The following is a 57,671-nucleotide window of genomic DNA, read 5'->3' on the forward strand; positions in this document are numbered from 1 at the left end:
TCATTAAAATCGCGTACTGGAATACATTGAATGAGTCGTTCATCCTTGTCAAGCTGGGCAATATTTGATACATGCTGTCCAGTGTCTTTCCAACGAATGTCTGGAAGCTCGTGAACTGGAGTGATCAAATATTTCCCTTTATTCGTAAATAGAAGCACTTTGTCAGTCGTATTTACTTCTAGTAAACTAATCGGATAATCATGTTCCTTCAAGGCCAAATCTTCGCCATTTGAAGCACTATACGATCGCAAACTTGTGCGTTTAATATATCCATCTTTCGTTACTGAAACAAGTACATCCTCACTTGCAACAGTTACTTCAATATTGATTTTCAGCTCTTCAATTTCTGCTTCAATCATCGTACGTCGACCTTCAGCAAATGTCTTTTTGATTTGTTTCAAATCTTTTTTGATTGTTTGAAGTAGCTTCTTTTCACTATTAAGAATACCCTCTAATTGTTCAATTCTTTTTAGTAATTCGGCAGCTTCACTTTGTAGTTGTGTAATATCCGTATTTGTCAGCCTGTATAATTGTAGTGTAACAATTGCCTCTGCTTGCGCTTCTGTAAAACCGTATGCTTCCATAATTTGTTTCTTCGCATCAGATTTATCTTTTGAAGCACGGATTGTCGCAATTAATTCATCTAGAATAGAGATTGCCTTTATCAGGCCTTCTACGATATGGGCACGATCTCTGGCTTTTTTTAAATCAAATTTGGTTTGTCTTGTAACTACATCTTTCTGATGCCCAATATACGCATCTAGCATTTGAGGTAATGACAATAGTTTCGGAGTTTTGTCCTGAATGGCAACCATATTAAAATGATAGGTCACTTGCAAATCCGTATTTTTATAAAAATAATTCAAAATGCCTTCACTATCTGCATCTCGTTTCAATTCAATAACAACACGTAAACCAGTACGATCTGTCTCATCTCGTACTTCTGCAATACCTTCTACTTTACGATCGATTCGCAGCTCGTCCATCTTCTTAACCATATTGGCCTTATTGACCTCATACGGTATGTCCGTAATGACTATTTGTTCTCGATTACCTCGAACAGCTTCAATCTCTGCCCTTCCACGAATAATAATTTTACCGCGACCTGTTTCATATGCCTTTCGGATACCATCAATACCTTGAATAATTCCTCCGGTTGGAAAATCAGGACCTTTCATTACTTGCATCAATTCCTGAACAGTAACTTCTGGATTATCCATACGCATAATAACAGCATCAATTACCTCTGCTAAATTATGCGGGGGAATATCCGTTGCATAACCTGCAGAGATACCTGTCGAGCCATTCACAAGCAGGTTAGGAAATTTCGCTGGTAGAACAACTGGTTCAGAACTCGTTTCATCAAAGTTTGGGATAAATTCAACAGTTTCCTTGTCAATATCACGTAAAAGCTCTGACGAGATACTGGATAACCTAGCTTCTGTATAACGCATAGCTGCCGGTGGATCTCCATCAATACTTCCGTTATTCCCATGCATTTCAATCAAAACATTTCTTACTTTCCAATCTTGACTTAAACGAACCATTGCCTCGTAGACTGAAGAATCACCATGTGGATGATAGTTACCAATAACGACACCCACCGTTTTAGCTGATTTCCGGAAATGCTTATCATGTGTATTCTTCTCTTCATGCATCGCATAAAGTATTCTTCGCTGTACTGGCTTTAGCCCATCCCTTGCATCTGGCAAAGCCCTGTCTTGAATAATATATTTACTGTATCGTCCAAATCTGTCACCAATTACTTCTTCTAATGGAAGATCTAAAAACTTTTCTGTTTGTGACAAATCAATCCCCCCTTACTTGTTTCCATCTATATTCTTGTTTTGGGATCGCTTTATAAAGTGAAACTTTAATTCAGTGGGAGTTTCACTTTCTCTCCCACTAATGTCAGCACCACTAGGGAGAACCGCAGGCCCTTGAAAAAAATCAGGAACTTACGGAATGTTTACCCCATCATCACATTTTTACTTCTCTCCATTTTAGCGTGGGGTATTACAACCCATTAATACGTAATAAATTCGATATACTTAATGTTCGGAATGTATCCTTTCATTTTCTAAAATGTTAGTATCCTCTTCCAAACCAAATTTAACATGTCCCTCTATCCATTTCCTTCTTGGCTCTACTTTATCCCCCATTAATGTTGTTACACGACGCTCTGCTCTTGCAATATCTTCAATGGTTACCCGGATTAATGTTCTTGTTTCTGGATTCATTGTCGTTTCCCAAAGTTGGTCAGCGTTCATTTCACCAAGACCTTTATAACGCTGAATCGTGTATCCATTTTTAAACACTTTAAGAGCTTCTTTCATTTCAGCCTCATCCCAAGCATAGACAATTTTTTCACTTTTTCCTTTACCCTTAGAGATTTTAAATAGAGGCGGCAGTGCGATAAATACTTTTCCTGCTTCTACAAGGGAACGCATATAACGATAAAAGAACGTTAATAAAAGTACTTGAATATGAGCACCATCTGTATCCGCATCCGTCATAATAATAATTTTATCGTATTGCACATCATCCAAGTCAAAGTCCCCGCCAACTCCAGCTCCAATTGTATGGATAATAGTTGAAATCTCTTCATTCTTAAACACGTCTTGCAGCTTAGCTTTTTCTGTATTAATTACTTTTCCGCGCAAAGGTAAAACAGCCTGGAATTTTCTATCTCTTCCCTGTTTAGCAGAACCCCCTGCTGAATCACCCTCAACAAGGTAGAGTTCATTTCTTTGTGGATTTTTCGATTGTGCCGGTGTGAGCTTTCCACTAAGAATCGTATCTTTTCTTTTACGTTTTTTACCTGACCTTGCATCCTCACGTGCTTTACGAGCTGCTTCGCGGGCTTCTTTCGCCTTTATTGCTTTCTTAACGAGCATGCCAGATACATCTGGGTTTTCTTCTAGAAAATAATTTAGATTTTCAGATACGACTGCATCAACAACAGATCGAGCTTCAATAGTGCCTAATTTGCCTTTCGTTTGCCCTTCAAATTGAAGCTTATCCTCAGGCACTCGAACAGAAATAATTGCAGTAAGTCCTTCTCGTATATCTGTACCTTCTAGATTTTTATCCTTCTCTTTTAATGTACCTATTCTTCTAGCATATTCATTGAATGTTCTCGTAATGGCACTTCGCGCACCAGATTCGTGTGTTCCACCATCTCTTGTACGAACATGGTTAACGAAAGAAAGCATGCTCTCTGCATAACCATCATTAAATTGAAACGCAAACTCGACCTCTAACCCATGCTGTTCCCCTTCAAAAGATACAACTGGATGTAATGTATCCTTCTCTTCATTTACATAGTCGACAAAGGAAACGAGGCCATCTGGAAACTCATATAATTCCTTTTCATTATTTCGCTCATCAATAAGTTCTATTTTTAAACCTTTTAATAAAAATGCAGACTCACGCAAACGTTCCGAAATGGTCTCAAAATCATAATCTGTTGTACTAAAAATCGTCGGGTCTGGCTTAAAATGAATAGTAGTTCCTTTCTTCCTTGTTGGACCTCTTTTTTCAAGCGAGCTAACTGGTTTTCCACCAGCCTCAAAACGCTGATAATATATAAACCCGTCCCGATGTATTGTTACGTCCAACCATTCGGATAATGCGTTTACTACGGATGATCCTACACCATGTAATCCACCACTTGTTTTATATCCACCTTGTCCAAACTTTCCACCTGCATGGAGCACCGTAAAAATAACCTCGGTTGTCGGTTTGCCAGTGCTATGCATTCCGGTGGGTATACCGCGTCCACTGTCCTGAACAGAAATACTATTATCTTTATGTATCGTTACTTTAATTTCATTTCCATAGCCTGCTAAAGCTTCATCAACAGCATTATCCACAATTTCAAAAACAAGGTGGTGCAGCCCACGGCTGTCTGTACTTCCTATATACATTCCTGGTCTTTTTCTAACAGCGTCAAGACCCTCTAGAACTTGGATGGAATCATCCGAATATTGGAATTCATTATTCAATCAATCCACTACTCCTTTCAAAAACAAAAACAATCCACTTTCTTTATAATAGAACAATTGTTCGTAATTGTAAATTAATCATTTTTTTATAAGACACCTTCTATTCAATCATCATATCGCAGAATATGCTAATAAGTATACTACAATTGCCATTTTAATGCATAAAACAGCTAAAAAACATTCTATACGTGCTATATATTCCCTATGTAATTTTAAATCGTGTGAAATTGTAAACATACTAAATTTGGAAGAAAAAGTAAATATATCCCCCGTACTTGCATTGTTTTTTTCTTAGTTATAATCGCATTTGAAACCCTGTGGACGAATGTTTATTTGCTTAATTGCCAATAAAAAGGATGACATAAGTTCGTCATCCTTTTCAAGCATTTTTTAAATTGTTGACCATTATTTTTTAACAAGCACAGCATGCACCACTTTAATGCAAAGATCCATAATTACGGTAAAATCTCTTTCTTTTAGGTAATGATAGGCTTCTTCATTGACAATTCCTTGCTGGGCCCAAAAAATACGACAATCAGTCTCTGCTGCTTCTTTCGCAATTTCTGGTAAATACTCTGGTCTTCTAAAAACGTTTATAATATCAATCTTGTCTGGAATAGCCGTTAGCGAAGAATATGCCTTCTCACCAAGCACCTCTTCCACTGTCGGATTAACAGGAATAATTCGATATCCGACCTCCTGCATAATTTTTGCAATTTGATAGGCTGTTTTATCTTGATTATTAGATAGTCCTACTACTGCAATCGTTTTTGCTGATTCTAATATTTCTTTTAATTCATCATTTGCTGGATTTTCCCAAGCCACCTGAACACCCTCCTTAATTTGTTATCAAACCTTCTCGTATTAAGTATTCCCTTGCAACTTCTTCTGGCGATTCATCTTCATAATCCACTTGATAATTCATTTCACGCATTTCATCATCCGTTATTTTTCCAGCGAGCTGATTTAAAATATCTCGTAGTTCCGGGTATTCCTCTAATGTATCCTCACGCAATAGAGGAGCACCTTGATATGGTGGAAATAGATTCTCTGGATCGGATAATGTTACTAAATCCAATTCTACCATATAACTATCCGTGGCATAAGCATCAATAATGTCAACCTCACCGTTTGATAGCGCAGATTCTCTTATTCCTGGTTCCATTGTTTTTACGTCTGCGATTTGAAGATTATATAAGTCTTGCATTCCCACGTATCCATCATAACGATCGTTAAATTCTAATGTAAACCCAGCAGTAATCTCATTCTCAATTTGTTTTAAATCACCAATTTCTTCAAGATCGTATCTTTCCGCCAATTCTTTTGTCGTTGCTACGGTGTACGTATTATTATATTCCATTGGCATAAGCAATTCCATGCCAAATTCCTCTTTCATCCCTTGTTTTGCCTGTTCATAAACTTCCATAGCATCATTGCTTGCTGCTTGGTCTTCTAAGTGTGTTACGATAGCAGTTCCAGTAAATTCTGGGAAAATATCAATACTCCCCTCTTGCAGTGCACTAAAAACAAAGGCAGTTTTCCCGAGATTTGGCTCCAATCCAACTTCAAGGTCTGTGTCTTCTTCAATTAGCAATTTGTACATATTCATAAGTATAGCCGGTTCAGATCCCAATTTTCCACCAATAACAAGATCATCCTGTTTAGTTCCATTAAAAATAAGTGGCGTGACGACGATTAGAACTACAAGTACAAGCATAGCTATAAAAGATTTTAAACCTGCTTTTTTTGAAAAACGTTCAAAAATGCGCAATATCATATCCAATATAATTGCAAGCAATGCTGCAGGTATCGCTCCAAGTAATATTAGATGAATATCTGCACCACGATCTAATCCTAGTAAAATAATTTCACCTAATCCTCCAGCACCAATTAAAGCAGCAATTGTTGTTGTACCCACGATTAAGACCATAGACGTTCGGATCCCAGCCATAATTACTGGCATGGCAATTGGTAATTCAATTTTAGTTAAACGTCGGAAGGAATTCATTCCCATTCCAGTAGCAGCTTCTTTTAGCGCAGGATTTACTTCTTTAATACCGGTATATGTATTTCTTAGAATTGGTAATAAAGCATAAAGAATTAATGCAATAATTGCAGGTGTAGTACCTATCCCAAAGAACGGAATAAGAAATGCCAGTACAGCAAGACTCGGTATTGTCTGCAAAACAGCTGAAATGCCAATTACGGGCTCTGCTGCTTTAGGATACCTAGTCAAAAGCAATCCTAGTGGAACTGCAATAACAATTGCAATAATTAATGAGATCAAGGAGATCTGCAGATGTTCCATAGTCGTTTGCCAAAGCATATCTTGTCGTTGCTTGAAAACAGCAATAAAATTATCCAATATGTGTCACCCCATTTTCTGTATCTGTTTTACTTTTTAGGAATGAAACAATTTGTGGATAAGTTAAAATGCCAACAACTTGTTGTCTATTCAAAACAGGGAACAGTGTCTGATCACTTTCCTGAAGTAACTCAACAGCTTGATACAATGGCATATCGTGTTGAATCGTCTTTCCATGAAACACACTGCCATTTCTAACCATATCTACATAATGACTATTTTCATCGATTACGATATAGGTTCCCTGACGTGGAAAAGTCTGTGACTCGTAAATGGATTTCGTTATAATTGCATCCATCTGTTGATCTGCAATCCCCCCAACTTCTGTTTGCCATGGGGATTTTTTATTTCCGAGAAAATCTTTAACAAAATTATTAGCTGGGTTTAAAACTAATTGTTCCGCTTTGTCTACCTGAACCATTTTACCGTCCTTCATTAAACAAATACGATCACCTAACTTCAATGCTTCATCCATGTCATGGGTTACAAATACAATTGTCTTCTTAATTTCCTTCTGTAATTTCTGAATATCGTTTTGTAGTTGTTCTCTACTGATCGGATCCAGAGCACTAAATGGTTCGTCCATTAATATAATATCTGGATCAGCAGCGAGTGCACGAATGACACCAATCCGTTGCTGCTGTCCTCCAGAAAGTTCTTCCGGCATACGATTCCCGAATGTCGATGGATCTAAACCAACCATATCAAGAAGATCATGGCTTCGACTTACAATTTCTTGCTTTTTCCATTTTTTCATTTCAGGAACTACTGCAATATTTTCAGCAATTGACATATGGGGGAATAATGCAATTTGCTGAAGAACATAACCAATATTCCATCTTAATTCGTGTATGTTATAATCTGTAATAGCTTTACCATTTATGTATATTGATCCTGATGTGGGATCAATTAATCGATTAATCATTTTCATCGTTGTTGTCTTTCCACATCCGCTGGGTCCAATTAATGTCAGCAGTTCCCCCTCTTTAATTTCTAGCGAAAAATCTTTAATTGCTTCCGTTCCATCTGGATATACTTTATGTACATTTTTAAATTCGATCATGGCTTTGCTCCTCGTTATTCAAAGTCTACTTTTAGGGTAATACCCTCTTTTTCTTTTTTATAAACATTTTAATTCTTAAATCGTTATCGTATAATAGTTCATATTTTAGGTTCTTTATCTTTACGGTTCATGCTAAAATAAACGATAGTACATCACATCAATCAAAAAAATCATTTAATTTAATAATGAAAGTAGGAAAAAATATGGAATATATCGTATTTGCTATTATTGCTTATTTATTAGGCTCTATACCATCAGCACTGCTAGTAGGTAAAATTGGTTACAAAATGGATATTCGGGAGCATGGAAGTGGTAACCTTGGAGCTACCAATACATTTCGCGTCCTCGGAATAAAAGCAGGAATTATTGTAACATTAGCAGATATTTTAAAAGGAACAGCAGCAACACTAGTCCCATTATTATTTGATGTGGAGATTTATCGACTTGCAATTGGAGTTTTCGCAGTTATTGGACATATGTACCCTTTATTTGCACGATTTAAAGGTGGGAAAGCTGTTGCGACTTCTGGTGGCATTATTTTAGGTATATATCCATTGTTATTTTTAATCATGATTGTCACTTTTATCTCATCCTTATATCTTTCTAAATATGTATCATTATCATCCATGGTTACTGGAGTGATTAGTGTTTTTGTATCAATCTTCTTTAAAGACATCGGATTGATTATTGTCGTTGCCTTACTAACAGCTTTTGTTTTCTACAGGCATTTGGAAAATATCAAACGTATTCGCAATGGAACGGAACCTAAAATAAAATGGATGTAATACAATAATCACCATTCCAATCCAATAAATTGAATAATAAATATCCATTCAGTATACTTATCATTACTTGAGAATTTGAAAGGGGACTTATATATTGCAACACACCAAAATATTCCCGCTAAAGCAATTACCGACGAAAGAACAACGTCATAAATTATTTGGTTCTGTCCAACCAGCAGAAAGAACAAAACCTGTTGAAAAGAGTAAAATGGCGGACCTGCAAAATACAAAGAAAGACTTTCTTTTTGATCTGAATGTAGTCGGGATTTCCAATGTAAAATACCCAATTACAATCGAAAGTAACATGAACCCTGGCTTTCAAACAAGCATAGGTACATTCAAATTTTCGTCCAGTTTAGCTAATACGAGTAAAGGGACGAATATGAGCCGGTTTATGGAACAATTAAATCATTACCATGAACAAGGGTTCAACCTTACAATAGCTAATTTAAAATTATTTGCAAAAGAATTGGCTGAACGCCTTGAGCAAAAGGATGCAACCATCGAAGTGGACTTCCCTTGGTTTTATGAACGAAAAGGTCCAAGTTCCAATCTTGCAGGGTTAAATCATGCAAATGCTTCAATTCGCGTAACCTACAAGCAAGCGAAAGGAACATCTGTGAATGTAGCTTTATCTGCTTTGATTACAACACTATGCCCTTGCTCAAAAGAGATTAGTGAGTATAGCGCGCATAATCAGCGTGGCGAAGTAGCAATGGATATCACCCTTTCTGATGACTTTGATGAAAACAAAACAGATTGGAAGGAAACACTCTTACAAGCAGCGGAAAGTAATGCAAGTGCTAGAATTCATCCTGTACTTAAACGACCAGATGAGAAAATGGTAACAGAGCAAGCATATGAAAACCCTCGATTCGTCGAAGATATAGTTCGTTTAGTTGCAGCCGATTTATACGAGTTGCCTTTTGTCACAAAATTCAATGTCTCTTGTAGAAATGAGGAATCGATTCATCTACATGATGCAATTGCATCCATTACCTTTGATAAGCAAAACGCTGAAATCGAGTAGCAGCGATGAAATATTTATTTATCGGGCTTATAAAATTTTACCGAGCTGCAATCAGTCCTTTTACCCCTTCAACATGTAGGTTCTATCCTACGTGTTCTGAATACGGACTTGAAGCATTTAAGCGTTTTGGCGCAATAAAAGGATCATATTTAACGATAAAAAGAATTAGCAAATGTCACCCATTTCATCCTGGTGGAGTTGACTATGTACCAGAGAAAAAGGAATAGTAAGCTTGGCATCCACCAAACTAGTTACCTATGCAGATAAAAAAGTTTTTTGTACTTTGTTATCTGCCAAGAAAAACAAATAGTATTTACTAACAAAGGGAGTTGTCTTTATTGAACCTAACAGTCAGCACGGAAGCCGCAAAATGGTATAAAGAAGAATTGGATATTGAAGACACAGCTCAATTACGTTTTTTCGTTCGATATGGAGGGGTCGGCGGTAAGATTCCTGGATTTTCCCTTGGAGTCAAACTAGATAAACCCAAAGCAATTTATGCATCCACAGAAGTGGAGAATATTACGCTTTATATCGAAGAGGCTGATGCGTGGTATTTTGAGAACAGCGATTTGGCAGTGCGTTTAGATAAAAAACGGAATGAACCGATTATAGAGTATGTATAATTATAAAGACGATGATCATGATATTGTAGCTCTGATCATCGTCTTTTTATTCACTAAAAATATGCTGGTTTCTTTAAATGCTTACAATTTAAAACGTTCTATTTGTTCCCATTGATTTTCTTTTTCCAGTATTTCAAGCTGGCGCTCACCAAACAAATCAAAATGTGGGTATGTCTCATCCTGATGAACCCATTCTTCTCGAAGTCCATAGGCTCTGCCCCAGGCTGCCAATTTTCCCAAGTCACTGCATCCCACTTTTGTTACCGTATTGCAGCCAGGAAAACGTTCATCTATCCAATAATGTGTCAGAAAAGCTACTTCCCCATTTGCCACATTATCCTTCCAAGCAAGTAATTCACTTCTTTTAATTCCAAATGCCATTATTGTTCACCCTTAATTTGCTCTGAATACGCAAGATGCCATTCTGGAAAAGCCCTTCTTAACGACATCGGCCGAAATGTATCCTTCTTCACAACCGCATGCTTTGTAAATCCACTTACAGCAATATCACCGGCAGAATCCAGAATGTAATAACCATATACCGTTCGCAGCCCATCATAATCCTCCAACCATGTTTCCACATAGGCATCCTCACCATAACGAATGGGCTTCTTAAACGTAATTTGCGCATCGAGTACTGGAGCTACAGCATTATCTTTTTCCATCGCAGCATAACTAAGTCCAAGTGCTTCAATATATTTGGTTCTCCCTATTTCAAACCACACTAAATAATTCGCATGGTAGACAACTCCCATTTGGTCTGTCTCTTGATACCTTACTTCCAACGGTGTTCGTACTTTCTTCATTCCATTTCACTTCCCCTTAATTTTCTCACTTGCTTAATCGTATCATAAAAATGAGAAAAAGTGATTTGTAAAGCGTGCTCAAAAAGGAGAATAAAAGAACCGTGGTCGGATAAGTTTGCAATGTCCTTTTGCGATGCCGACACTAGCACGTCCTATGCGTCGAAGTTCGAAGCGGCATAGTTTTGACTACCAGTGTTACACAGGATGTGTATATTTTTCCCGGAATTTTTGGTCAACCTCTTATAGTGATTTAAAAGCGAAACAGCCTCAAACACAAATAGTTTGAGACTGTTTCATTCCGTTATTGATTGGATTCATCCTTTATCTCTTCACGGAAACCTTCTATTGCTTCTTCTCTTCGCTGATTCTTTGCAATGATTTGTTCTTTTTCTTCACCAGAACTGAACTGCATTGTTTCATGTGCTGCTTCTAAATTTTCAATCGTATTTTGCACCATATTTTGGATTTTTTCTGCATTGTCACTGCGATCATCAGGTTTAGCTTGTTGATTATGCTTGTCTGTCATGCTGATTCTCCTTTCTCAATTACACAGGCTTATTCTTTCAATAAAATATAATACTATACAAAAAAATGCTACTTCCTTTCACGATAGGAAGTAGCATCTTTTCAGTTTTCATTTACTTTCTTTACAGTCTGATGCATCCTCATGTCCAAATTATTTTCAATTTGCTCCATAAGTTTTCTGTCTTCTAAAATCTGTCTTCGATTTTCTGCAACAAGTTCATCAAAACGTAGCTTCTTTTTAAGAGAAATGGTAATCCACCCCTTTTATATACGTACTACTAAGAAGTATTACCATTTCTACAAAATTTTATAATTAATTGAATTAATTTAAAGCATTAACCATCTCTGTCATATAGTCATACTCCAAAGGTCCAGCTACCCGTGGCTGTTGTACAATTCCATCAGTTCCAATAAAATAAGTTGTAGGAACAACAATAACACCATACTCTTTTGCAATATCTCCATCACGATCTAATGGTATTGGGTAGGTAAAACCATACTCATCAATAAAATTTCGAACGGCTTGCTCACTTGTATCTTTATCTGTTAGATTAACAGCAACCACAACGACTTCATCTTGATTCTCTTCATAGTATTGCTGCATTCCAGGCATTTCTTCTCGACATGGTGGACACCATGTCGCCCAAAAATTCAATATCACTTTTTTCCCTTGCAAGTCCGATAACTTGAATTGCTCTCCATCTAATGTATCCAGTTCAAAGTCCGGTGCAAGCTTACCTTGTTCAATCCCTACACTTTCAGCAGGAGCAATCGCCCCTCCCTTAACATTTGTATCACCAGTAACATCATATAGATACGTATCTGAATCCTCAGTTTCGTTCGTTTTGTTTTCATTTCTATGATCAATAAAATTACCAATAACGATACCAATTAATACTAACAGCATCGTTAATCCAAAAATTTTCTTAAACAAGTTGATCCTCCTCTATCAGGCCAATAGTTAAACAAGACACTCTCTTCAATCGTATGTATATATTGATGTTTTGTAAAGGTAATTGGATTATTGTTCTTAAAAAATTCATGAATGAAAAACATTTGAAAGAAAATGCGGAGTAACTTCCCAGCTGTTTTCTTCAAGTATGTGCAATAATCGCCGTCCGGGCATCTTAGGGACGGCTTCAGTCTCTATGGAAGAAACCAACTTCCTACGGGTTTCAGACACGTGCTGTTCCCGCAGGACAAGGAATGCTTCGTCAGCTTTTACATCGCACGAATAAAATTGCTTTGTATTTTTGAGGAGTCACCGCCAAACGCTCACTCAAACTGGTTTAAGCAATAATTTTGCTTCGGTAAATTATGTTAGAATTAGCTGATGAGCCAATTCTAGCGGAGGAAACACACGTAGACTTCTGCGGGGTACGTGGCCAGAGTGAGACGCTAAAGAACGTCGGGTCATCCGAAAAAAGCGTAGTGTGTTTCCGGAGCGGGGATTCGTACAATCTCTCAATGCGCATTAGTTCGAAGTTTATATCATATTTGCAATAAAAAATTGCTCTGCCATAGTTAGCAGAGCAATTTTTTGATAGTAATGATTTTGTATAAGTTATGCTTTTACTTTATCACGTAATACCATTTGTAAAATACCGCCATGACGATAGTAGTCAATTTCAACATCACTATCGAAACGTGCGATAGCATTAAATTCTGTTAGTTTACCAGTTTCATCTGTTGCAGTAACTTTCACTAGGTCATGCGGGCGAACACTTTCATCAACTACTACGTTGAATGTTTCTTTACCAGTTAAGCCAAGTTTCGCTGCACTTTCTCCTTTTTCAAACTGTAATGGAAGCACACCCATCATTACAAGGTTTGAGCGGTGAATACGTTCAAAGCTCTCGGCGATAACTGTCTTAATTCCTAGCAAGTTCGTACCTTTAGCTGCCCAGTCACGAGAAGATCCCATACCATAATCCTTACCACCCATAACAACAAGTCCTGTACCATCTTGCTGATACTTCATTGCAGCATCATAGATTGGCATTACTTCGCCTGTTGGCCAGTAAGTTGTATAACCGCCTTCTGTACCTGGAGCTAGTAAGTTACGAATACGGATATTCGCAAATGTACCGCGCATCATAATTTCATGGTTTCCACGACGGGAACCATAGGAGTTAAAGTTTCTTGGTGATACACCTTTCTCTTGTAAGAACTTACCTGCAGGCATGTCTTTAGCAATTGCTCCAGCTGGTGAAATATGGTCAGTTGTCACAGAATCACCGAACAATCCAATCGCACGTAAGCCTGTTAGCGGATCAACCGTTCCAGCATCCTTTGCTAAACCTTCAAAGAATGGTGGATTTTGAATATATGTTGATTCACTATCCCACTCAAATAACGGCTCATCTGTTGTTTGAATTTCATTCCATTTTTCATTAGAAGAAAATACGTCTTCATACTCTTTACGGAATATCTCAGGAGTAACAACGCTTTGTACTTCATCTTTTATTTCCTGCATTGTTGGCCAAATATCATTCATATAAACAGCGTTTCCGTCTTTATCTTCACCTAAAGCCTCTGTTGTTAGATCAATATCTACTGTTCCAGCTAAGGCATAAGCAACTACTAATGGCGGAGAAGCTAAATAGTTTGCTTTTACTAACGGATGAATACGCCCTTCAAAGTTACGGTTACCTGATAATACAGAAGAAGCAATGAGATCACTATCTACAATCGCTTTTTCAATTTCTTCAAGTAAAGGTCCTGAATTTCCAATACAAGTCGTACAACCATAACCAACAAGGTTAAAGCCTAATTGATCAAGATACGTTTGTAAGCCTGCATCTTCCAAATAGCGTGTAACAACTTTTGATCCTGGAGCCAATGATGTTTTTACATATTCCGGCACTTTCAGCCCTTTTTCTACAGCTTTTTTCGCTACTAGTCCAGCCCCTAGCATTACATACGGGTTGGAAGTATTCGTACAAGATGTAATTGCAGCGATTGTAAGAGCTCCAGTTTTCATTGTAGAAGTAGCACCATTTGGATGTTGTACTATAACTTCTTTATCGAATTCAGATTTATCAAGTCCAAATCCTTGGTTCCCTTCAGGAGCAGTAATTGCTTTATTGAATTCCTTTTTCATATTGGATAGAGAGATCAAATCCTGTGGACGTTTCGGCCCGGATAGATTCGGTTCTAATTCGGAAAGGTTAATCTCAATCACTTTTGTATATTCTGGATCTGCTTGATCTGAAGTATACCAAAGATTGTTTTCCTTACAATATGTTTCTACTAAACTTATTTGCTCTTCACTACGTCCTGTTAAACGAAGATAATTTAACGCTTCATCATCTACTGGGAAGAAGCCACAAGTCGCTCCGTATTCTGGTGCCATATTAGAGATGGTAGCTCGATCAGCAAGTGGCATATCTTGTAATCCCGGGCCAAAATATTCTACAAATTTCCCTACTACATTTTGCTCACGCAGAACCTGTGTTACTTTAAGCGCTAAGTCAGTAGCAGTAGTTCCATTTGGGAAGCTTCCCGTAAATTTAACACCAATTACTTCTGGTGCTGGAAAATAAGATGGCTGCCCAAGCATTCCAGCTTCTGCTTCGATACCACCAACACCCCAACCAAGAACACCTAAACCATTAATCATCGTTGTATGGGAGTCTGTTCCGACAAGTGTATCTGGATACGCATCGTATTCACCAGCATCATTTTTTACACCATGAACTACATTGGCAAGATACTCTAAGTTAACTTGGTGAACGATACCTGTTGCAGGTGGAACAGCACGATAGTTATGAAATGCCTTTTGTGCCCAGTTCAAAAATTCATAGCGTTCTGCGTTACGTTTGAATTCTAAATCCATGTTTGCTTGTAGCGCATTTACTGTTCCATATTCATCAACCTGTACAGAGTGGTCAATAACTAAATCAACCGGAACCTCAGGATTGATTTTATCTGGTTCCCCACCAAGGTCAACCATTGCTTTTCGAAGGGAAGCAAGATCAACAACTGCAGGAACACCTGTAAAATCTTGTAAAATAACTCGGGATGGTTTAAAAGGAACATCTACACCTTCTCCATCCTTCGTTCCCCAGTTTGCAAGGGCTTCAACATGTTCATCTTTGATTTGATGTCCATCATGCTGACGCAATAAAGATTCTAGTAGTACACGGATGGAAAACGGCAAACGCCCCACTTTACCGATCCCAGATTCCTCCAAGCTTTTTAGGCGATAATAGTTATACTTCTTACCTTTCGATTCAAATTGCTTTTTAGCATTAAATACATTTTGATTCGCCATTTTGTTACCCCTTTCATTCACTACTTTTGTTCCCACCTTTAATTAGACAAAGGTATGACAAAATTCTTTCGTTTCAAAAAACGCATCAAATTATTATTAAAATAGGCCTTACATACTTATAATATAGGAATCTACCAGATAAAACAAATAATTGTTCTAATTAAGGCTATATCAATAATTTATGTAAACCGATAACTAAACCTTATACGATGCACCTGAAGTTTTCATTGCAAGTTATCAATTAAAATTCATTCCTCATTTGAATCCGTGAATACAAGCTGGAACGTACTGCCTTTCGTCGGATTTTGTTTTATTTCCAAATTTGCATGGTGAGCTTCAAGAATTTGCTTTGTGATTAGCAATCCCAACCCTGTACCGCTTTGCTTCGTCGTAAAAAACGGCTCTCCAAGCTTATGAAGAATATCAGTTGAAATACCACGGCCCTCATCTTGGACGGAAATAATAATCTTACCATTTCCCTGTTGCGTTGAAAGTATAATCTTCCCTGGCTCTTCCATTGCCTCTATTGCATTCTTCACTAAGTTAATTAGAACCTGTTTAATTTGGGAGCGATCACAGATAATTTCCGCATCTACTGGTCGTTCAATTAAGATTTCAACATTGTTTAACGATGCTTGCGGTCTTAATAATGTGACAATGTCTTCTAGCATGTTTATAACAGGTTCAAGTTTCTTATTATCTGTTAAGGGCTTCGATATGTATAAAAGTTCTGAAGTAATCGTTTCGATTTTTTCAATTTCATCAATCATGATTGTGAAATATTCCTCTTTACGATCAACCCCTGCCTGCAACAACTGTAGAAAGCCTTTTAGAGAAGTTAATGGATTTCGAATTTCATGAGCTATCCCTGCAGCTAACTGACCCGCAACTGTCATTTTTTCGGAGCGAACCATCATTTCTTCCGTTTCTTTTTTATGCGTAATATCCTTTAAGTAAACGAGGTAATGCATAGGTTTCGTACCGCCATCTGTCCATTCTTCAACAATACAATCTAATAAAACATGGTTTCTATCGTTATTAAGAACGTTCAGAACGAAATTCTTCCTACTATTTTTCTGAGTTTTTATTTGTTCTCGAATATAAAACACATCGTTATCAGTAAATTTTTCATCCCAGTGTGTTCCCAGGAGATCTTCCATCTTGTAGCTCAGTGTGGTCTCGACTGCTTTTGTGGCATAAACAATTTTCCCGTTTCCATCGACAATTAAAAAGGCATCACTACTATTTTCTTCAATCCAATTTTGTACGGATAGGGGTAATGCAGTAACTCTATTGGTATTATTTGTTCTACTAAAAAAAGCTGATATATCCTCGCCATTATTATTATTAACTCCCATAACTGCTCCCCTTTCTAGTAAATCACATCTTATAATATAATTATGATGATAACTTATAGAGTATGACACTTGTTTATCTTTTTTACTCCCATTATAATAGAAAGAAATAGATACCACTTGAATGATTAATCAATGTAATTTTACTACAAGTATAACAAAAAATAAATTAATTATTACAATTGTAGCTAATATTCATAACTATTGCGTTTCGTACATTAAAAAGTTAGGTGAATAGCATGTCAATAATTATCGTATTATGGGGGTTCTTCTTAATTAGTTTGATGGGAATAGGTGGATTTTTCATGTTCCGTAAGTTCTTAAAACGTTTGCCAAAGGATGACGGAAAATCAATCATGGACTGGGAAGAATACTATATGGAAAAAACACGTCATATGTGGAAAGATGAAGAAAAGCAACTACTTGAAGAATTAGTATCGCCCGTTCCTGAGCTTTTTAGAGATGTGGCAAGACACAAAATTGCAAGTAAAATTGGGGAAATCTCTTTAAAAAAAGAGCAAGATTCGATTACACAATCTACTTTAATCGAAGGATATATTATTGCGACACCAAAACGCGATCATAAATTTCTAATTAAAAAATTAAATCAAAAAGAAATCGATATCACTCCATACCATCATCTTTTCGAAGCGTCTCAAGATAATTACGCAACAGACTGGAAAGAAAAATATAAGTAAATGATCTTTCCTCATCGAATAGATTCATGTCGACTAGCGATTTACGGTCTGCCCTTTCCGTTCATTGGAATGGTTCGACTTCCTGAACATTCTTACGTAGCAGAATCACTCTGGAGTATAAGATGAACTTGGCTTTTCACCATTATGGGCGAAAAGCCAAGTTCATCGGAAACATGTCCCTTCCAGGGGTTCCCGACATTAGGTTTTAACCTGTTTTTGGTAAGCCAATCTTCGCCTAGTGTCGATGCCTGGCTCGATTTCACAACAAGGATAGAAATGCGACTAAACCACATGTCTTAGACAGCCATTCGGCAAGTATTCTTTAGATTATCATGAGGCGAAGAAAGTCTTGCTACGGTTTTAGCTCTTCGTGGAAGCAGTTTCTCCGGTATCTAAGTTATCCACGGGATTCAAATTTCATAGCTTCCTAAAAAAAATGCGCTTACCCATTGGGTAGCGCACTTTTCTTAAGTTGCAAGAATTGATAGAGCATCGATACTCTCCATGTTACGATCATACCAAATGCAAGAATAAAGAACATTCCGCTTGTTTCTCCAAAAGAAATCGTATTTCCGAGAATTAATTTAATAACGATCCTTACAATTAAAAGTCCAAATAAGATAAATGGAAATGCCCGAGAAGGTACAAGAAAAATATCTTGATCCCGAACTTCGAATTTTGAAGATTTTATAAGTAGTATGGAAAAAATCATACCAACAAAGAACGCTTCCAATACTTGAATCCAAGCAATATGGAATACTGGGAAAATAAACATCAATGCACCAGTACTCATAAATAATGGCGGCAAGATAATTTTCTTTACGGAAGCTGGCTTCTTCGCTGCATTTAACCGTACAAATATCATTCCGATAGCCATACCTGCTGCTACAATTGTACTCGCAACCAACCAAAACATGTCAATCACTCTTTCATAAAAATGAATCTATTCCAGATTCATTGATTCACTTTAGTTCACAGTTTAATAACCCACCTGTAAAGAAGCCAATTCACAACGGCTATTAAACGAACTTCATTTTTTTGTTTTTCAATACTATAGTAATATATGCGACTGTAAAAATCCATTAAAATCCGGAAAAACCAAACCATCCCGCTAAAAATCCTGTCAGTTTAGTCATCCAATCAAAAAAGAGTGCAATTCCCATTAATACCATAACCCAACCACCAATAGTAACGAGTCGGCTGCTGTGCTTCTTAATCCACTTTAATTTCCCAATAAACAGGGATAGCAATATAAATGGAATAGAGAATCCTAGAATGTAACTGATCATCATAACCATACCCACTTCTGGATTCGTTGCCGCTAACGACAAAACGATGAGCAAAATCGGACCAACACATGGTGTCCAACCAAGCGAGAAAGCCATTCCAATAATAATAGATCCAAAAAATCCTGCTGGACGATTTTTAAAATGGATTTTTCTATCTTTCATAAGAAATTCAAAGTTTAATATTCCTACAAGTACAAGACCAAAAAATATAATTACAATTGCACCAATTTGTCTAATAAGATCTTGGTATAACGTAAGAAACTCTGCAATAAATGTGGTAGAAAATCCAATCATGATAAATATACTTGAAAATCCAATCAAAAAACAAAACGTATGTATAAGTGCTTTCTTATTGAGTTTTTTATTTTCATCATTTATTTCACTAACACTCATACCAGTAATATAAGATAAGAAAACTGGATAAAGCGGTAACACACATGGTGAAATAAAAGATAGAAAACCCGCTCCAAATGCGAGGAAAATATTTATTTCTGACATTACAATCCCCCTATCATTTCCATTTTCTATTCTAACAGAAAATGTTATAAAGGAAAGCAATTGATTTTGACAAATAGCGTACACTTTGATTAACACGTACGATTACAGGAAAATATCTCTACAAAATTATATCAGCAATATTATTCATACTCGTTTAAAACATTTTCTATTAGCATGACATATCACCACACATACTTAGCGGGCTATAAAATGATCAAGAACATAAAAAAACCACTCCTTCTGCTTCATTTTTCAACAGGTAAGTGGTTTTTGAGAAAAATTAACCTAATTATTTCTAAAGTGCTGTGACAATTTAACCAAATAAAGTTTTTCCTATGTAAAAGGGTTAACTAACTACTGTCAAACCCTTGATACGAGTGCTTTTACTTTTCACCTTGATTATTCATTGCACGCATCATTTGATTAATTTTCTTTTGCGACGGTTTTTGACCCATTTGCATCATTAATGTCCGAAGCATCTGCTCATTAATAGGTGGATTCTTTTTCAAATAGCTCATCATATATTTTCTTGCAATAAAAAATCCAAGAGCAACACCAGCAATTAACGCTGCTATAGCAATTAGTACGACCCAAATTGTGCTCATCTCTAGTTTCTTCCTCCTTCGTGTTGTCTCTAATACAGTATATTAAATTAACGATGAGAATACAATCGATTACGAAAAGATTGTAACAAATTTATCGAAAACCTGGTCACTCAACGTTTTTCACTTAATTCAAGTTTTTCTTTAGATACATATCAATGCTTCTAAACGAATCTGTTTAATACTATAAAATATGCGTGGGTAGATGTTATTAAGAAAAAGGATTTGAATCTCTCTCTTAATAATCTACATACAATTTCAGCTTCGTATGCTTCGTTAGTTTTTAGAAACATTTCTTTTCCTTCCTGATTATGTCTTTGTTAATACCTTTCTCATCATATTGTATATTCAGTTCTTCATCTTTAAATCCTTCGAGTAGATACATTATCTTAGCACACATGTGTTGGGAAAAATACAGATATAAAAGTAATTAACCCAATTTAATTGCAATAGATGTCGGTTGATCAACATAACTGAAGCCCTGCCTCAACTGCAGTCGCGAGTGTTCTCTACCTCGACTAAATTATAAAAATGAAACCGTTGGGTATACGTCGGTGCAATTAAAGGATATAACGAGGAAGGTTATGGAGCGCTATTTAATTGGAGATAAAGCTGTTCCTTATAAACGGAATGATAGAAGTTGGAAAATGTAAGAGATTATTCTTTAACAATCATTCTATTATTTTGCCACAATTTACTGATATAATGCTATTGAGGTGAGAATAAAATGGACTTTAAATCTATTGCTAAAAAAGGTGCTAAGGCATGGAAGGATATGGATACACAAAAGAAAGACAAACTAAAACAAGAAATAACCAAGAGGATAAAGAGTGAATCTGCTAACAAAATGATTAAAAAACTATTTAAATAAGCAACTAAGGTAAATAGGAGTACATAAACATCTACATTTCCATGCCCTCCTTTAACCTGATAGAAATAACCATATAATTACATAGATAAGGGAGACACCCTAATGGATTACCTTAAAATAGCAAAAGAGTATTATTTAAATCTGATTGAAGTAAGCATACTTATTTATCTCATTCGTGCATTTCCTAATTCAGCATCAATAGAAGAAATGACATGCAATGAAGTTGTTTATTGGCAAGTTCAGAAAGGACTTGACAAATTGATTGAGAAAGAACTAGTAAGCAAAGTAAATCAAAAATATAAGATTCAAAGAGATATTTTAATTTGATGATATGGCTTATAAAGTGTTGTCAATTAAAAGGTCCCCACACGCAGTGATATTAATTGACAATGGTGTTCCACCTAGAACCATAGCTGTTCGTTTGAGAAACACTATTGATATGATATTTATTCTCATTCTACTAAAGAGCAAGAAGATAAAGCAGTCAGTACATTCATTAATAGACTAGCTGGGGCTAATTGATTTAGGTTAGCCCCTAAACACTACAGCACAAAGCTTTTTAAAAGTATATTAAATTAACGGTGAGAATACAATATTTGCCTCATTCTAACACTGTTTTTCTGTGTGATTGGAGAAACCCAACCATAATTGGGGGCTTTTTTTCCTTGGACAAATACAAAGGGATAGCAATTGCGTAACATAGGAAATAACAGCATCGCAGCATCTTGTAATTCGTTGCACTGAAAATGCAAACGCCCATTTTCTGCATGAAGGCGAATCATAATATCATTTTTAGTTAAGTACAGCATGTGACCATCTGTTTGAATTGACATCTGGTTAAGAGCTTGACTATTTAACTGTGCTGCAATGGCCTGTAAAGAAATATGATGAGTAATATATATGTATTGGTCTCTCAAATCTTTTCTAGTTGGATTAGCCTCATATTCTTTAAGAAATCGGTGTAGTATATCACTTTTATGAAAATAAGATCTTGCGACATCCTCTTTGATCCAATAAATAGCATACTCCATCATCTCTACTCTCCTCCCCTTTTAACTCTATTATCTATTATAGAGAAGCTGTGCAGAAAAGAATGTCATATTACCATGCAAATACCAACTAATTTTGTCGAATTGGCAAAACAAAGCGGTAAAGTATATTTTTTCTGTTATTTCACCTTTTTTATGAACAAAATTTTACTATAAAGGCTTTCTTCGAACAATCCAATTTTGCATAAAAATAAAGATGGCTCCAAAATGGAACCATCTTTATTTTAAGCTTTATTTTAAAACGTCCTTAACATGCTTGATAACATTTTCAACTGTAAAGCCATACTCAGTGATTACTTTTTCTCCTTTTGCAGAAGCTCCGAATCGATCAATTCCGATGATTGCTCCCTCATTGCCAACATAACGGTCCCAGCCGAATGATGAAGCCATTTCAATACCGACACGTGCTTTCACATGTGGTGGCAATACTTCATTACGGTATGCCGCGTCTTGCTCTTGGAAACGATCCCATGAAGGCATACTTACGACGCTTACATCAATATCTTTTTCTAGTAATTCTTTCTGTGCAGCTACCGCTAATTGAACTTCAGATCCTGTTGCAAGTAACAGTGCATCAGGAGTTTCTTTCTTAGACTTACTAATTACGTAAGCACCTTTCTTAACACCTTCGTAGGCGTTTTCTTTCGTACCTTCCAGTGTTGGCAAGTCTTGTCTTGTTAACACAAGTGCAGTTGGTTGATCTTTTGATTCTACTGCTAGTCTCCATGCTGCTTGTGTTTCATTAGCATCAGCAGGACGAATCAATGATAATCCCGGAATTGCACGCAACGCAGCTAGATGCTCTACAGGTTCATGCGTTGGTCCATCTTCACCAACAGCAATTGAATCATGTGTAAATACGTACGTAACCGGCGTATTCATAATAGAAGATAAACGGACGGCTGGACGTAGATAATCACTGAAAACGAAGAATGTACCTGCATACACATTTAAACCACCGTGTAACGCCATACCATTCAACGCAGCGCCCATTGCATGTTCACGAACACCAAACCAAATATTTCTTCCCGCATAATTTTCTCGAGTGAAATCTTCATCATCATTCATTGTTGTTTTATTCGATCCTGCTAAGTCAGCACTCCCACCGAAGAAATTAGGTACTGATTTTGCAATTGCATTCAAAACTTTCCCAGAGGATGCTCTTGTTGCCAATGTATCTTCTCCTGGCTGAAATACTGGAAGTTCTTTTTCCCATCCAGCAGGAAGTTCTCCGTTTATTGCAAGCTCAAGCTCGCCGGCTGCTTCTGGATATTTCTCTTTATACGCAGTAAACAATTCATTCCATTGTGATTCTTTTTCTGCACCATCTTGTACAATTTTTTCATTAAAATCTGCATATACTTCATCCGGAACATGGAAATCATCATGTGTCCATTTATAATATTCTTTTGTTAATACTACTTCATCTGTACCTAAAGGCGCACCATGTGAAGATGCAGAAGCAGATTTATTCGGTGAGCCATAGCCGATAATCGTTTTTACCTCGATTAATGTTGGCTGTGTTGTATTGCTTTGTGCCTCTTTAATCGCACTACGAATTGCATTTAAATCGTTTCCATCTTCTACACGAATTACTTGCCATCCATACGCTTTAAAACGCTGCTCTGTATTTTCAGAGAAGGAACGGTTTAGGTCACCATCAAGTGAAATATCATTTGAATCATATAACGCAATTAATTTACCTAAACCTAAATGTCCAGCAAGCGATGCTGCTTCGTGTGAAATACCTTCCATTAAATCGCCATCACTAACAAGTGCATACGTATAATGGTCAACAACGGATAAATCTTCTTTATTAAACTTAGCAGCTAAATGTGCTTCAGCCATTGCCATACCAACAGACATTGCAATCCCTTGGCCAAGTGGTCCAGTTGTCGCTTCTACACCATCTGTATGATTCACTTCAGGATGACCAGGTGTTTTAGAGTCCCATTGACGGAAATTTTTCAAATCATCAATTGTAAGATTATAACCAGATAAATGAAGCAAGCTGTATAAAAGCATGGATCCATGTCCAGCAGAAAGTACGAACCTATCTCGGTTAAACCATTTTGAATTCTTTGGATTATGATTCATAAAGTCCGTCCAAAGCGTATATGCCATTGGCGCAGCTCCCATTGGTAAACCCGGGTGACCTGAATTTGCATGTTCGATCGCATCAATCGACAATGTACGAATCGTATTTACTGATAACTGTTCAATCTCATGTGACATAGTTTCTTGCACCTCTCGTTTCTAAATTAATGGAGTATTCTTCTTCATTCTATAATGAAACCGGTTTTGTAACAAGTAATTCCTTCTATTTTGTTTGCTGTCCAAACAAAATAGAAGCTAACAATGAAATCTTTCGTAAATTAAAACTATTGGAGATAACACAAACAAAGAACAGCTGACCACTTATATAGTAGATCTAACTGTCCTTTATGCAAGCAAGCATTATGATTAATGCATTTTATTCCTTTTTTGTAAATCTCGAACTTTTTGTGGTGTAACATCATTTCCAGCAGGGTCAATTACTGTCATTGTTTTAAATTGGTTTTTAAAAGAACTCCGTACATTATTCAAATATTCTTCTCTTAATTGCTTTTGTTCTTTTTTTTCCTTATCGGATAAACCTTCTTCTTTAGCTTTCTTCGCCAATATATTAATACGTTCTAGTTTTTCTTTTGATAGCATAGAACGGACCTCCCACTATTTAAAATAACATTAGAAAACTTGGCATTCGTCAAGATTTCAGGCGAATGTCTTACCCAAACTGCAAAGTAGTATGCATTCCTTCCTATTTGCAAAATAAAAGACAAGAATAATAATCTAATTCCTGTCTTTACATCGTACTCTACACGCTAGCGATATTCAAGTATTTCGAAATTCTTTATACCTCCGATGAACAGTTGCCTTCGAAACATTATACCCCAATCCATTTAATGTTTTTGTAATTTCATCAAAGGTAAGGTTGTTTTGACGCAGGCGGACAACTTCCTCAATCGGAAATGAAATACGATCTCTTCCTGGTGCGTGGTTAATATTGGAGAGGTTTTTACTTGGATTATAACCTTCTCGAATAGCCTTTTTCACCCCACGTTTTATTTTCATGTTGTGAATTTTCCGTTGGTATTCCTCAACAATTCCTACAATCTGCAAAACCATCGAATCTGATTCAGTTAATTCCAACTCTCCATCTTGCATCACTGTGTAGATAGGAATCTGCATTTTATTCAACTGATGAAATAGGGCAATTTTCGTATTCCCCCTACCTAGTCTTGTCTCATCCTGAATCAATAAACAATTAGCTTTGTTTGCAGAAAAATAATCGAGCATTTGAAAGATACCTTCTCGTTCAATTTGATAGCCACTCTCTTGCTCCTCAATACAATCAATAACCGTAAAATTATATTTTGCTGCAAGATTGAATAATTCTTGCTTCTGCCGAGCTAATGAAGTTTCTTGCGTTTTTTTATCTGTACTAACACGGCAGTATATCAGTGCATTCAAAACGTCGTGCCCCTTCGTAAAATATTTTACCCACTAATAATGATAGAAAAGTATAAGAACCCTAATGTTAACGCAAAAGCTACTAAATAAAAAGCATCCGTTTTTGAAATTTTTTCAAACATGATTATAGCCCCCTTTTTAAGAACGACTGTTCGATTAACAAAAGTATACTACCGAACATATGGTCTTGTCAACTTTTTTTAGAACGAATGTTTGCTTAAGTATACGTAAAATGGTAAACTATCATTAATAAATCCTATGTGAGAGGTGAAAAAGAGATGACAAAACTTTCAAAAAGACAACAAATGATTCTTGAGTTTATAAAAGATGAAGTTAGAAAAAAAGGATATCCACCGTCTGTACGTGAAATAGCAGCCGCTGTTGGTCTTGCTTCTAGTTCTACCGTTCATGGGCATCTTGAGAGAATTGAATCGAAAGGATATATTCGCCGGGATCCTACAAAACCAAGAGCAATCGAAATTATGGATCTATCAGAAGATAGTCATATACCTAAAGAAGAAGTTCGCTATGCTCCAGTGATCGGTAAGGTTACTGCAGGTATTCCAATTACTGCCGTTGAGAACATCGAGGAATTTATTCCGCTTCCTAGTACAACCGCAAGTCCTGATGATAATTTATTTATTCTGGAAATTGATGGAGAAAGTATGATAGAGGCCGGAATTCTTGATGGAGATATGGTTATTGTTAAGCAACAAAACACTGCAGATAATAGTGATATTGTTGTGGCAATGACCGATGATAATGAAGCAACAGTAAAGCGATTTTTTAAAGAAAAAGGGCATATTCGCCTACAACCAGAAAACGCGACGATGGAGCCGTTAATTTATCAAAATGTCACGATTTTAGGAAAAGTAATCGGATTGTACCGGAATATTCATTAATCTATCGGCACGGCCGGAATAATATTCCAATATATACGTATTCAATAGCCCTATCACAAAAAGTGTTGGGCTTTTTTCTATTCGTTATCCTTCAAGACGTTTTATAAACAATATAAATACCGTTCACACTTATGTATGAACGGTATTCGGAACTAATCGTTATATGAAGTTTATTAAAAGGAGTTACAATACATCACTCCGATAATTTGGTGATTATTTCGTGGGTACATGCCAAATATCAAGCATTGAACTTCACTAAATATTTAACCGCACTCACCAAATAAACACGCTTAATAATTTGTTAGATACTGCTCTCTCTCCCATGGGTGAACAGTTGTTCTGAACATATCCCATTCAATTTCCTTCGCTTCAATAAAGTGTTCAAATAAATGCTCACCTAGTGCTTCAACAAGTACTTCATCTTTCTTAAGCTCAGTTAGTGCATCCATTAACGTAGCAGGTAAATCTTTAATACCATTTGCTTCGCGTTCCGCTTTATCCATTACATAGATGTTACGATCAATCGAAACTGGCGGCTCCATTTTATTTTCCACTCCATCTAAGCCAGCAGCTAACAATACAGAAAGTGCCAGATATGGGTTTGCGGCTGGATCTACACTGCGAACCTCAATACGAGTGCTTAACCCTCTAGATGTTGGAATTCGAATTAATGGACTACGGTTTGATCCAGACCAAGCAACATAACAAGGTGCTTCGTATCCAGGAACTAATCGCTTATAGGAATTTACTGTTGGATTTGTAACAGCTGTAAAATGCGTTGCATGTTCTAATATTCCAGCAAGGAATTGAAATGCAGTTTTACTTAATTCCATATCACCACTTTTATCAAAAAAGGCATTCTCTTTACCGGAAAACAATGACATATTCACATGCATTCCAGAGCCATTTACTCCGAATAATGGTTTTGGCATAAAAGTTGCATGCAGATTATGCTTTCTTGCAATTGTTTTAACAACTAATTTAAAAGTTTGAATATCATCTGCATGCTTGATCGCATCAGAGTATTTAAAGTCAATTTCATGTTGCCCTGGAGCTACCTCATGGTGAGAAGCTTCAATCTCAAAGCCCATTTCTTCCAACTCCAAAACGATATCCCGACGGCAATTTTCCCCTAAATCTGTTGGTGCTAAGTCAAAATATCCACCATGATCATTTAATTCAAGTGTTGGCTCACCATTTTCATCCAGTTTGAACAAAAAGAATTCAGGTTCAGTCCCAATATTAAATGCAGTGAATCCTAACTCTTCCATTTTCTTTAGGTTACGCTTCAAGTTGTATCTCGGACATCCAGAAAACGGTGTTCCATCAGGATTATAAATATCACAAATAAAACGAGCTACCTTTCCTTTTTCTGAAGTCCATGGGAACACTACAAACGTATCCAAGTCTGGATGTAATTGCATATCCGATTCTTCAATACGAACAAAGCCTTCAATCGATGAACCATCAAACATCATTTTATTATCCAAAGCTTTATCTAGTTGACTTAGCGGGATTTCGACGTTTTTGATAGTTCCAAGCATATCCGTAAATTGCAAACGGATAAACTTAACGTTTTCCTCTTTAATTTGCTTCTTGATTGATTCCTTTGTAAATCTCTCTCCCATACTTGCTTCTCCTCCTAAAAATATATTATAAATATGCTGCGGGAAGCTCCTGAAAAACGTCGTTAAATATCATTGCTTCCCTCACATACTTAACACCTTTTTTATTAGATGCTTGGTATTCGTAAAGGCTATTCTTAGAAACTAATTCATCAAATTCTAAGAAAACCCAACACTTGTGCAAGCCTCTTGAGAACAACTGTACAGTTAGGAAATTTTAAGCTTACCTAACTGCGAAAAAATCTTGAAAGTTCGCCTTGTCGCAAGCTTGTTCTTCCCAGTCTACCAGCTTCACTTAACTCATGTTTTAAAATTTTTCGAAGTTCTTTATCAGATATATCCGATTTCTGCTCAACCTTCTCCTCAACGATTACTTCCCCCTTAAGCAAAAGCTTTATCCCGGCTAGATTCAAGCCTTTATCTAAAAGGTCCTTAATTTCTAAAAGTTTGTCAACATCATTGAAGGAAAACAAACGTTGATTGCCAGAGGTTCGTTCCGGTGTGATTAATTCATTTTCTTCATAATATCTGATTTGTCTCGCTGTTAGTTCAGTTAGTTTCATAACTATACCAATTGAGAACAAGGGCATCGAACGACGATCTTGATCATTCAAAAGATAACCCCCTAAGCTTTTATAACAACATTATAAATTATGTAAGGTATCCTGTCAATTATATGTCAGGAATTCTAACATCGTTTTTCATAGAAACTCTTTATAGTCATTCTATTCCCTTTTTAACCGGTAAAAAACCTTTATCCAATAATACTTTTACGGATTCTTTTAAAGCGATTTTCACATGAGAATAGGTTAATCCTCCTTGAACAAATGCTGTAAAGGGCTCTCTTATTGGGCCATCTGCTGATAGTTCAATGCTTGCACCTTGAATAAATGTACCAGCGGCCATAATGACCTCATCCTCATATCCCGGCATTTCGCTAGGGTACGGTGTAACAAAGGAATTTACTGGAGAATATTGCTGGATGGCCTGACAAAAAGCTATCATTTGATCCGCTTCTTTAAAGGTTACCGATTGAATTAAGTCTGTTCGTTTCTCCTTATAACCTGGTGATGTTTGAAACCCGACCAACTCCAGAAAACGCGCGGTTAACACTGCTCCCTTTAACGCTTCCCCAACAATATGTGGTGCAAGGAAGAACCCTTGATACATTTCTTGAAGCATGTCCATCGTAGCACCGGTCTCTTTACCAAGTCCTGGAGCTGTTAAACGATTCCCGCATTGGTGTATTAAATCCGCTCTCCCAACAATATATCCACCAGCTCGTACAATTCCACCACCTGGATTTTTAATTAAAGAACCAGCCATAATGTCTGCCCCAACCTGAAGTGGTTCCTTATCTTCCACAAATTCACCATAGCAATTATCAACAAAAACAATAATGTCTTGATTGATTTCCTTTACAAAACGAACCATTTCACCAATTTGGTCAATTGTAAAAGATGGTCTTTCATCATATCCTTTCGAACGCTGGATACCAATAACCTTTGTTTTCTCATTGATTGCATGTTTTACCTTTCTATAATCAATTGAACCATCCGCCGTCAGTGAAACTTCATTATAATTAATATGAAAATCAATTAAGGAGCCCGCATTATTTCCTCGTTTACCGATTACTTCTTCCAACGTATCATAAGGTTTTCCAGTTATATAGATTAATTCATCATTCGGTCGCAACAACCCGAATAAAGCTGTGGAAATCGCATGTGTCCCGGAGACGATTTGCGGACGAACGAGTGCATCTTCTCCGCCAAAGACATCCGCATAAACAGCTTCTATCCCCTCTCGCCCTAAATCATCATATCCATAACCAGTCGTCGAATTAAAATGACTATCGCTAATCCGATTTTTTATAAAAGCATCGAGTACTTTCTTTTGATTCATTTCTACAATCGTATTAATTTCTTTAAATCGCTCTCCGCAATTTTCTTCTGCTTGTGTTATCCAATTTTCTATCATCTGTTTTTGTTTCTCCTCTTCTAGCTGTTCATTTGTAAAAAGAAATGTCGACTACATTTAATTCATTTTCTATAATAAGAAATGATTCAATGCATGGTCTTTTCTTATAGACCCTTCAATCAAATATTTATTTTTATCTTCATCAAACTGTTTATAAGTAATAATTGTCTCTTTCGTAAGTTTATTGATTAAATTGCCTTGATCGGGATTTAATTCAACCGAATAAGGTTGCCACTGTTCTTTAAGCATGTCTTCCACCTTTTGCAAAACCAACTCATTGTCCTTTTTATCGTATGCACTTACTAACAGGTATGGATGATTCTCTGGTATAAAGTCCCCTTCCACCATATCTCTTTTATTATACAGTGTCAGCATCGGTAAATGATTTGCCTCAAGCTCTTCAAGCAAACGATTTACAGTATCCTGCTGCTGCACTTGGTCCGGATGGGACGCGTCTACTACATGTAATAAAAAATCTGACTCAACGACTTCTTCTAATGTTGACCTGAAGGAAGCAATTAATGCTGTTGGAAGCTCCTGAAGGAATCCAACTGTATCTGTCATAAGCAGTTCAAACCCTGAAGGCAAACGAACCTTTCTCGTTAATGGATCTAATGTTGCAAATAAGAGATCTTCCTCAAGTGAGTCACTCATCGTTAATCGGTTAAATAATGTTGATTTTCCTGCGTTGGTATAGCCTACAATCGCTATTTGGAAAGTAGCATTATTTTTTCTTCTTTTACGGTACTGTGTTCTTTGGTTAACAACTTGCTTTAATCTGCTCTTAATATCATCGATACGCTTATTTATATGTCTTCGGTCCGTTTCCAGTTTTGTTTCCCCTGGACCTCTTGTCCCGATTCCGCCCCCAAGTCTTGACATTGCCACTCCTTGACCATGTAACCTCGGCAGCATATATTCTAGCTGAGCGAGCTCAACCTGCAGTTTCCCTTCCTTCGTTCTCGCACGCATTGCAAATATATCAAGGATAAGCTGACTGCGATCAATAATCCTTACTCCAAGAAGGTCTGTCAAGTTTCTTAATTGTCCTGCCGAAAGCTCATCATTCGACAGGACGAGATCGATTTCCACTTCTTCCATAAACGCAATCATTTCGTGCACTTTTCCCTCACCAATATATGTAGCAGGGTGGATACGATTTCTATTTTGAGTCATAACCTTTTCTACCGTTCCACCTGCAGTTTTGCTTAATGAGATCAATTCTTCTAATGAGGAAGAAAAAAGTTCATCACTTTGTGTCTTTTGTTTTACTGCGATAATTAGTATTTTTTCTTTAGACATTTGTAACCTCTTTCTTTTATGTCTTGCTTTTGTATTTCCATCATAACAAAGAACGTTAATCAGGGTCTAATTGTAGGTCATTTCCAGTAAGTTGAATCAAATCTTTCGTTGTATAAGTCGCTTGCTCTAAAACACGCACTGCATGTAATCGAATTGCACGCTCAATCACATTTCGTACATACCTTGCATTGGAAAAATTTCTGTTTTTCTCATAGAGCTTTTTATATAGATGATTTCGCAGCTCCCTTTCTGCTTCTTTTGTTAGGTTATATTCCCGAAGCGATGCCATCTGCTTCGCGATCTCCATCAATTGATTTACCTCATAGTTTGCAAACTCAAGGATAAAAGGAAATCTGGACTCCAAACCAGGATTAAATGTTAAAAAGCGGTCCATCTCATACGGATAGCCAGCCAAAATAAGGACAAAGTCATCATGATTATCCTCCATATGCTTTACTAAGGTGTCAATCGCTTCTTTACCGAAATCCTTTTCTCCACCACGCGCTAAGGAGTAAGCTTCATCAATAAATAGTATGCCACCCATCGCTTTCTGAATAATTGCTCGCGTTTTTTGCGCTGTTTGACCAATATATTCCCCTACAAGATCAGCTCTTTCAGCCTCTATAAAATGCCCTTTGGAAAGAATATTCATATCATAATACATTTTAGCCAGTTTTCTAGCTACCGTCGTTTTTCCTGTGCCAGGGTTACCTTTAAAAAGCATGTGCAATACTTGCTTCGAGCTTTTTAATCCCATTTCTTTCCGTTTTTCATTCATTAAGATTGTTGCATAAATTTCCTTTATCGTCTGCTTCAAATTATTCATCCCAACAAATGAAGAAAAAGCAGCATCAACCTTGTTGAACGGACTGTTTTCGATTGATAGTGGTTTTGCGTTTGGTATAGTATCTTTTCGTTCCTGTAAAATTATATTAATCTTTCCATTTTTATATCCTTGCATCTGTGTCACTGTGAAATCACCCCTTATTCCATCCCATTATACGCAAACAGGAAGATATGCGTGACAATAGCCCAGCATATGGTATTTCAAATGCAACATGATTTTATAAAAAATGAAGTCATGTAACCACTAAAGTCATTTTAATCGCAATCCAATCAAACAGTTACGCTTCTTAATATGTCGCCATTTATATCATTTATGTACCAGTACAACCCCATCAATTGATTACATGAGGTGTGTCTCTAAATATTTCCACCTCTAAAAGCAGGAAAACGGACGCTTCAATTAGCGTCCGTTACAATAGCTATTCTTTATCCAAAGTTACATTTTTAACTGGAGCAAAGGTTGAGATAGCATGTTTAAAAATAAGCTGCTGTTTACCATCCGTTTCTACTAAAACTGTAAAATTGTCAAATGCTTTAACAATACCCCTCAATTGAAAGCCATTTGTTAAAATCACAGTAACTGAAATATGATTCTTTCTCAATTGGTTTAAGTATTGATCCTGAATATTGACTGATTGCGCCATCAAACTTCCTCCTCTTTTCTATCTGTATGTATTAATTCTATCATTTTTTCAAAATTCCTGCTAATTCCTCGAAAATTAATGTAAAATCTTCATCAATTGTGGAAGGAGTTACAGAATACCATGTAACATCCATTTTGTTTTTGAACCATGTATATTGTCTTTTTGCATATCTTCTTGAATTTCGTTTCAGCAATTCAACCGTTCCCTCTAAACTTTGTTCACCTTTAAAGTAGCTGATCCATTCCTTATAACCGATCGCTTTCATCGATTGACAGCTGGCATATCCTTCATCATACACTTTTTTTACTTCTGTTTTTAAACCTTTCTCAATCATTTGATCTACTCGATCGTTGATTCGCTCATATAATAGCGCTCTTGGCATTTCTAATCCAAGCAATATCGGGTTATAAGGTGATTCCATCACTTGGTTTTTTTCGTATTCACTCATTGTCATTCCAGTTGTTTCATAGATTTCCAATGCACGAATAACCCGTCGGTGGTTATTTGGATGAATTTTCTTAGCTTGCTCTGGATCAATTTGCTCTAGCCGCTGATATAACGGCATAATTCCTTCTAACTCAACTATTTCCTCCATCTCTTTAGTAAGTAGAGGGTCCCTTTTACGATCTGAAAAATTATAATCATAAAGGGCGGCCTGTATATACAATCCACTCCCACCAACAATAATCGGCAACTTTCCTCGTGCTGTAATTTCAGCAATGTATTGCTGTACCAGCTCCTTAAAATCAGCAGCAGAGAAGTCCTCATCTGGCTCTCTTATATCAAGCATATGATGCGGAATACCTTGCATTTCCGCCTGCTTAATTTTTGCTGTACCAATATCTAGTCCTTTGTATACTTGCATAGAGTCTCCGCTGATAATTTCACCATTAAATCGTTTTGCAAGCTCAATGCTTAATTTTGTTTTGCCAACAGCGGTCGGTCCTATAATTGCGACTACATTTTTTTTCATAGTATTCCCCTAAATTACGTTTTTATTCATAAGCTATATAAGCCTTTAACATCCAGACATCTTTCTCTAACTGGCCTTGTAATGTTATTAACAAATCTGATGTTGGTTCATCATTTAATTCCCCAGCAAGCGGAATGCCTGTCTGTTTCATTTCCGATATGATTTGAGCGAAATCGTGAATTAATTGTTGGATGATCTCTTCCTCTTTATCATCTGCGTTAGCTTCATCCAATGTTGCTTCTTTTAAATATTTGCTCATAGTAGCAAGTGGCTTTCCATCAATCATTAAAACCCGTTCTGCGATTTCATCAATATCTGTCGCAAATCGTGTATATAATTCCTCCATCTTTTCATGTAACTGAAAGAAATGTCTACCTTGAACAAACCAATGGTAGCGGTGTAATTTTACATACATAATAAAGTAGTTTGACAGTAATTGATTTAAGAAATTAACTAGCTTTTGATTTTCCACTTTACACACACCTAAAATGTATTTGCAATAATGCATAGTGTTAGCTTTGGCATGGTGTGAACAATTTATACATATCGAATTTAACTCCCGTACAGATTAAGAAGTTCCAACTGTAATCCGAATGATTCTTATAATATATAAACTGTGGATTAGTGTATTTAAATGGATTGTGCGTCTACCCGCTCTGGAAATATACTTCGCTAGTATATGCTCACCAATTATTACTTGTGGAATTAATAAACACGATATCGATGTGCTACCAGTCCGGGTGAGCGCAGGGCGTGACTCCAGTGGGAATAGCGCGTGTCTGAAGACTCACCGGAAGCGGGTTTCTTCCGGAGAGGCTGAAGCCCCGTGCCCACGGAAAGCATCCGCCCGGAGCGATCCCGGACGGCGATTGTTGCACAGATTAGCAAATAATCACTAGTTTGGAGTTTCTTTCAAATACTACTTAACTAGGTTACAAAAAAACTTGGGCTTATAGTGATTCTAAACTAATCAAAACAAAAACTTTACTTTACGGACAATGGTTGGTTACATAACGCGCTTGAACATTTTTTCCAGTTCATACGTCGAAAAGTGAACAATAATTGGCCTGCCATGTGGGCATGTGAATGGATCGGTTGTCGTTCGCAAGTCTTCCAGGAGTCGAAACATTTCTTCCTGCTTTAAATAATGGTTTGCTTTGATGGAACGTTTACAGGACATTAGAATTGCTGCTTCTTCACGAATCAATTCCACATTCACTTTCTCTTCATTCATAATTTGCTCGACCATCTCACGTATAACTTCTTCCTCAAACCCTATCGGAAACCAATTTGGGTGTGAGCGAATTACATAGGTTTGATTCCCAAAAGCTTCGAAAAACAAACCTACTTTCTCAAAACTTTCTTTATATTGCTCAATAAATATTGCTTCTCGTTTTGAGAATTCAAAGGTCATCGGTAAAAGCAATTCCTGTGATTCATTCATAGGCTTACCTAATTTCTCTTTAAAGAATTCGTATTTGATTCGTTCCTGCGCAGCATGCTGATCAATCATATAAAGTCCATTTTCATTTTGAGCCAGGATATAAGTTCCTTGTAACTGACCAATAGGATACATAGTCGGCACACGTTGTTGATCGACTTCTATAGGCTGTTGCTCTACCACTGGTGTCTCTATATAGGATGCGGCAGGAAAACTCTCTTCAGTATCCGCTTCATCTTTCGTTGCTGTATATTTTTCTTCGTATTCAACGGAAGAAGCATCAGGCTCTCGAACCTCATTGACTGGTGGATTGTATTTTACCAGCTGTTCTTTCGACTGCAACCCTCCGTTCTCACGCTCTCTCTCCACTACAGGATTATCAAAATTCATCGTATGTTGGACCGATTTCTCTTTCGGTGTCACTTTTCTTTCCATTTCTGGTATTAATGTTATTTCTCGAAATTTTTGTTTAATCGTTTCTTCAATTGCTGTAAACAATTCCCTATCTTTACTAAATCGAACCTCAAGCTTCGTTGGATGGACGTTCACATCGACCAGAATTGGATCCATTTTGATTGATAACACAACAATGGGTGACCGCCCAATTGGCAAAAGCGTATGGTAAGCACGAATAATTGCTTGGTTCAATGCTACACTTCGTATATAGCGTCCATTTATAATAGTAGAGATATAGGCTCGTGAAGCCCTTGTTACTTCAGGCTTGGCAATATAGCCTCCAATTGAAAAATCAAGGGTCTCATGCTTAATTGGGAGCATTTTTTTAGCAATATTCATTCCATAAATTTGTGAAATAACTTGAAGTACGTCACCAGTTCCAGCTGTTTTGAATAAACCTTTCCCATTATGTGTCGCCTCAAAGCGTATTTCTGGATGGGATAGGGCTAATCGATTTAGCAGGTCTGTAATGTGACCTAATTCCGTGTGCAAACTTTTCATATACTTTAATCGAGCTGGCGTATTAAAAAAAAGATTCTCTACGATGATTTCCGTTCCTTTACGTGCATCGGACTTCTTTTTTTCTAATACCTTTCCGCCTTCTAAAGCTAGAAAAGTACTTGCCGAATCACCCTGTGAGGTTTTAACAATTAGTTTACTAACAGAAGCTATACTAGCTAAAGCCTCTCCACGAAATCCAAGGGTTTTCACATGGAATAAATCCGTTTCGTTTTTTATTTTACTTGTAGCATGCCGGAGGAACGCTTTCGTTGCATCTTGCTCGGACATTCCGTCACCATTATCAGTAATCTTAATCTGCTGTAAGCCGGCTTCAACGATATCTACCTTAATCCAAGTACTGTTTGCATCGATGCTATTTTCCACGAGCTCTTTTACGACAGAAGCCGGTCGTTCAACAACTTCTCCTGCTGCTATTTTGTTTGCGAGACTCTCAGACATTTGTATAATAGGCATGCAAAAAATCCTTTCTTTTTTGAAACAGTTCATAAGTCCGGTAAAAAGGAACGTGGAGAACATCACATCCTGTGCAAGTCCGTATCGCACGCAAAAACTTCGCCGCCTCTAACCTACTAGCCAATCTCGTTCCTTTTTATGCTCCTTTTGAACACATATTTTATTGCTTCACCATTTTCTGTAATCTGTACAATTCATTCATTGCTTCCAATGGTGTCAGTTCAAATAGATTTAAATCTTTTAATTCCGTTACAACCATATGCTGCTTAGCAGACTGCTTTTCTTTTTTTGCAGGAAGCTTTTCCTCAACGAAGAAACTTAATTGACCATCTTCTATTTTTTCTGTCCTCGGTGTTGGTTTATCATCACTTTCTAATTCCTCTAAAATGACGGTAGCTCGTTCAATTAAAGCATCCGGCAGCTCAGCAAGCTTTGCAACATGAATGCCATAGCTTTGATCTGCTGCACCTTCTTTAATCTGGTGTAAAAACACAACTGTTCCTTCATTTTCTTCTGCACGAACATGGATATTTTTAAGATTTGACAATGAATTCTCCAGTGCCGTCAGCTCATGATAATGGGTAGAAAATAATGTCTTAGCATGAATATTATTATGAATATATTCAACAATAGCTTGTGCTAAGGCCATTCCATCGTATGTGCTTGTTCCTCGTCCGATTTCATCCAAGAGAATCAAACTTCGATCGGTTGCATTTGCAATTGCATGCTTCGCTTCCAGCATCTCAACCATGAATGTACTTTGTCCTGAAACCAAATCATCTGCTGCTCCTATACGAGTAAATATTTGATCAAAAATAATTAATTCAGCCTCTTCACAAGGGACAAAACAACCAATCTGTCCCATAATAGCTGTTAATGCTAGTTGCCGCATATATGTACTCTTGCCTGACATATTCGGACCAGTAATTAACAAGATACGCTTGTCCTCATCCAATGTAATATCATTCGGTACAAATAAGCCCTCTTTCATAACTTGCTCTACAACCGGATGGCGACCATTTTTAATCATTAATTTGGTACCTTCAAATGTTGGACGCTGGTAATTATTTTCCTCACTAACTGTTGCAAATCCTTGTAATACATCAATTTTACTTACAACCTCTGCAAGTTGCTGAAGTTCAGGAATATGCGTTTTTATTTTCTCTCTGATTTCGATAAACAATGTATATTCTAAATCAACACTTTTTTCTTCTGCTTCTAGGATGAGAACTTCTTTTTCTTTCAGCTCAGGAGTAATATAACGTTCTGCATTTGTTAATGTTTGTTTTCGCTCATATCTACCTTCAGGCAAAAGGTGAATATTAGCTTTTGTCACTTCGATATAATAGCCGAATACCCGATTATAGCCCACTTTTAAGGATTTAATGTTGGTTTCTTCTCTTTCTTTTTTCTCAAGTTCTGCAATCCAGGTTTTCCCATTCTTAGAAGCATCCCGATAGGTATCCAATGTTTCATTATAGCCATTCTTAATAATCGATCCTTCTTTAATCGATATTGGTGGGTTTTCTACAAGACTATCATCTAATAATGTAACAAGATATTCAGGATAGACAAGTTGTTCGGCAAGTTTGCTAAGTTCCTTTACCTGAAACTGCTCTAATGTATTCTTCAATTCCGGAATCTTTTGCAGCGATACTTTTAACTGAATTAGGTCTCTAGCGTTCACATTACCGAATGCGATTCTTCCAGCTAAACGTTCGAGGTCATAAACGGATTTCAAAACCTCACGCAATGTATCGCGCTCCATAAAACCACGATAAAATCCTTCAACCGCTTCGAGACGCGCTTCAATTTGATTCTGATCAAGCAATGGTCGTTCTAACCATTTTTTGAGCATTCGTGATCCCATTGCAGTAGCAGTTTTATCTAGTACCCAAAGCAGACTACCGTGTTTTCCCTTTTTCATAATCGTTTCTGTCAATTCTAAATTTCGTTTGGAATACATATCAAGTGAGAGATGATCCTTTAACCTAATAACTTCTGCAGGCTGCAGATGGTCGAGGGATCTCTTTTGTGTATCTTGAATATAATTCAATAGACGACTAAATGCTTTCATTAAACGTTCATCATTTAAGTTCTCACTTAGATTACGATATTCCGCACTGAACGCTACTTCATTTTGATATGACAGTGTAATATTCAATCTTTCTTTCAGTTGCAGCTGCATTTCTTCCGGTAAATTGGAAGAAATAACAATCTCTCGAATCGGCTGATTAAACAGTTCATGAAGAACCGAATCCCACCCACCGTTAATTAATGCAAGGTTATTCTCACCCGTAGATAGATCATTATAAGCAACTACATAGGAACCATCCTTAAAATGGGAGAGACTTGCTATATAGTTGTTTTCTCCTTCTTTTAGCATATTGCTTTCCATTACTGTTCCCGGTGTAATCAGCTGAACAACTTCCCTTTTTACTACTCCTTTTGCTGTTTTCGGATCCTCTACTTGTTCGCAAATCGCAACTTTATATCCTTTTTCAATTAATGTTTTTATGTAATTTTCAGCAGAATGGTGCGGGATTCCACACATCGGAATTTCTGCTTCACTCTTTCCCCCACCTCTTTTTGTAAGGGTAATTTCTAACTCCCTAGCAGCATCAATTGCATCTTCATAAAACATTTCATAAAAATCACCCAATCTGTAAAAAAGGAATGCATCTTTATATTCTGCTTTTATTTTCATATATTGTTCCATCATTGGTGTAAGCTTAGCCATCGTAAATCCTCCAACTGCCCAAAAATATTCTTCTGCAATTATAGCATAAATCAGCCTCAATAGTAGAAACGAAAAATTACACTGAAAATGATGAAACACGATCGTACGCTTTACTTATGCTGAAAAAATAAAAAAGCGAGAGTATTATCCCTCGCATTTTTTAGTCTTTCTTTTGGAAAAAATCTGGCTTAACATCCTTTGCTTCATCTTCTGTCATTTCGAAATCCCACGCTTCATCATCGTCTTCTTCCGTTTTCTCCCAATTCGGATTTACTCTTACAAACACTTTTGTATCACCAATTATTTGGACAATAAATTCACGTTCAATTTCGATTGTGACTTTATTTCCATTACTAGCGATCTTGCATTCCAAACAATTCGGTTGTTGAATAACTTTAGCAATGACATCGTATTCGTTATTAATTGATTTTTCATCTTTAATGGATAGGGGGATGATATCACTATAAGTTACTCTTTCTGTAACTACTTCTGTTTTCGTGTTGTCATTGTACGAGTACCAGACATTTATATCGTAGCTACCGTTAATTTCTACCGTGTCCTCTGATTTTTTCTTGGCATTATATAAATGATTGATTACCCAGCAACCTAATATACTGGAAGGTCTATGCGATGGTGAGATGGCATGGGAATCCTGCGTGAACTTACGTCCTTTTCCACAGACTGCTTTTGTTATGATTTCTCTATATTCTTTATCTAGAAAAGTCATGATTACTTTTACCTCCTCTTTTTTCATAGTCATTTTATGCAAGACAAATACCTAAAGTGCATAGCATTTCATTAAAACCAGGAATAGTAGGTTTTTTAAGTACTTTAATTATTACTTCTAGGCGTTTTGGATTGTCTCAGTAGCTTATTCCAATTACATATACTTTGTGAACTTTTGATCTACACAATAGAAAAAAGCCAGGCAATTTAAATAAAATTGCCTGGCTTTTCTGTTAAAGCAGTAGCGAGACTTCCGCTTTTATGCTTAATGGCTACAGCCAGATTTATCATTTGTTTTGGATCCAGTTTCACCCGCTAGTAAATCTCCCCCAGTGGATTCAATGACGTTATTCGTCACTTCACGTGAGATTGTTTTTGAAACGAGTTGTAAAACATCATTTACAACAATTTGCGTCTCTTTAAATTCCTGAACAACTGGAATACTGTCAATCTCTTCTTGCAGTCGATCAATCTCAGATTCAATTCGCTTTAAAGCTTCTCTTTTTTCATACGCTTGAAAATTAACAGCCTGTTTTTGCAGCGTTTTAATTTTTTGAATCAGCTTTTGAACCTTTTGATTCTCATTAAGTTTAGCTTCCACCTGCTTAAAACGATCAATTTCTTCCGTATTTGCCAACATTGTTGCCAGCTTTTTTGCTTCATCTAGTACTTCTTTGCGAGTATATTCAGCCATTTTAATTCACCTCAACTGTGTTTTCAACCATTACACCATCTAATGACCATGTTTTTGCTTCGGTTATTTCAACTTCTACAATTTTCCCAATGGATGATCTTGGTCCTTTAAAGTTAACAAGCTTATTTTTTTCTGTATAACCTGCAAGTACATCTGGGTCTTTCTTACTCTCGCCTTCTACAAGCACTTTAACCGTTTTCCCTTTGTATGTTTTCATAGACTCAGCCGATTGTTTATTAACAAGCTCATTTAACCGATAAAGACGTTGCTTTTTCACTGATTCTGGCACATCATCTTTTTTCCTTGCTGCTGGTGTACCTTCACGTGGAGAGTAAATATAGGTGTAAGCAGCTTCAAAGCCAACCTCTTCCATTAAGGTCATTGTCTCTTCAAATTGCTCTTCTGTTTCATTTGGGAAGCCAACAATAATATCAGTTGTCAGTGTTACGTTAGGTATAGCTTTACGTATTTTACGAACTAATTCCAAATAATCTTCTCTCGTATATTTACGATTCATTTTCTTAAGGATTTCACTGCTTCCAGATTGTACAGGAAGATGAATATGATCCAGTAAATTTCCACCTTGTGCTAATACTTCAATTAAACGATCATCGAAGTCTCTTGGATGAGAAGTTGTAAAACGCACTCGTGGAATATCAATCTTATGAATAGCATTCATTAAATCTCCAAGTCCATATTCAATGTCCTCAAAATCTTTTCCATATGCATTTACATTTTGACCTAGTAATGTTACTTCTTGATAGCCTTGTGCGACTAAATGACGCACCTCCTGGATAATATCTTGTGGGCGGCGACTTCTTTCTTTACCACGTGTCATTGGCACAATACAATAGGTACAGAACTTATCACAGCCATACATAATGTTTACCCACGCTTTGATCTTTCCATTACGGACCTTTGGAAGGTTTTCAATAACATCCCCTTCTTTTGACCATACTTCAACGATCATTTCTTTTCCAAATAACGCTTCTTTCACTAACTGTGGTAAGCGATGGATATTATGCGTTCCAAAAATAAGGTCGATATGCTGATGCTTCTTTAAAATTCGATTTACTACAGATTCTTCCTGGGACATACAGCCACAGACCCCTATGATCAGATCAGGTTTTTCTAATTTAAGCGGTTTTAAATGGCCGATTTCACCAAATACTTTATTCTCTGCATTTTCACGAATGGCACATGTGTTTAACAAAATAATGTCAGCATCGTTTGTATCGGACGTAGGTTCATAACCCATTTCAGTTAAAATACCAGCCATCACTTCTGTATCATGTTCATTCATTTGACAACCATAGGTGCGAATTAAAAACTTCTTTCCTTTTCCAATAGTAGCTACATCTTCTGGAATAGCAAAATCATAATGAATTTGAACGTCTTCATTCCGACGCTTTCTTGCCTTTTTAATATCCGGAGATTGTGGTTCATAACTTGTCTGGAAATATTTTGAGATCATTTCATCACTTGACGTATTTTTAATTCGTTCTATGTTATTATCTATTGGTATAATTTGAGCTTGTTGTTTTCGTTGTTCTTCGTTCATCAAGAAACTCCTTTCAGGTCAATTTCACATTATGTATAGGTATACAATAGTAAAGTATAAAGCTTCTAACTAAATTTAACAATACTTCTAACTAGAGAGCAAATAAAAACCTTCCTACGATAATAGGAAGGTTGCCAAATTCGTCACATTATCTTGGTTCAACAATTAACTTAATGGCCGTGCGTTCTTCATTGTCAATTAAAATATCCGTAAATGCAGGGATACAAATTAAATCCACTCCGCTTGGTGCGACAAACCCTCTTGCAATGGCTACTGCTTTCACAGATTGATTAAGTGCTCCCGCACCTATCGCCTGAATTTCCGCTGTGCCGCGCTCCCTTAAGACATTCGCAAGTGCGCCTGCTACTGAATTTGGATTTGATTTAGCTGAAACTTTTAATACTTCCATTACTAGTACCTCCTTCATGCGCTATTGTAGTTATATTGCTACTATATTCGTGGAGATGTTAGCTTATTCCCTATAATGTATCTAAGTTAGAAGAATTCAATGAATCAACCGAAGAATGGGTGATCGTCATTGATGATAATTCGTTCTATCTTAGTTGCTTTACCCGAATTATCATCAATTGTAACCACAATTCCATTTAATTGTGTTCTACCCGACTTTGTAATTTCAAAACGCACTGGTAATGATGTTAAAAACCGTTTCAACACAGCTTCACGATCCACCCCTAAAATCCCATCATAAGGACCCGTCATCCCGACATCTGATATATATGCTGTTCCACCTAGTAAAATACGTTCGTCCGCAGTTTGCGTATGTGTGTGTGTTCCAACTACTGCGCTTACTCTCCCGTCTAAATACCAGCCCATTGCTTGTTTTTCACTTGTTGCCTCTCCATGAAAATCAACAAAAATAAGATTCGTTCTTTTTTTAGCTTCTTCGATTAATAGATCTGCTTTTTGAAATGGATCATCAATTGCCGGAAGAAAGGTCCGTCCTTGAAGATTAATAACAGCTACTTCTTTTCCATTTAGATTAATATACACAATCCCTTTTCCTGGATTATTTTCTGGAAAGTTAGCTGGACGAATCATATATTTCGCATCATCAATAAATTCAAAGATTTCTTTTTTGTCCCACGTATGGTTACCCAGCGTAATTACTTGAGCTCCCCATTCTAAAAATTGTTTATAAATCTTTTCTGTTATCCCCTTACCAGAAGCAGCATTTTCGCCGTTGATAATTGTCATATTTGGGCGATATTTTTCCTTCAATCGAGGTAAATATTCTTGCACCATATCACGCCCTGGTGAACCAACAACATCACCAATAAATAGTATTCTCATCGTTCTATCATCCTATCGTTTATAATAGTATAAGTTTTTCATATTGCAAGCTGATTGTCAAAAGATAGCACGAAGGGGCAATCGTCTAAAAAGTTTTTTTCCATCAACGATAAGCATGAGTTTCACGAGCCAGATTCCAAATTCATTCCAGTTGGCTGTTAATAAAGATATATAGCACCTAACATGCAAAAGAGCACAGACACCATTTAGGATGTCTGTGCTCTTCTTACTTCGCATATTCAACTGCTCTTGTTTCCCGAATAACAGTCACTTTAATGTGACCAGGATAATCGAGTTCTGATTCTATCCGTTTTCGTATATCACGTGCTACGCGAACAGATTCAATATCATCAATTTCATCAGGTCTTACCATAATTCGAATTTCTCTACCAGCCTGGATAGCGAATGATTTCTCTACTCCTTCAAAGGACTCCGAAATTTCCTCAAGCTTTTCTAAACGTTTGATATAATTTTCAAGTGTCTCACTTCTTGCACCTGGTCTTGCAGCAGATAATGCATCGGCTGCGGCTACCAGGACCGCAATAACTGAAGTAGCTTCTTCATCTCCATGATGGGATGCAATCGAATTAATGACAACCTCGTGCTCTTTGTACTTGATTGCTAGCTCTTTTCCTATCTCAACATGACTGCCTTCCACCTCATGATCAATTGCCTTTCCAATATCATGAAGTAATCCAGCCCTTTTTGCTAACGTCACGTCCTCGCCAAGTTCTGCAGCAAGCAATCCAGATAAGTAAGCAACCTCTGTTGAGTGTTTCAGCACATTTTGCCCATAGCTTGTACGATATTTTAGACGACCGAGTATTTTAACTAGATCTGGATGTAACCCATGTATTCCAACTTCAAACGTTGTCTCTTCTCCAACTTCGCGTATATATTCGTCAACTTCCCGTCTGGCCTTCTCCACCATCTCTTCGATTCTCGCAGGATGAATTCGACCATCCTGCACCAGCTTTTCTAGTGCCATTCGAGCAGTTTCTCGCCTGATTGGATCGAAACCAGATAATATAACCGCTTCAGGTGTATCATCAATAATCAAATCAATACCTGTTAACGTTTCTAAAGTCCGTATGTTACGACCTTCTCGTCCAATAATACGACCTTTCATTTCATCATTCGGAAGGTTTACGACAGAAACGGTTGTCTCTGCAACATGATCAGCAGCACAGCGCTGTAAAGCTAAAGATAGGAGACTTTTCGCCTTCTTATCCGACTCTTCTTTCGCTCGATTTTCAGCTTCCTTAATCATTACAGCAGCTTCGTGTTTCGTTTCTTTTTCGATTCGTTCTAAAATAATCTGCCTAGCCTGGTCAGTTGTATATCCTGAAATGCGCTCAAGCTCAGTTTGCTGCTCTTGTTTCATAGCTTCCACTTTGCTTTCCATTTCTTCAATTTGTTGTTGTCTGTCTGTTAAAGATTGTTCTTTCTTCTCTAACATTAATTCACGCTTGTCTAATGTTTCACTTTTTCTGTCCAGGTTTTCTTCTTTTTGCATCAGACGGTTTTCCTGTTTTTGAGCTTCGGAACGTCGCTCACGTAACTCTTCTTCTGTCTGCTGACGAAGCTTGTGATTTTCATCCTTTGCTTCAAGAAGCGCTTCTTTTTTAATCGCATCTGCATTTCTGCGAGCTTCTTCCATCTTTTGTTTTGCGAAGGTTTCCGCACTGGAAATTTTAGCTTCTGCAATAGATTTACGTATCAGATAACCAACAACAATACCGACGATCAGAGCAAGCAAAATGGAGATGATTAAAAGAATAATGTCCATGATTTCACCTCCTATTGCTATAAAATTGTACAATTCATATTGTCGGCATGTAACATTCTGAATGCATTAAACATTAAAGTAACTTTATAATAGAATTATAAAATTATACATCTTTAATTTTAATTGTGAAAACAGCTAATGTCAAGAAAACCCACAACTATATGTATAAAAACTTTCCAGATTGTGGTTTTAGTCTTTGAAATTATGAATAAATCAGTATATTTAAGCTGTACTATTTTTCGCTTGAACCTACAAAAGAATAAAAGCGGAAGCGCTCGAATAGGGACGTACCAAGGTTAGAGAAGTCTCGCTAGGCGCTGGACATAGCTGTTGCAGTAGCTATGCTGTCCACAACATTCAACATTTATAATTTACAAATTGAAAAACCTTGATCAGGCGATAAGCAACCGATCAAGGTTTTATATGCTTACATATCCAAAGTTTCCTGCTCAGTTGTTTCCTTGCTGTCACTTGCTTTTCCTTCTGCTTCTGTACCGTCATCATCCAGGTTATAGTGCTTACGAATTTCACCATGAATTTCATTCATGATTGGTTCGTTTTCTAATAGGAATTGCTTCGAGTTTTCACGGCCCTGACCTAGTCTTTCTCCCTTGTAGGAATACCATGCACCACTCTTAAGCACAACATCCAACTCAGAACCGATATCAAGAATTTCTCCTTCTTTCGAAATTCCCTTACCATACATAATGTCGACTTCGGCTTGTTTGAATGGCGGAGCGACTTTATTTTTAACAACTTTAATTCTAGCTCTATTCCCAACCGCATCATTTCCAGCTTTTAGCGTTTCTGCACGACGTACTTCTAAACGAACAGAAGAATAGAATTTAAGTGCACGTCCACCTGGTGTTGTCTCTGGGTTTCCGAACATAACCCCAACTTTTTCACGAATTTGGTTAATGAAAATAGCTGTTGTTTTTGATTTATTAATTGCTCCAGAAAGCTTTCTTAATGCTTGTGACATTAGCCGCGCCTGTAATCCAACATGTGCGTCTCCCATGTCTCCTTCGATTTCTGCTTTTGGTACGAGGGCCGCTACCGAGTCAACAACGATAATATCTACAGCACCACTTCGTACAAGTGCTTCAGCAATTTCTAGTGCTTGCTCACCCGTGTCAGGCTGTGATAAAAGCAACTCATCAATATTTACACCTAAGGCTCTCGCATAAATGGGATCTAATGCATGCTCGGCATCAATAAACGCAGCTTGTCCACCCTGCTTTTGCGCCTCAGCGATTGCATGCAGTGCCACAGTTGTTTTACCTGATGACTCCGGACCATATATTTCAATAACTCTTCCTCTAGGATATCCACCAATACCTAGTGCAACATCCAATGCCAACGATCCACTAGGTATCGTTGCTATTTTCTGAGCTTCATTTTCACCTAGTTTCATAATGGAGCCTTTACCAAATTGTTTCTCTATTTGTCTCAAAGCCATATCTAAAGCTTGTTTTCTATCACTCAACGAAACTACCTCCTTGATTTATCTATATTCATCATACATGTTTTTTCGGTATTTGCCAAGTAAAAAACGAATAGATGTTCTTATATTTTCGAAGTAAAAATTATCCAAGATTCGTAGTTTTAATAGTATTGAATCGCTTAAATATTATTTTTTATTGTATAGGCTGGTCTAAATTATGATTTTAAGTAATTAAACAAAAGTTCTAACCCCTTTAAACAAGCCCTTTTGCGGACTGCAGAACGTGCGCCATTGAATAAAAATGACTCTACTTTTTTGTAGCCATTTTTATCAGAAATAGCAATATACACTTTTCCTACTGGCTGACCTTCCATTTCATCTGGTCCGGCTACTCCTGTAAAACCAATGCCAATCTGGGAAGCAAACTTGATTCGGATCTGTTCTGCCATCTCATAGGCACACGCTTCGCTTACAGTCCCTTTTTCCTGAATGGTTTGCTCAGTGACACCAAGTATATTTCGTTTGATTGCTGTATCATAGCAAACAAGTCCACCTGAACACACACGAGAAGCGCCGCTAACAGATATGATTTTTTCTGTAAACATCCCTCCAGTTAAACTTTCAGCAGCTGCCATTTTTTTATTTTGTTTCAGAAGTAACTCTACAATGACTTGCTCGATTGTTTGATCATTTTCTCCAAAGAAGTGACCTCCAACCCTTGCTAAAATCTGCTCTTTTGTTTTTCCGAGCAGTTCATCAAGCTGCTTCTCTGATGCCCCTTTTGCGGTTAATCGAATAACGACGCCATCATCCTGAGCAAGGGGAGCGATAGTAGGATTACTCTGGGCAATAATTAGATCTTTTAATTCATGTTCCAGTGTTGACTCACCAATACCTATAAATTTCAGCACTAATGATTTTATCATCTGCTCATCACCAGTCAAATCACGTAAAAACGGCACAATTTCGTCCGTTGTAATCCGTTTCATTTCCCTTGGAACTCCAGGAAGGAAAAACCATACCCTTCCTTCCAGTTCTACTTTCATGCCCGGTGCCATTCCTGCATTATTTTCCAATACAGTGCACCCCTTAAAAATTCGTGCTTGCTTGCGATTGTTTGGAGTCATCTTTGAAGTATGATTTTTAAAATACCTTTCAATTTTATCAAGTGTTGCTTTATGCTCCACCATTTCCAGCTTACTTATTTGCTGGAATGCCTCTCTTGTTAAATCATCATCGGTTGGACCGAGCCCACCAGTAACGATAATAATATCGGATCTATTTTGCGCTTGCAAAAAAGCCTCTTCAACACGGTTTAAATTATCACCCACGACAGCATGATTATAGACATTAATCCCATACTGTGCCAGTTGCTGAGATAACCATTGTGCATTCGTATTCGCGATCTGCCCAAGCAACAACTCTGTCCCAACTGCTACAATTTCAGCCTTCAATTGTTTCATTTGTTCGACTCCTTCATCACATGCCAATTTTTGACGAAATAATCAATACCAGAAACTACTGTAAAGAACAATGCGATATATAACATAATTATACCAAACGGAAAGTCAATATAAGCAAACGGGAAGTTATGCAGCAATAAAACTGCGATTGCAATCATTTGTGTAGCTGTTTTCAATTTACCCATTTTTCCTGCAGCAAGTACAATTCCTTCACCTGCAGCTACAAGGCGTAGTCCAGTTACTGCAAATTCCCTGCTTATAATAATGATAACAACCCATGCAGGAGCTAATCCCATTTCAATTAACAAAATAAGCGCAGCTGAAACAAGTAATTTGTCTGCTAAGGGATCCATAAACTTACCTAGATTGGTAACTAAATTAAATTTTCTAGCATAATAACCATCTATCCAATCGGTTCCTGCTGCGATAATAAAAATCAATGCAGCAATAAAATGTGCTATAGGTAAGTCTGCCGCACCGATGTCCCAAGTACCCCAATCCAAAGGTAAGCTAAGTAAAAGTATAAAAATGGGTATCATCATAATACGTGATAATGTGAGTCGATTTGGTAAATTCATTTGTTTGTTTCCTCCTAATTTTTTAAAATTGATTGATTGAAAACTTGGCATTCGTTAAAGGGATTCTTACGTAAGCAATCTTTGCTTTCTTAGCAGCCCTTATACTTTTGAGTACAGGATTTTTAGGCCAATGTCTCAGTTGCACTTATGGACTTCCTAACTCAAAAATGATATAAAAACCCTTCCACATAGGTAAAGGGAAGGGTTTTATCACACATTAACGGGCTGTAATACCCTTGTGGTATAGACAGCCCATAAATTCCTGAATCTGTTCAACTTACATGCAGTAGACAACCTACCTTATGAAGTTTCACTTTATCTATGGTATTCAGTTTCTACAACGATCCACCATATAAAACATAAATGCTATAGTTAACGCGTAATACTTAAATTCAAGCGTTGGTGTACATACTGCCCAGCATCAACAGGATACTCCAGCTCAACACCATTAATAGAAATTTTTAAAGCAGGAGCATACCCAACATTAAATGAGATTGTCTCGGCATCACTGATATCAATTTCTACCGGTGATTCATCAGCAGAAAAACTACTATTATAGAAAGCTTCCCCACCTTCTTCTCTGATTTCTAACCATGTATGATGTTCAGGGTCAGCAGACTCCAATGTAATGATTACCTTTTCGCCAGCATTCGCCATTTCAATTGTAGAAACAGGTTGAGAACCAGTTCCTTCCTCTGTAACCGTAAACTCAGGGTCTGATTGTTCATTTGATTCTTCTTGCGTTTCATCTTCATTTTCTTCATCGTTTGTATTTTCATCTGAACCATCTGCTTCATCTTCAGCACCGTCATTGCCTGTTCCAGTATCATTTGGATTCGTAATAATAACATTATCATCCGGTTCCTCTACAGGATTCGTTGAATCCCCAGCCATGTTTTCTCGAATAAACCACCAAGCAACAAAGACAATACCGACAATCAATAAGACCACTATTATAGTTGGAATTAATGAAGATATGCCACCGGATGATTTCTCCGTCTGATTTTCTTTCCTTGTCCGCTGCATTCTTGTATATTGTACGTTTTCTTCTTCTGTACTAGGAATTTCTTCTTTATGTTCTTCTACTAATTCGTTCGGATTCAGTCCGACTGCATTTGCATATTCCTTAATAAATGCTCTTGCATAGAACTTACCAGGTAAAATATGCAGATTCCCTTCCTCGATTGCCACTAAATATCTTTTTTGAATTTTTGTCGTTTCCTGTAAACTATCCAGAGATAATCCACTAGCAAGACGCGCCTCTTTCAGCTTCGCCCCTACATCCATATATAACACCTTCCATTTTATAGGTAGTTCAAAAAGTCCGGTAAAAATGACTCATCGAGAGCAGAGGAATTCGACTAGGTACCGACAAGTCCTGTGGAAGCCTGGCAAAAAACTATGACCCACAAACCTCTCGATCCTTATAATCCTCTTTTTTAAACATGAACTTTTAGAAATCAAACATCGAAAAGCCATTATTACTGCTGAACCGATCTTGTTCTACCGGTTCATATGTAATCTCTTCATCTACATCTGTGCGTAACTCAATAATATAATCAAAATCATCCATACTGTACTCGGTAGACTGCACAAATACATCTGGATGTTCTACTACTTTAACCGATGGTAACTGCATGATTTCGCGAATTAATTGCCAATGCTTCTCATTTGCCATTCTTTTGGAGAGAACCCCGTCAATAATATAAATATTATCTTGATTATACTCTCCTTCAATTAATTGATTACGAACCGTCTGTTTAATCATTGTACTTGATACAAACAACCAGCGTTTACTTGCACAAACACTTGCAGCCACAATCGATTCCGTCTTGCCAACCCGTGGCATACCGCGAATTCCGATTAGTTTATGACCATCTTGCTTATAGAGTTCAGCCATAAAATCAACAAGAAGTCCCAGCTCATCTCGGACAAAGCGAATCGTTTTTCTATCATCGTTATCAGTGTGTATATATTTCCCATGACGAACTGCCATTTTATCTTTAAGCTTAGGTTTCCGTAATTTAAATAATTTAATCGTATCCATTGTTTGCAGAATGGACTTTAACCGCATTATGTTCTCATCATGCTTCGATAAGAGCAGCATTCCTCTGCGAGCGTTCTCCACACCATTTATTGTAATAATATTAATCGAAAGCATTCCTAATAAAGAAGAAATATCACCCAGTAAACCAGGACGGTTAATTTGAATTTCATATTCAAGGTACCATTCTGTTCTATCCATCATAAGCCCCTTTATTTTACATACTTTATTTATATTAAGCAATTGATAGCTCGCTTTAATAGTTTATTACTAATATTCCACAATAATGATACTGTTAAAACTTTTTAGCATGATATACCACAGTGGTTTAAACTTTCCAACCTCTATAAGTAATATAACATTATTTTCATTTTTTCTAAATAGCAATTACCATAGTTTTCATATAATTTTTAGCTTATACACAAAAAAGCCATATAGAAGTCTATATAGCTTTTTATAATATAACGTTTGCAACTCTTACTATTACTGTTTTTGGACAAGCTTAATCATTATATTTGCAATGGCTTGCTGTTCTTGCTCAGATGCAGCGTTCCATAGTTCTTTTAGAACTGCTTCTTCGCTGTTTTTAGCTTCAACACTTTGGGCTAGATAATCGCCTACCTCAGCAGCAACCGTTGACATCGTTTGCTGATCCATTCCTTGCTGCTGCGCTTGCTGAATTCGATTAGCTAAAAAACCTTTCCATGTATCAAAATTATCTAATACTGACATTGATGAGCCTCCTCCATTCATAATATCTTGCATAGTATATGAAGGTTGGCATAATTTATACAAGCAAAGCACAAACAATAAGATCAAAAGTATAACATTCTGTCGGTTGATATTTGAGCATCATATAAAAACAGCTCTACCAGCCTCCGTTCATATTAATAATTTCTCCCTGAATATAAGTTGATCGATCATCCAGCAAAAAACTAACAGTATGAGCTATCTCACTGGGCAGCCCGGCTCGACTCATCGGAATTTCATCAATAATAGCTTGCCTTTCTTCCTCCGATAAATGACTATTCATTTTCGTTTCAATATAACCTGGACTTATCCCATTAACAGAAATACCAGAAGGCGCTACTTCCTTCGCCAAGGCTTTTACAAAGCTATTTTGTGCACCTTTAACAGACGAATAGATGACTTCGTAACTAGCACCAACATTCCCCCATATCGATGTAATCATGATGATATTCCCTTTTCTGCTCGTTATCATTGGAGGCAAGAGATGTTTGGTAATCATCCAAGGTGCTTTCACATGTAATGCTAACATCGCATCCATAGCCTCTTCAGAAGTATGTTGCAATAATCCGTAATAGGCAATACCACCTGCAAAGATAATTCCATCAACCGGGAGTACTAGCTTCGTTAGGAAATGCTTAATTTCATCTTGATTACTTAAATCAGCTTGGATCACAGCAAGCACTGACTCATTAGCTAATCGTTTCCGTAGCAGATCAATGCCAGATCTATTTTTATGATAATGTAACAATAATTGATACCCATCTTGAGCTAGACGTTCTGCAATTGCGTAGCCAATATCACCGCTTGCTCCGATAATTAATATATTTTTCCCCATTGTCTCTCCTTGTCCTTATGATGCACTTATCGTACAAACGGCTAAACGTTCCTCAGCAATCCACTCATTTAAAAAGGCCTGTGCATCATCCAATGATAGCGCCTGAATTGCAGGAATAATTTCAAACAAATTAATTCCCATTGTATGGTATTGGATATATTTATTTGCAATAAACTCAAGAGAATTCATTGCACGCAGCAATTGACCGATTTTTTTCTTCTTCATTCGTTCAAACACTTCAACCGTTAACGCATAATTTTTTGTTGATAATAATTGCTCTTTTATTTTAGCAGCAAATTCTTCTGGCTTAGCTGTATTACCACCAATCATTGAATACCCAAAATTCCTCTCAAGATTTGTTTCAAAATAAAAGCTGTCATCGATCAGATCTGCTTTATACAATTCCTGATAAAAATCTCCACCAGTAGAAAAGAAATGACTTAAAATCATACCGCTTAATAGATCTTTTCTTAAAAATTCCTCTTTTTCCAATTCGGAATTAGAGTCTTTTATCCCAATTGTACACTTTGGAATGGATACAGGCATATGAATCGTATTTTCTTTCATCGCAACTTCCTTGGGCTCCTCAGGAAAATCGCGCTTCAACTCAGCCATCTTCTCAAAAGATTTATTCTTTTGATTTGATGTAATCATTTCCATCATCCGCTCTACTTCAAAATTACCTACAACAAATAATGTCATATTTTCCGGATGATAAAACGTATGGTAGCACGTATATAGATCATCTTTTGTAATAGAAGTAATGGAATCTACCGTTCCTGCAATATCAATTTTTACGGGATGATTCTGAAACATACTTTTAATTGTTCCCATAAATGCCTGCCAATCTGGTTGATCATCATACATTTTAATCTCCTGTGCGATAATCCCCTTTTCCTTTTCCACTGATTGATCAGAAAAGTATGGATCCTGAACAAAGTCGATTAATGTTTCTACATTTTTCTCGATTTGGCTTGTAGCTGAAAATAAATAAGCAGTCTTTGTGAATGATGTATAGGCATTTGGCGATGCTCCTTGTTTTCCAAAATCAGCAAAAACATCTCTGTCTTCTTTTTCAAAAAGCTTATGCTCTAAAAAATGTGCTACCCCCTCTGGTACGGTAACTTCAGCAGATTCTCCTAAAGGGACAAAGGTTTGGTCAATCGATCCATAATTCGTGGAAAAAATGCCAAATGATTTTGTCATTTCTGGTTTAGGTAATAAGAACACGGTCAAGCCATTATCCAGTTTTTCTGAATAAAGTGTCTCTCCAATACTTTCATAGGTTTCTTTATTCACCTTGTTCTCCTCCTTCACTCGTTAATAGGTACACAGTATCCTCTTCTATTTTGCTGGCCACATGAACGACCTCGTCTTTCGTGACATTCTGAATGCCTTCAAGCAATTCTGTTGGTGTCATTTGGCGATTTCCAATAACTTGCTGGTACAGTATTTCGATTAAACCTTGTGGATGATCCATTGTTTCCTTTAACTGATTAACAATTAAATCTTTTGTCTCATTTAGTTCTTGCTCTGTAAAGTCGCCGTCCTTCATTGCTTGCACTTGCAAACGAATAATATCCCTTGCTTTTTCAAAGTCGTCTGGCGCAATGCCACTAAAAACAAACAACAGTCCTTTATGACTTTCTAATCTTGATGATGCATAGTAGGCAAGACTATTTTTTTCTCTAACATTAATAAATAATTTTGAGCTCGGAAAACCGCCGAACAATCCATTAAAAACCTGCAAGGCAAAATAAGCTTCATCTTGGTATGTCGTATTCGTACGAAAACCAATATGCAATTTTGCTTGTTGAACTTTTTGCTTTTCGATTATTTCATTCTGCTCAATCACCGAATTTTTAGCTGCTGGATCAGCTTCTTTTGTACCCTGCTGCTCCGTCCTTTGCATCGTATCCATGATTAAATGCTTTACTTTTTCCTCAACAAAATCTCCAAGAACATAAATATCCATCTCATCTTGTTCAAGCATGTGCTGATAATAGTTGAACAGATCATCATTGGTTAGGTTGTTTAAATCTTCTTCATAACCATGTACGTGTAATTGATACGCTTCTTCCTTACACATCTCATCAATAAGTCGCATATTAGCGTAACTCATTTTATCATCTTGTATTGCACTTATTTTTTGCTTTAATGTACCGACTTCTCGTTTGAAAACGGCATCATCAAATCCAGTTGCACCTGTATTCGGATGAAATAGCACTTCACTAAGTAATTGAACTGCTTCATCCATTACGTTTGATGCATCCGGAATAAATTTTTCGTTTGCAAACTCAAGGCGAACGGAGATAATATGATTTTCTCCCTTTTTACCACCATCAGCAGTTAATACTGCACCATATAAATCATCCAGCTTTAACTGCAAAGCACTTCTATCTGGATAAGTCTTTGTTCCTTGCTTCAGAATATAAGGAAGCAACGCTCGCTTTGTAATCGTCTCCTTATCCAATTTTGATTTTAATTTTACTATGATATTAATCGTTTTAAACTTCTTCGTTTGAATAAAATGAAGCTTAAGACCTTGTTCGTCCAAGCGCTTTTCTTGAATTGTATCCATAGGCAACCTCCGATAGTACTTATTCTTATATCACCACAAATATCTTGCACAAATTTACCATTTGTCATCCATTATACGGCAAAAAAAACTGACTTGCTATTATAAGCAAGTCAGTCCAGGATTGTGCATCTATAATTATCTGCTACCTTTAATGTATGGCTCTCCATTTGCTCGAGGTGCATCTGCTCGCCCAATAAATCCTGCTAAAGCAAGAATTGTTAACACATATGGAGCGATTAACAGGAATATTTGTGGTACGTCCTGCAGAAGCGGAATATTTGATCCGATAACACTCAAGCTTTGGGCAAAACCAAAGAATAACGCTGCACCCATGGCTCCAAGAGGGTGCCATTTACCGAATATAACAGCTGCAAGTGCCATAAATCCTTGGCCAACAATTGTAGAATGTGAGAAATTGGATGCAATTGTTAGTGCAAATACAGAACCACCTAATCCTCCAAGCGCCCCAGAAAGAATAACAGCGATATAACGCATTCTGCTTACATTAATTCCATTTGTATCAGCTGCCATTGGATGTTCTCCCACTGCACGCAGTCTCAAACCAAATGGTGTTTTGTACAGCACAAACCAAGCAACGAAAGCTAAGATAATAGCCAAATACGATGTAATATAAATTCCTTGGAAAAAGATTGACCCAATAACTGGAATCTTTGATAGTAATGGGATATCTGTAGTATAAAATGGTTGAGCAACCATATCTGTTTGCCCTTTACCATACCATTGTTTTGTTAAATATACCCCTATACCTAGTGCGAGCATATTAATTGCTACACCACTTACTACTTGGCTAGCATGGAAAGAAACGGAAGCTACCGCGTGAATAATCGAGAATATAGCTGAAACAACCATTGCTACAAGGATGGAAACCCATGGTGTCCAGGATCCCAGTACATCCGAAAAAGTTAAATTAAAAACAATTCCTACAAATGCACCCATCACCATTAAACCTTCAAGACCAATATTTACAACACCAGAACGTTCACTAAAAACGCCGCCTAATGCCGTTAAAATTAAAGGAGCTGAATAAAATAACGCTGTAGGGATAACAGATTGCAATATTTCAATCATTTATTTCCCCTCCTTTTTAAAGCGAACGATTACCCATCTAATAATGTAACTTGATGCCACAAAGAAGATGATTAATGCGATAATAATATCTACAAGCTCTGTTGGAATTCCAGCTCCTGTTGGCATTTCCCCTGCACCCTCTTTTAGTGCACCAAACAAAAATGCTGCAAAAACAACCCCAATCGCAGTGTTAGCCCCTAGAAGCGCAACAGCGATTCCATCAAAACCTAAATTAGAAAATCCTGCCGTTACGGACATGTTTCCGTAAGTACCTAGTCCCTCCATTGCACCTGCTAAGCCTGCAAACATACCTGCAATAACCATCGATAATACAATATTTTTACTTACATTCATACCAGCGTACCGTGATGCGTGCTGATTAAATCCAACCGATTTCAGTTCATAACCAATTGTTGTTCGTTGAATAATAAACCACATAATAGCTGCCGCAAATAATGCAATTAAAATTCCATAATGAAGACGGGAATAAAACGTAATACTTTGCATCCACTCGGAAGCGAGCGATGCTGACGGCGCAATCGAATCTGTTGTTGTTTGTCCACTTGTTAATACTTTTCTTATAATTTCATTCGTCGTAAATAAAGCAATATAATTCATCATGATTGTTACGATTACTTCATGAACACCAAGTTTTGCTTTTAAAATACCTGGGACAAATGCCCATAATCCACCAGCAACAGCTGCAGCAAGAACAGCAAGCGGCAAATGAATATACATTGGTGCATCAATTGTTATACCTACCCATACTGCTGCTAGCCAGCCTACAAGTACCTGACCCTCTGCACCTATATTAAACAACCCAGTGCGAAATGCGAATGCAATCGATAATCCTGTAAGGATGTACGGAGCTGACCTTCTAATTGTTTCACCGATTGTATATGAATCTCCAAATGCACCATTCCATAATGCAGTATAGCCATCAATTGGACTAAATCCAGATACTAGCATAATGATTGCACCAGCAATCAAACCCATTAAAACGGAAACTATTGGGACGAGCAGCGCAAATAATTTATTGGATGGCATTTGAATCACCTTCCTTAACCTGACTTCCTGCCATCAACAAACCAAGCTCTTGTTCAGTCGTTTCTTCTGGCGTCACTTCAGCAACTATTTTTCCATCAAACATAACAGCAATTCGGTCACTAACATTCAAAATTTCATCTAGTTCAAACGAAATTAATAAAACTGCTTTTCCTTTGTCACGTTCTTCAATCAATTTTTTATGAATAAACTCAATAGCACCTACATCTAGACCTCTTGTTGGCTGTGCAGCAATTAATAAATCTGGTGACCGATCCACTTCTCGGCCAATAATTGCTTTTTGCTGATTCCCTCCAGACAGCGCTCGGGCCTTTGTGTAGACACTTGGCGTACGAACATCGTATTCTTTAATAATACTTTCTGCTTTCTCATAGATCGCTTTATAATTCAATACTTTTGCTTTGGAATAAGGCTTCTTATAGTATGTTTGCAAAACGATATTCTCACCAATGGAATAATCCAATACAAGTCCAAAGCGATGTCTGTCCTGCGGAATGTGACC

55 protein-coding genes (2 of these 55 cut by a window edge) are annotated in these 57,671 nt (G+C 37.0%); 8 read left to right on the forward strand and 47 right to left on the reverse strand.

The genetic code is table 11. The features are described from left to right. From parC to MHH64_RS14635, 5 genes are all read right to left on the reverse strand, one after another. Window positions 1–1,808: the 5' portion of a DNA topoisomerase IV subunit A gene (gene parC, locus MHH64_RS14615; RefSeq protein ID WP_095308844.1), read on the reverse strand. 643 nt of this gene lie to the left of the window's left edge; 1,808 of the gene's 2,451 nt are visible here — the first part of the coding sequence; the start codon lies at window positions 1,806–1,808; its stop codon lies beyond the left edge, outside the window. A 243-nt stretch (window positions 1,809–2,051) separates the two neighbouring features. Continuing rightward, window positions 2,052–4,007 carry a DNA topoisomerase IV subunit B gene (gene parE / locus MHH64_RS14620; protein WP_095308842.1) on the reverse strand — a complete coding sequence of 652 codons (1,956 nt, stop codon included), beginning with the start codon at window positions 4,005–4,007 and terminating at the stop codon, window positions 2,052–2,054. Window positions 4,008–4,412: 405 nt separating this feature from the next. Then, on the reverse strand, window positions 4,413–4,832 hold the full coding sequence (locus MHH64_RS14625) for a CoA-binding protein (RefSeq protein WP_340001965.1): 420 nt from the start codon (window positions 4,830–4,832) through the stop codon (window positions 4,413–4,415). Window positions 4,833–4,845: 13 nt separating this feature from the next. Further along, window positions 4,846–6,372, reverse strand: coding sequence for an ABC transporter permease/substrate-binding protein (locus MHH64_RS14630; RefSeq protein ID WP_340001966.1), 1,527 nt, complete (start codon window positions 6,370–6,372; stop codon window positions 4,846–4,848). Next, a complete protein-coding gene (locus MHH64_RS14635) occupies window positions 6,365–7,435 on the reverse strand; it encodes an ABC transporter ATP-binding protein (RefSeq protein WP_340001967.1) in 1,071 nt (356 codons plus the stop codon). The genes MHH64_RS14630 and MHH64_RS14635 overlap by 8 nt, the downstream gene beginning before the upstream one ends. Window positions 7,436–7,638: 203 nt before the next feature. Here MHH64_RS14635 and plsY point away from each other — a divergent pair, with 203 nt between their 5' ends. From plsY to MHH64_RS14655, 4 genes are all read left to right on the forward strand, one after another. Next, window positions 7,639–8,220, forward strand: coding sequence for a glycerol-3-phosphate 1-O-acyltransferase PlsY (gene plsY / locus MHH64_RS14640; RefSeq protein WP_095308834.1), 582 nt, complete (start codon window positions 7,639–7,641; stop codon window positions 8,218–8,220). A gap of 94 nt (window positions 8,221–8,314) precedes the next feature. Further along, complete coding sequence (folE2, locus tag MHH64_RS14645; RefSeq protein ID WP_340001968.1) at window positions 8,315–9,250, forward strand: GTP cyclohydrolase FolE2; 936 nt, start codon at window positions 8,315–8,317, stop codon at window positions 9,248–9,250. 5 nt (window positions 9,251–9,255) lie between these two features. Next, entirely contained in the window at window positions 9,256–9,477 is a 222-nt protein-coding gene (gene yidD / locus MHH64_RS14650) for a membrane protein insertion efficiency factor YidD (RefSeq protein WP_095308830.1), read from the forward strand. A gap of 111 nt (window positions 9,478–9,588) precedes the next feature. Beyond that, window positions 9,589–9,876: a HesB/YadR/YfhF family protein gene (locus tag MHH64_RS14655; protein WP_095308828.1), complete on the forward strand. Its 288-nt coding sequence runs from the start codon at window positions 9,589–9,591 to the stop codon at window positions 9,874–9,876. 81 nt (window positions 9,877–9,957) lie between these two features. Here MHH64_RS14655 and MHH64_RS14660 read toward each other — a convergent pair whose 3' ends face one another. The 7 genes from MHH64_RS14660 to MHH64_RS14690 form a co-directional block, all read right to left on the reverse strand. Continuing rightward, window positions 9,958–10,257, reverse strand: a complete 300-nt coding sequence (locus MHH64_RS14660; protein ID WP_095308826.1) for a hypothetical protein — start codon at window positions 10,255–10,257, stop codon at window positions 9,958–9,960. After that, complete coding sequence (locus MHH64_RS14665; protein WP_095308824.1) at window positions 10,257–10,682, reverse strand: thioesterase family protein; 426 nt, start codon at window positions 10,680–10,682, stop codon at window positions 10,257–10,259. The genes MHH64_RS14660 and MHH64_RS14665 overlap by 1 nt, the downstream gene beginning before the upstream one ends. Before the next feature lie 301 nt (window positions 10,683–10,983). Beyond that, window positions 10,984–11,208 (reverse strand): small acid-soluble spore protein Tlp, encoded by a 225-nt coding sequence (tlp, locus tag MHH64_RS14670; RefSeq protein ID WP_095308822.1) that lies wholly within the window; start codon window positions 11,206–11,208, stop codon window positions 10,984–10,986. A 101-nt stretch (window positions 11,209–11,309) separates the two neighbouring features. Then, window positions 11,310–11,462: an FbpB family small basic protein gene (locus tag MHH64_RS14675; RefSeq protein WP_336623568.1), complete on the reverse strand. Its 153-nt coding sequence runs from the start codon at window positions 11,460–11,462 to the stop codon at window positions 11,310–11,312. Between the two features lie 67 nt (window positions 11,463–11,529). Continuing rightward, window positions 11,530–12,141: a TlpA disulfide reductase family protein gene (locus tag MHH64_RS14680; RefSeq protein WP_340001969.1), complete on the reverse strand. Its 612-nt coding sequence runs from the start codon at window positions 12,139–12,141 to the stop codon at window positions 11,530–11,532. A 630-nt stretch (window positions 12,142–12,771) separates the two neighbouring features. Then, window positions 12,772–15,483 (reverse strand): aconitate hydratase AcnA, encoded by a 2,712-nt coding sequence (gene acnA, locus MHH64_RS14685; protein WP_340001970.1) that lies wholly within the window; start codon window positions 15,481–15,483, stop codon window positions 12,772–12,774. Between the two features lie 248 nt (window positions 15,484–15,731). Then, window positions 15,732–16,841, reverse strand: coding sequence for an ATP-binding protein (locus MHH64_RS14690; protein ID WP_340001971.1), 1,110 nt, complete (start codon window positions 16,839–16,841; stop codon window positions 15,732–15,734). A 236-nt stretch (window positions 16,842–17,077) separates the two neighbouring features. Here MHH64_RS14690 and MHH64_RS14695 point away from each other — a divergent pair, with 236 nt between their 5' ends. Next, on the forward strand, window positions 17,078–17,536 hold the full coding sequence (locus MHH64_RS14695) for a DUF2621 family protein (RefSeq protein WP_095308814.1): 459 nt from the start codon (window positions 17,078–17,080) through the stop codon (window positions 17,534–17,536). A gap of 442 nt (window positions 17,537–17,978) precedes the next feature. On the opposite strand, the gene MHH64_RS14700 is transcribed toward MHH64_RS14695, so the two are convergent. From MHH64_RS14700 to MHH64_RS14710, 3 genes are all read right to left on the reverse strand, one after another. Further along, window positions 17,979–18,452: a cytochrome c biogenesis protein CcdC gene (locus tag MHH64_RS14700; protein ID WP_340001972.1), complete on the reverse strand. Its 474-nt coding sequence runs from the start codon at window positions 18,450–18,452 to the stop codon at window positions 17,979–17,981. Between the two features lie 166 nt (window positions 18,453–18,618). After that, window positions 18,619–19,323 carry a cytochrome c biogenesis protein CcdA gene (locus MHH64_RS14705; RefSeq protein ID WP_095308810.1) on the reverse strand — a complete coding sequence of 235 codons (705 nt, stop codon included), beginning with the start codon at window positions 19,321–19,323 and terminating at the stop codon, window positions 18,619–18,621. A 383-nt stretch (window positions 19,324–19,706) separates the two neighbouring features. Continuing rightward, window positions 19,707–19,928, reverse strand: coding sequence for a YneF family protein (locus MHH64_RS14710; RefSeq protein ID WP_095308808.1), 222 nt, complete (start codon window positions 19,926–19,928; stop codon window positions 19,707–19,709). A gap of 724 nt (window positions 19,929–20,652) precedes the next feature. Between MHH64_RS14710 and MHH64_RS14715 the strand changes: the two genes are divergently transcribed. Then, window positions 20,653–20,796: a hypothetical protein gene (locus MHH64_RS14715; protein WP_158586315.1), complete on the forward strand. Its 144-nt coding sequence runs from the start codon at window positions 20,653–20,655 to the stop codon at window positions 20,794–20,796. 102 nt (window positions 20,797–20,898) lie between these two features. Next, entirely contained in the window at window positions 20,899–21,123 is a 225-nt protein-coding gene (locus MHH64_RS14720; RefSeq protein ID WP_095308806.1) for a hypothetical protein, read from the forward strand. 248 nt (window positions 21,124–21,371) lie between these two features. On the opposite strand, the gene sirA is transcribed toward MHH64_RS14720, so the two are convergent. The 4 genes from sirA to MHH64_RS14740 all read right to left on the reverse strand — a co-directional run bounded on the left by sirA (window position 21,372) and on the right by MHH64_RS14740 (window position 25,358). Next, on the reverse strand, window positions 21,372–21,830 hold the full coding sequence (gene sirA, locus MHH64_RS14725) for a sporulation inhibitor of replication protein SirA (RefSeq protein ID WP_118890415.1): 459 nt from the start codon (window positions 21,828–21,830) through the stop codon (window positions 21,372–21,374). Window positions 21,831–22,076: 246 nt separating this feature from the next. Next, window positions 22,077–24,080 carry a transketolase gene (gene tkt / locus MHH64_RS14730; RefSeq protein WP_118890414.1) on the reverse strand — a complete coding sequence of 668 codons (2,004 nt, stop codon included), beginning with the start codon at window positions 24,078–24,080 and terminating at the stop codon, window positions 22,077–22,079. Window positions 24,081–24,308: 228 nt separating this feature from the next. After that, on the reverse strand, window positions 24,309–24,542 hold the full coding sequence (locus MHH64_RS14735; protein ID WP_095308800.1) for a DUF896 domain-containing protein: 234 nt from the start codon (window positions 24,540–24,542) through the stop codon (window positions 24,309–24,311). A gap of 177 nt (window positions 24,543–24,719) precedes the next feature. Next, window positions 24,720–25,358, reverse strand: coding sequence for a recombinase family protein (locus tag MHH64_RS14740; protein ID WP_095308797.1), 639 nt, complete (start codon window positions 25,356–25,358; stop codon window positions 24,720–24,722). Window positions 25,359–25,636: 278 nt separating this feature from the next. On the opposite strand from MHH64_RS14740, the gene lexA reads away from it, so the two are divergent. After that, a complete protein-coding gene (lexA, locus tag MHH64_RS14745; protein ID WP_095308795.1) occupies window positions 25,637–26,260 on the forward strand; it encodes a transcriptional repressor LexA in 624 nt (207 codons plus the stop codon). A 290-nt stretch (window positions 26,261–26,550) separates the two neighbouring features. Here lexA and glnA read toward each other — a convergent pair whose 3' ends face one another. The 28 genes from glnA to MHH64_RS14885 form a co-directional block, all read right to left on the reverse strand. Next, a complete protein-coding gene (glnA, locus tag MHH64_RS14750) occupies window positions 26,551–27,888 on the reverse strand; it encodes a type I glutamate--ammonia ligase (protein ID WP_118888897.1) in 1,338 nt (445 codons plus the stop codon). A gap of 224 nt (window positions 27,889–28,112) precedes the next feature. Continuing rightward, complete coding sequence (locus tag MHH64_RS14755; RefSeq protein WP_118889011.1) at window positions 28,113–28,475, reverse strand: MerR family transcriptional regulator; 363 nt, start codon at window positions 28,473–28,475, stop codon at window positions 28,113–28,115. Window positions 28,476–28,605: 130 nt separating this feature from the next. Beyond that, entirely contained in the window at window positions 28,606–29,862 is a 1,257-nt protein-coding gene (locus MHH64_RS14760) for a methionine gamma-lyase family protein (protein ID WP_340001973.1), read from the reverse strand. A 69-nt stretch (window positions 29,863–29,931) separates the two neighbouring features. Continuing rightward, on the reverse strand, window positions 29,932–31,164 hold the full coding sequence (hflX, locus tag MHH64_RS14765; protein ID WP_303449774.1) for a GTPase HflX: 1,233 nt from the start codon (window positions 31,162–31,164) through the stop codon (window positions 29,932–29,934). 55 nt (window positions 31,165–31,219) lie between these two features. Then, entirely contained in the window at window positions 31,220–32,125 is a 906-nt protein-coding gene (gene spoVK, locus MHH64_RS14770; RefSeq protein ID WP_095308846.1) for a stage V sporulation protein K, read from the reverse strand. 304 nt (window positions 32,126–32,429) lie between these two features. Further along, window positions 32,430–32,654: an RNA chaperone Hfq gene (gene hfq, locus MHH64_RS14775; RefSeq protein WP_095308785.1), complete on the reverse strand. Its 225-nt coding sequence runs from the start codon at window positions 32,652–32,654 to the stop codon at window positions 32,430–32,432. Between the two features lie 40 nt (window positions 32,655–32,694). Next, on the reverse strand, window positions 32,695–33,627 hold the full coding sequence (miaA, locus tag MHH64_RS14780; protein WP_340001974.1) for a tRNA (adenosine(37)-N6)-dimethylallyltransferase MiaA: 933 nt from the start codon (window positions 33,625–33,627) through the stop codon (window positions 32,695–32,697). A gap of 22 nt (window positions 33,628–33,649) precedes the next feature. After that, window positions 33,650–34,099, reverse strand: coding sequence for a DNA starvation/stationary phase protection protein (locus tag MHH64_RS14785; protein ID WP_095308781.1), 450 nt, complete (start codon window positions 34,097–34,099; stop codon window positions 33,650–33,652). 534 nt (window positions 34,100–34,633) lie between these two features. Further along, entirely contained in the window at window positions 34,634–36,499 is a 1,866-nt protein-coding gene (gene mutL, locus MHH64_RS14790) for a DNA mismatch repair endonuclease MutL (protein WP_340001975.1), read from the reverse strand. Window positions 36,500–36,659: 160 nt separating this feature from the next. Further along, the gene (gene mutS / locus MHH64_RS14795) at window positions 36,660–39,239 is read right to left on the reverse strand and encodes a DNA mismatch repair protein MutS (RefSeq protein ID WP_340001976.1); all 2,580 of its coding nucleotides are present in this window, start codon (window positions 39,237–39,239) and stop codon (window positions 36,660–36,662) included. A 160-nt stretch (window positions 39,240–39,399) separates the two neighbouring features. Next, the gene (locus MHH64_RS14800; protein ID WP_095308776.1) at window positions 39,400–39,966 is read right to left on the reverse strand and encodes an outer spore coat protein CotE; all 567 of its coding nucleotides are present in this window, start codon (window positions 39,964–39,966) and stop codon (window positions 39,400–39,402) included. Window positions 39,967–40,230: 264 nt separating this feature from the next. After that, entirely contained in the window at window positions 40,231–40,659 is a 429-nt protein-coding gene (locus MHH64_RS14805) for a YlbF family regulator (protein WP_095308774.1), read from the reverse strand. Window position 40,660: 1 nt separating this feature from the next. Then, on the reverse strand, window positions 40,661–42,220 hold the full coding sequence (miaB, locus tag MHH64_RS14810) for a tRNA (N6-isopentenyl adenosine(37)-C2)-methylthiotransferase MiaB (protein ID WP_095308772.1): 1,560 nt from the start codon (window positions 42,218–42,220) through the stop codon (window positions 40,661–40,663). A gap of 148 nt (window positions 42,221–42,368) precedes the next feature. Continuing rightward, on the reverse strand, window positions 42,369–42,629 hold the full coding sequence (locus tag MHH64_RS14815; protein WP_011066027.1) for a stage V sporulation protein S: 261 nt from the start codon (window positions 42,627–42,629) through the stop codon (window positions 42,369–42,371). A gap of 104 nt (window positions 42,630–42,733) precedes the next feature. Next, a complete protein-coding gene (locus MHH64_RS14820; protein WP_340001978.1) occupies window positions 42,734–43,531 on the reverse strand; it encodes a TIGR00282 family metallophosphoesterase in 798 nt (265 codons plus the stop codon). 226 nt (window positions 43,532–43,757) lie between these two features. Further along, the gene (rny, locus tag MHH64_RS14825) at window positions 43,758–45,320 is read right to left on the reverse strand and encodes a ribonuclease Y (protein WP_095308769.1); all 1,563 of its coding nucleotides are present in this window, start codon (window positions 45,318–45,320) and stop codon (window positions 43,758–43,760) included. Between the two features lie 427 nt (window positions 45,321–45,747). Then, window positions 45,748–46,806 carry a recombinase RecA gene (gene recA / locus MHH64_RS14830; protein ID WP_095308768.1) on the reverse strand — a complete coding sequence of 353 codons (1,059 nt, stop codon included), beginning with the start codon at window positions 46,804–46,806 and terminating at the stop codon, window positions 45,748–45,750. Between the two features lie 173 nt (window positions 46,807–46,979). Then, window positions 46,980–48,227 (reverse strand): competence/damage-inducible protein A, encoded by a 1,248-nt coding sequence (locus tag MHH64_RS14835; protein WP_340001979.1) that lies wholly within the window; start codon window positions 48,225–48,227, stop codon window positions 46,980–46,982. Beyond that, complete coding sequence (pgsA, locus tag MHH64_RS14840; RefSeq protein ID WP_095308764.1) at window positions 48,224–48,805, reverse strand: CDP-diacylglycerol--glycerol-3-phosphate 3-phosphatidyltransferase; 582 nt, start codon at window positions 48,803–48,805, stop codon at window positions 48,224–48,226. Before pgsA ends, MHH64_RS14835 begins: the two co-directional genes overlap by 4 nt. 372 nt (window positions 48,806–49,177) lie before the next feature. Beyond that, window positions 49,178–50,092 (reverse strand): helix-turn-helix domain-containing protein, encoded by a 915-nt coding sequence (locus tag MHH64_RS14845; RefSeq protein ID WP_118888903.1) that lies wholly within the window; start codon window positions 50,090–50,092, stop codon window positions 49,178–49,180. Between the two features lie 166 nt (window positions 50,093–50,258). Then, window positions 50,259–51,050 carry a DUF3388 domain-containing protein gene (locus tag MHH64_RS14850; protein ID WP_095308760.1) on the reverse strand — a complete coding sequence of 264 codons (792 nt, stop codon included), beginning with the start codon at window positions 51,048–51,050 and terminating at the stop codon, window positions 50,259–50,261. 282 nt (window positions 51,051–51,332) lie between these two features. After that, window positions 51,333–51,581, reverse strand: a complete 249-nt coding sequence (locus MHH64_RS14855) for a DUF3243 domain-containing protein (RefSeq protein WP_095308758.1) — start codon at window positions 51,579–51,581, stop codon at window positions 51,333–51,335. Window positions 51,582–51,717: 136 nt separating this feature from the next. Continuing rightward, window positions 51,718–52,434, reverse strand: coding sequence for an SDR family oxidoreductase (locus MHH64_RS14860; RefSeq protein ID WP_118888904.1), 717 nt, complete (start codon window positions 52,432–52,434; stop codon window positions 51,718–51,720). A gap of 15 nt (window positions 52,435–52,449) precedes the next feature. After that, window positions 52,450–53,733: a pitrilysin family protein gene (locus tag MHH64_RS14865; protein ID WP_303449795.1), complete on the reverse strand. Its 1,284-nt coding sequence runs from the start codon at window positions 53,731–53,733 to the stop codon at window positions 52,450–52,452. After that, a complete protein-coding gene (locus tag MHH64_RS14870; protein WP_095308752.1) occupies window positions 53,726–55,015 on the reverse strand; it encodes a pitrilysin family protein in 1,290 nt (429 codons plus the stop codon). Before MHH64_RS14870 ends, MHH64_RS14865 begins: the two co-directional genes overlap by 8 nt. A gap of 135 nt (window positions 55,016–55,150) precedes the next feature. Further along, window positions 55,151–56,104: an ABC transporter permease gene (locus MHH64_RS14875; protein WP_095308750.1), complete on the reverse strand. Its 954-nt coding sequence runs from the start codon at window positions 56,102–56,104 to the stop codon at window positions 55,151–55,153. Next, window positions 56,105–57,151: an ABC transporter permease gene (locus MHH64_RS14880; RefSeq protein WP_095308748.1), complete on the reverse strand. Its 1,047-nt coding sequence runs from the start codon at window positions 57,149–57,151 to the stop codon at window positions 56,105–56,107. After that, window positions 57,138–57,671 carry the 3' portion of an ABC transporter ATP-binding protein gene (locus tag MHH64_RS14885; protein WP_118888907.1) on the reverse strand. It continues 1,005 nt past the right edge of the window, so only the last 534 of its 1,539 coding nucleotides appear in the window; the start codon falls outside the window, past its right edge; its stop codon occupies window positions 57,138–57,140. Before MHH64_RS14885 ends, MHH64_RS14880 begins: the two co-directional genes overlap by 14 nt.

This window comes from Oceanobacillus sp. FSL K6-0127 (genome assembly GCF_037983385.1).
Lineage (GTDB): Bacteria > Bacillota > Bacilli > Bacillales > Amphibacillaceae > Oceanobacillus > Oceanobacillus profundus.

Bases quoted from the DNA above. Each gene is read 5' to 3' on its own strand.
- MHH64_RS14635 (WP_340001967.1), bottom strand. From the start codon at position 7,435: ATGATCGAATTTAAAAATGTACATAAAGTATATCCAGATGGAACGGAA.
- plsY (WP_095308834.1), top strand. From the start codon at position 7,639: ATGGAATATATCGTATTTGCTATTATTGCTTATTTATTAGGCTCTATA.
- yidD (WP_095308830.1), top strand. From the start codon at position 9,256: ATGAAATATTTATTTATCGGGCTTATAAAATTTTACCGAGCTGCAATC.
- MHH64_RS14660 (WP_095308826.1), bottom strand. From the start codon at position 10,257: ATGGCATTTGGAATTAAAAGAAGTGAATTACTTGCTTGGAAGGATAAT.
- MHH64_RS14665 (WP_095308824.1), bottom strand. From the start codon at position 10,682: ATGAAGAAAGTACGAACACCGTTGGAAGTAAGGTATCAAGAGACAGAC.
- tlp (WP_095308822.1), bottom strand. From the start codon at position 11,208: ATGACAGACAAGCATAATCAACAAGCTAAACCTGATGATCGCAGTGAC.
- acnA (WP_340001970.1), bottom strand. From the start codon at position 15,483: ATGGCGAATCAAAATGTATTTAATGCTAAAAAGCAATTTGAATCGAAA.
- MHH64_RS14690 (WP_340001971.1), bottom strand. From the start codon at position 16,841: ATGGGAGTTAATAATAATAATGGCGAGGATATATCAGCTTTTTTTAGT.
- MHH64_RS14695 (WP_095308814.1), top strand. From the start codon at position 17,078: ATGTCAATAATTATCGTATTATGGGGGTTCTTCTTAATTAGTTTGATG.
- MHH64_RS14700 (WP_340001972.1), bottom strand. From the start codon at position 18,452: ATGTTTTGGTTGGTTGCGAGTACAATTGTAGCAGCAGGTATGGCTATC.
- MHH64_RS14705 (WP_095308810.1), bottom strand. From the start codon at position 19,323: ATGTCAGAAATAAATATTTTCCTCGCATTTGGAGCGGGTTTTCTATCT.
- MHH64_RS14710 (WP_095308808.1), bottom strand. From the start codon at position 19,928: ATGAGCACAATTTGGGTCGTACTAATTGCTATAGCAGCGTTAATTGCT.
- MHH64_RS14715 (WP_158586315.1), top strand. From the start codon at position 20,653: ATGGACTTTAAATCTATTGCTAAAAAAGGTGCTAAGGCATGGAAGGAT.
- MHH64_RS14720 (WP_095308806.1), top strand. From the start codon at position 20,899: ATGGATTACCTTAAAATAGCAAAAGAGTATTATTTAAATCTGATTGAA.
- sirA (WP_118890415.1), bottom strand. From the start codon at position 21,830: ATGATGGAGTATGCTATTTATTGGATCAAAGAGGATGTCGCAAGATCT.
- tkt (WP_118890414.1), bottom strand. From the start codon at position 24,080: ATGTCACATGAGATTGAACAGTTATCAGTAAATACGATTCGTACATTG.
- MHH64_RS14735 (WP_095308800.1), bottom strand. From the start codon at position 24,542: ATGCTATCAAAAGAAAAACTAGAACGTATTAATATATTGGCGAAGAAA.
- lexA (WP_095308795.1), top strand. From the start codon at position 25,637: ATGACAAAACTTTCAAAAAGACAACAAATGATTCTTGAGTTTATAAAA.
- glnA (WP_118888897.1), bottom strand. From the start codon at position 27,888: ATGGGAGAGAGATTTACAAAGGAATCAATCAAGAAGCAAATTAAAGAG.
- MHH64_RS14755 (WP_118889011.1), bottom strand. From the start codon at position 28,475: ATGCCCTTGTTCTCAATTGGTATAGTTATGAAACTAACTGAACTAACA.
- MHH64_RS14760 (WP_340001973.1), bottom strand. From the start codon at position 29,862: ATGATAGAAAATTGGATAACACAAGCAGAAGAAAATTGCGGAGAGCGA.
- hflX (WP_303449774.1), bottom strand. From the start codon at position 31,164: ATGTCTAAAGAAAAAATACTAATTATCGCAGTAAAACAAAAGACACAA.
- spoVK (WP_095308846.1), bottom strand. From the start codon at position 32,125: ATGCAAGGATATAAAAATGGAAAGATTAATATAATTTTACAGGAACGA.
- hfq (WP_095308785.1), bottom strand. From the start codon at position 32,654: ATGGCGCAATCAGTCAATATTCAGGATCAATACTTAAACCAATTGAGA.
- miaA (WP_340001974.1), bottom strand. From the start codon at position 33,627: ATGAAAAAAAATGTAGTCGCAATTATAGGACCGACCGCTGTTGGCAAA.
- mutL (WP_340001975.1), bottom strand. From the start codon at position 36,499: ATGCCTATTATACAAATGTCTGAGAGTCTCGCAAACAAAATAGCAGCA.
- mutS (WP_340001976.1), bottom strand. From the start codon at position 39,239: ATGGCTAAGCTTACACCAATGATGGAACAATATATGAAAATAAAAGCA.
- MHH64_RS14800 (WP_095308776.1), bottom strand. From the start codon at position 39,966: ATGACTTTTCTAGATAAAGAATATAGAGAAATCATAACAAAAGCAGTC.
- MHH64_RS14805 (WP_095308774.1), bottom strand. From the start codon at position 40,659: ATGGCTGAATATACTCGCAAAGAAGTACTAGATGAAGCAAAAAAGCTG.
- miaB (WP_095308772.1), bottom strand. From the start codon at position 42,220: ATGAACGAAGAACAACGAAAACAACAAGCTCAAATTATACCAATAGAT.
- MHH64_RS14815 (WP_011066027.1), bottom strand. From the start codon at position 42,629: ATGGAAGTATTAAAAGTTTCAGCTAAATCAAATCCAAATTCAGTAGCA.
- MHH64_RS14820 (WP_340001978.1), bottom strand. From the start codon at position 43,531: ATGAGAATACTATTTATTGGTGATGTTGTTGGTTCACCAGGGCGTGAT.
- rny (WP_095308769.1), bottom strand. From the start codon at position 45,320: ATGGACATTATTCTTTTAATCATCTCCATTTTGCTTGCTCTGATCGTC.
- MHH64_RS14835 (WP_340001979.1), bottom strand. From the start codon at position 48,227: ATGAAACAATTGAAGGCTGAAATTGTAGCAGTTGGGACAGAGTTGTTG.
- pgsA (WP_095308764.1), bottom strand. From the start codon at position 48,805: ATGAATTTACCAAATCGACTCACATTATCACGTATTATGATGATACCC.
- MHH64_RS14845 (WP_118888903.1), bottom strand. From the start codon at position 50,092: ATGGATGTAGGGGCGAAGCTGAAAGAGGCGCGTCTTGCTAGTGGATTA.
- MHH64_RS14850 (WP_095308760.1), bottom strand. From the start codon at position 51,050: ATGGATAGAACAGAATGGTACCTTGAATATGAAATTCAAATTAACCGT.
- MHH64_RS14855 (WP_095308758.1), bottom strand. From the start codon at position 51,581: ATGTCAGTATTAGATAATTTTGATACATGGAAAGGTTTTTTAGCTAAT.
- MHH64_RS14860 (WP_118888904.1), bottom strand. From the start codon at position 52,434: ATGGGGAAAAATATATTAATTATCGGAGCAAGCGGTGATATTGGCTAC.
- MHH64_RS14870 (WP_095308752.1), bottom strand. From the start codon at position 55,015: ATGGATACAATTCAAGAAAAGCGCTTGGACGAACAAGGTCTTAAGCTT.
- MHH64_RS14875 (WP_095308750.1), bottom strand. From the start codon at position 56,104: ATGATTGAAATATTGCAATCTGTTATCCCTACAGCGTTATTTTATTCA.
- MHH64_RS14880 (WP_095308748.1), bottom strand. From the start codon at position 57,151: ATGCCATCCAATAAATTATTTGCGCTGCTCGTCCCAATAGTTTCCGTT.